The following is a 57477-nucleotide window of genomic DNA, read 5'->3' on the forward strand; positions in this document are numbered from 1 at the left end:
CGCACCCGCACCCGCACCCCCACCCGCACCCGCGCCCAGCGGTCAGTCGTCCTCGCCGAGCAGTTCCTCACGCACGCGGCGCACGTCCTCGAGCAGCGCGCCGATCAGGATCCAGTGCCGTGAGTTCGGCCGGATCACCTCGAGCGGTGCGGTCAGTGCCGGTCCGTCCGGCATCGCCTCCGGCTCGGCCTCGGACGTCGACGCCAGCTCGGTGGACTCGACCTGTCGGCCCAGTGCGCGCAGGTCCGCGCCGATCCGTGCCAGTTCGGTGGCGATCCGACCGACCATCGGGTCCGAGCGCAGGTCCGGCGCGGTGTTGTCGCGGATCGCCCGCGTCATGCCGGTGACCCGCGTGACCAGGACCCGCAGGTGCTCCGCGACCGCCACGTCGCGCTCGAGGATCGTGCGGTGCCGTCCGCCGCGCGGGTTCATCGTGAGCGACTCCTGCGCCGAGACGAGTGACGCCTCGGCCTGGACGTGCTGCTGTCGGAGCGCCCGGGCCCGGAGCAGTGCCTCGTGCCAGCGGTCCTGGTCCCACCCCTCGGTCAGGCCGATCGCGACCCCCTCGAACGCGGCCGCGGTGTCCCGTGCCAGGCGAGCGACGGCCAGGTGACCCGGGCGGAGCAGCACGGGCGGCACGATGACGGCGTTCACGACGAGCGCGACGACCGCGCCGAGCACGGTCTCGAGGACCCGGTCCGCCGAGTAGTTCGGCGTCACGACCCCCGCGGTCAGGACGAGCATCCCGCTGATGCCCACCTGCGTCGCCGAGGTCGGGGTGAGCCGGAGTGCCCACGCGATGAGGATCGCCACGACGATGACGAGCAGCACCACCCAGACGGCGTCGCCGAGCAGCAGGTGCGCGCCGGTCGCCAGGACCACCCCGAGGACGACGCCGGCGCTCCGTTCGAGGCCCTTCACGAACGACTGGTTGATGCTCGGCTGCACGACGAGCAGCGCTGCGATCGCGGCGAAGGTCGGGAACGGACCCTGGATGAGGAGTCGGCAGAGCAGCACCGCCGCGACCACGGCAACGGCGGTCTTGACCACCTGCAACAGGGGGGTGCGCTTCGAGCTGCGGAGGCGCGCGACCGGGTTCACCTGGCCAACGCTAGCCACGGTCCGCACGCCGAGCCGTGCACGAACGCGACGAATCCCCGTGGACACGGTTGACTGATCTCGTGTGGCCGAATCACGAGCGCGTCATCCCGGAGGCCTTCGTCGGCTCCGGGACCTCCGTCGTGGCCGCACGCGCGCACTCCGTCGAGCCGTCGGGCAACGGCTACCTGTACGGCTACGAGGTGGACACGGTCGACCGGGCCGGCCAGCGCGCCACGGTCCTGACCTACGTCGACACCGGCGGCGCCCACGACCAGAACAGTGCACTCGTCACCGACCCGGCGACGAACGAGCCGGTCTCGGTGTGGGCCTACCCGAACGACCCCGGGTTGCCGGTGCTGCCGCAGGTCACCTACCGCGACGCCGTCGCCGAGCTCCTGACCACGCTCGGGATGCCCGTGACGAACCCGACGTTGACCGTCGCGGCCTACCGTCCGGGCAAGCGGGCCGTCGTCCGGGTCGACGCCCCCGAGGGCACGCTCTTCCTCAAGGTGGTGCGACCCCACCGCGTCGCACCCATCGTCCGGACCCACGAGCAGTTCGTCGCCGCCGGACTGCCGGTGCCCCGCGTGCTCTCGAGCCGCGGCGACGGCCTGCTCGTCCTCGAACGCATCCGGGGCGTGCCGGCGGGCAGCCGCATCCTCGACATCGCCGACGACCCGCGGTTCGTGGCCTCGCTCGCCGCGCTGACGGGCCGCATCGCCACCGTGCCGATGACCCAGCAGGCGCGCGCCGACGCGATGGACCACGCTGACTGGCACCGCCGCACCCTGGTGGCCGCGCTGCCGCAGGACGCGCCGCAGATCGACGAGCTGTACGACGCGATCGGGCGACGCTCGATCGGGTGGGCCGCCGCGACGAAGCAGGTCGTGCACGGGGACCTGCACCTGGAGCAGGTCTTCGTGGACGAGGCCGAGCCGTGGCGCATCTCCGGGCTGCTCGACATCGACACGGCGGGCTGGGGGTACCCGGTCCGCGACATCGGCGCGGTCGTGGCGCACCTCGTCGTCACCGGACTGTGGCACCGGTCCCGCGGTGATGCGGACCGCGGTGCCGCCGCGGAGCGGCTCGCCGACGCGATCGCGCGGGACTGGGCGGCACGGAACCCGGTCGAGGCGGAGCGCCTGGGACCGGCCATCGGCGCCCAGCTGCTCGCCCATGCGGGTGGCCAGGCCACCACGGGCTCCGCGAACGGGATCGCCACCGCCGAGCAGCTGCTGGCGGCGACACGTGCCGCACTCGCGGTGCCGGCCCCGAGCCTCCCGTCCGACCCCGCGGCCCGTCCGCGTTCCGCACCCCTGCCCTGACACGCGCGTCAGGTCCGACCACGCGCGTTCCGTCCCATGGCGCGCGCGATGGAACGCGGAAACGCGCGTGGCCGGTCGGAAGAAACGGCCGACTACGCGCGTTCCGACCACCCATGCGCGACCCGGCCCGTGATGGTGCGGGGAGCGCTCTGGTGGGAGCGCTCTGACGGGAGGCCCGACGCGCGCGGGGAGCGCCGACTCGCCTCCGGCGGTGGTCCGGGAGTAAACTGACCGCGCACGCACCGCGTGCCCGCCCGTCGCGTCGATTCCGGACACGGCGGACGACCGCTTGGTCGACGTGGGCACCGGGTCCGCGACCGCCGCCGGACGACCACCGTCCTGCAGTGGCGCGTGCGTGCAACGGCGCTGGATCCTCCGCGCAGACCGTCGCATCGGCTCAGGCGTCACCCGGCGCCCTCGGTGGAGCGGTCGCACACACGTCGTGGGGGTCGGCGGGCCACGGTGGCCCGCTGCCGGCATCGGTGCGACGGACGCACCGACGAGACTTCCGCCCGGACGGGCGGCTCGCCCCGGTCGCGGGGCGGAACAGGAGGAGCCTTGGCTCGATCAGGCACGCGGCGTGCAGCCGGTGGGACGCGGACCGCGTCGCGCCGGACCCGGCCGCTCGACAACGACGGCGTCATCCCGGTGCTCGCCCGCGCGGTGCGCGAGGTCGAGGCCGCTGCGCAGCGCGGTCCGCTCAAGGCGACGAACCGCACCAAGTTCCAGGCGGTCGCCCTGCTCATGCGCGAGGAACGCGCACGGGTCAAGGCGGACCCCGAGCTGACGGACGCGCAGCGCGCCGAGCAGATGAAGCGGCTCGACGGCGTGGCGACGATCCTGGCGAAGACGGCCGCGCGGGACACCAGCGTGATCCAGCTGCTGACCGAAGAGGCCTCGGTCTCCGAGGCCACCCGCACCGTCAAGCGCGACATGATGATCGCGGGCGGCGTCGAGATGCAGCCCGAGGACCTGGTCATCGCGGCAGAGCCCGCCGCGGTGTCGGTCGCCCAGGAGCGCGCGGTCGTGCCGCAGGCGGTCGTGCAGCGGCAGCTGGCGAACCCGTTCCTGCCGCCGGACTTCGCGCTCGCGGACCAGCCCGTCGCGCACCCGCGACGCCTGGCGAACTGGGAGCTGTTCGGCCCGCTCTTCAAGTCCTTCGAGTACGGCGCGGGCGGGGGCGCGGCGTCGATGGCGCTGCCGGACCCAGGGTCCCTCGACACGCTCTCGGGCACCACGCTGATGCCGCACCAGGCCGAGCTCGTCGCCTCGGCGGCGCAGGGTCACCGCACGTTCCTGCTCGCCGACGAGCCGGGCCTCGGCAAGACCGCGCAGTCGCTGCTGGCGGCCGAGGCGGCGAAGGCGTACCCGCTGCTGGTCGTCGTGCCGAACGTGGTCAAGACGAACTGGGCGCGCGAGGCCGCCCGCTGGGTGCCGAACCGGCGCGCGACCGTCATCCACGGCGACGGCGACGACCTGGACGGCTTCGCCGACGTCGTCATCGTGAACTACGAGATCCTCGACCGGCACGTCGGCTGGCTCGGCGCGTTCGGGTTCAAGGGGATGGTCGTCGACGAGGCGCACTTCATCAAGAACAAGGACTCGCAGCGATCCAAGTTCGTGCTGCAGCTCGCCGAGAAGATCCGCGCACGCACGGCGGCGCCGCTCATGATGGCGCTCACCGGCACCCCGCTCATCAACTCGGTCGAGGACTTCCGCACGATCTGGGAGTTCCTCGGCTGGATCGACGACAAGAAGCCCCGCGCGCAGCTCATGAACGAGCTCGAGGACATCGGCCTGACCCCGGCCGACCAGGGCTTCTTCTCCGAGGCCCGTCGTGCCGTGATCGACCTCGGCATCGTCCGGCGCCGCAAGGTCGACGTCGCCGCGGACATCCCCGCCCGCCGCATCGCCGACATCCCGGTCGAGCTCGACGGCGACGAGGGCCGTTCCATCCGCGACGCCGAGCGCGAGCTCACCGCGAAGCTGGTCAAGCGGTACCACCAGGCGCTCGACGCCCGCACCGGTCAGGCACCGGTCGAGGGCATCGACCACAAGCTCGTCCGCCAGGTCGCGCGGTGGGAGCTCGAGGACCAGGACGCGTCCTCGACGGGCGAGAACGTGTTCTCGATGGTGCGGCGCATCGGTCGTGCCAAGGCCCAGCTCGCGGCGGACTACGCGGCACAGCTGGCGTCGAACGTCGGCAAGGTCGTGTTCTTCGCCAAGCACCTCGACGTGATGGACCAGGCCGAAGAGGTCTTCGCCCGCCGGCACCTGCGCACCGCGACCATCCGCGGCGACCAGACCCCGGCCCAGCGCACGGCCGAGATCGACTCGTTCGTCAACGACCCCGACGTCGCGGTGATCGTCTGCTCGTTGACCGCGGCCGGCGTGGGCCTCAACCTGCAGGTCGCGTCGAACGTCGTCCTCGCCGAGCTGTCGTGGACGAGCGCCGAGCAGACCCAGGCGATCGACCGCGTGCACCGGATCGGGCAGGCGGAACCCGTCACCGCGTGGCGCATCATCGCCGCGCAGACGATCGACACCAAGATCGCCGAGCTCATCGACTCGAAGGCCGGGCTCGCCGCTCGGGCGCTCGACGGGTCCGACGAGGAACTCGTCGACTCCGGCGACATCCAGCTCGACGCGATGGCGGCGCTGCTCACCGAGGCGCTCGGAGGCTGACGCGGGCGGCCGGTCCGCCGCCCTGGCATCGCGCCCCGACACGAACATCGCGCCCCGTTGTGACGGGGCGCGATGTTCGTGCGGGGGTGCAACGGCGCAGACGGCGGAGCCGCGAGGCCGGCGGCCAGCCGGCGGCCGGGTGCTCCGGGGCCCGTCAGATGCGGGACTGCACCTCGGCCAGCGAGGGGTTCGTGGCGGTGCTGCCGTCGGGGAACACGAGGGTCGGCACGGTCTGGTTGCCGCCGTTGACCTCGGCGACGAGCTCGGCGGTGCCCGGGGTGGCCTCGATGTCGACCTCGGTGAAGGGCACGCCGGCCTTGGACATCTGGTTCTTCAACCGGGCGCAGTACCCACACCAGGTGGTCGTGAACATGGTGACGGCGCCGGCCTGGGGCACGAACGCGTCGCGGGTGATCGTCTCGCTCATCTGCACAGGCTACGTCCGCTGGTCGGGAGTCGCCGGTGACCCCTGGTAGACAGGGACGTGTGACGGACACGCACCTCGAGATCGAGCGCACCTACGACCTGCCCGACGCGGCAGCCCTGCCGGACCTGATCGGGGTCGGCGGTGTTCTGCAGCTCGACCACCAGGACCCCTTCGAGCTCGACGCCACGTACTGGGACACCGAGCGGTACGACCTGGTGGCATCGCACGTGACCGTGCGTCGGCGCACCGGTGGCCACGATGCCGGGTGGCACATCAAGCGCGCCGCGTCCGACACGGTCCGGCACGAGCAGCACTTCCCGCTCACGGACGACACCGACACCGTGCCGGAGGGCGTCCTGGCGGCACTGTTCACCGAGCGCCGCGGCCGCGGACTCCGGCCTGTCGTGCAGATCACGACGACCCGGACCGTCACCCGGCTGCTGGACGAGGACGGCGACCAGGTCGCCGAGCTCGCGGACGACCGCGTCAGCGCCCAGCGGCTCGACGCCGACGCGCCGGCCGACCCGCGCACCTGGCGCGAGATCGAGGTCGAGACCGCCCCCGGCATCGACGAGCAGGTCGCGCACGAGTTCCTGGCATCCGTCGACGGACGCTTCGCGGCCGTCGGGGCCGGCCCCGCCGCGGTCGCGTCCAAGCTGGCACGTGGGCTGGCCGGAGCACCCGCACCGCGCCTCCAGACCGAGGACAAGCCAGACAAGGGCACCACCGCCCGCATCCTGGCCAAGCGACTCCGCAAGCTGCGCGCAGCGCTCCTCGCCCAGGAGGCCCGGCTGCGGTCCGGCGAGAACGCCGAGCTCCGTGAGACGGCCGACACCACCCTCGAGATCGCCGCCCTGCTGCAGACGTACCGTCCGGCGTTCCCCGCCGACGTGACCGTCGACCGCGCGGTCGACGGCGCGAACGCCCTGGCCGAGGTCGCAGCACGCGCGGCGCTCGCCGAGTACCTGGTCGACCGCCTGCCGCGGGCGACGAGCCCGGCACAGGACCTGCTGGTCGACGCCATGACGCGCGAACGGATCCTCGCAGCCACGCGCGAACGCCGTGACGAAGCCGTGCGTGACGTGGTCACCGCGCTGCACGGTGAGCCGTTCCTGGAGCTGCTCGACGCGCTCGACGACGCGGTGGAGCGTCCGGCGCCGACCGCGTGGTCGCTCCGCTCGCCGAAGAAGGTCGCGCAGGACGTGACCGCGACGGTGAAGCCCGAGGTCCGCGAGCTCGTCCGGAACGCCGTCGCGGACGACACCTCTGACTCCGCAGCCGAGCGCGAGGCAGCGGACCGGGCCGCGACCGAGCTGGCGTGGCAGGGCACCATGCGCGCCCGGTTGGCGATGGACGTCCTGGGCGACGACGCCTTCCCGCACGCGCTGTGGAAGCGCATCGGCAGCGCGGCCGACGTCCTCACCGAGCGGGTCCGGTCGCTGTGGGCGCTCGACGCACTCCGCACGCTGGCGGCGGTTGCCGACCGCGCGGGGGAGAGCACCTTCGCGTACGGCGTGCTGGCGGGGGACCGCGTCCGCCTGGCCGAGGAGTCCTACGACGAGGCGGTGCACGCGCTCAACCGCGTGTGAACGGCGACGGGGTGCGGTACTGCTCACACCGAGCAGGCCGCACCCCGTCGTCGCGTCCGGTCAGGCGCCAGGGGTCCCGTCGGCCAGGGCCGTGTCGTCTGCGTGGCGCGCTGCGTCGTCCTCGGCGAGGCCCAGGGTGTCGAGGATCCATGCGATCTCGAACGCGCGCTCGCGCCACGACGCGTACCGTCCGCTGACCCCACCGTGCCCGGCCGACATCTCCGTCTTCAGGAGCACGGGCGCACCGACCTCGCGGAGCTTCGCGGTCCACTTCGCCGGTTCGACGTACAGCACGCGGGTGTCGTTGATCGAGGTCGCGGCCAGGATCGCCGGGTACTGCACGTCGTCGCGGACGTTCTCGTACGGCGAGTACTCGCTCATGTAGCGGTAGACCTCGGGGTCGTGGAGCGGGTCGCCCCACTCGTCCCACTCGATGACCGTCAGGGGCAGGTCCGGGTCGAGGATGCTCGTCAGGGCGTCGACGAAGGGCACAGCCGCGACGATGCCGGCGAACCGGTCCGGAGCGATGTTGGCGACGGCGCCCATGAGCAGCCCGCCCGCACTGCCGCCCTCGGCCACCAGACGGTCGGCGGTGGTGCGACCCGTGGCGATGAGGTGGTCGGCGACCGCGACGAAGTCGGTGAAGGTGTTCTTCTTCGTCAGGGTCTTGCCGTTCTCGTACCAGTGCCGCCCGAGCTCCCCGCCCCCGCGCACGTGGGCGACGGCGAACACCACCCCGCGGTCCAGCAGGGACAGCCGCATCACGCTGAAGCCCGGGTCGATCGAGTGCTCGTAGGAGCCGTACCCGTACAGGTGCAGCGGCGCCGGGGCGTCGGTGTCCACGGCGTCGCGGCGCCAGACGAGCGAGATCGGCACGCGGGTGCCGTCGGCCGCGGTGGCCCAGTCGCGCTCCTGCACGTAGTCCGCCGGGTCGTACCCGCCGAGCACCGGCTGCCGCTTGAGGACGGTGACCTCGCCGGTCGCCAGGTCGAGGTCGCTCACCTCGGACGGGGTGACGAACGAGGTGAAGCCGATCCGCAGGGTGGGCTGGTGCCACTCGGGGTTCCCGCCGAGCCCGGCCGAGAACAGGGCTTCGTCGAAGGGGATCTCCTGTGCGTCGCCGTAGCCGTCGCCCTCGAGCGGGATGATCGCCACGCGGGGCAGGGCCTCGGACCGGTACTCGAGCGCCAGGTGACCGGCGAACGCGTCCACCGACTCGATGCGGCGCTCGGGGTGGTGCGCGACGACGACGCGGCGGTCGTCCGTCGAGGTCGGGTCGTCCGCGGGCACGTCGACGAGCTCGAAGTTCTCGGCGCCGTCGTTGTGGAGCACGAGCAGCCGGTCGCTGCCGCCGACGATGGCGTGTTCGACCTCGTACTCGACGCCCTCGCGCCGCGGCCAGACGACGTGGAACTCGCCCGTCGGGTCGGCGGCGTCGAGCACCCAGGCCTCCGACGTGATCTTCGAGCCGAGCTCGATGACGATGTACTGCGACGACCTGGTCACGCCGACGCCCACCCAGTAGCGGTCGTCGGGCTCCTCGAAGACGACGACGTCCTGGGACGCCGGGGTGCCGACCGTGTGCCGCCAGATGCGGTCCGGTCGCCAGGAGTCGTCCACCGTGGGGTAGAAGACGTACCGGCCGGAGGGGTCGAAGGTCGCGCCGGAGCCGGTGTTCTCGACCACGTCGTCCAGGTCCTGCCCGGTGGCGAGGTCGCGGACGTGCAGGGTGTACCGCTCGTCACCGGCCACGTCCACGCCGTAGACCAGGCGGGTGCCGTCGTCCGTGATGTCGTAGGACCCGAGCGAGAAGAAGTCGTGGCCCTCCGCCAGGGCGTTGCCGTCGAGGACGACCTGCTCACCCGGCAGCGTCGCCGCTCCCTCGTCGAGCGTGGGCGGGGTCCAGTCGTCCGGGCCGGAGATCGGCGCCCGGCACTGCACGCCGTACTGGCTGCCCTCGCTGGTGCGCGTGAAGTACCACCACGAGCCCATCCGCACCGGCACGGAGAGGTCGGTCTCCTGCACGCGGCTCTTGACCTCGGCGAAGACCCGCTCGCGCAGGTCGGCCAGGTGGTCGGTGGAGGCCGCGGTGAAGGCGTTCTCGGCCTCGAGGTACCGGAGCGTGTCCGGTGACTCCTTGTCGCGGAGCCATTCGTAGTCGTCCACGAAGTCGATGCCGTGGTGCGTTCGGGTGATCGGCCGCTTGTCGGCGGTCGGCGGGGTGGTCGGTCCGTGCTCGTCGCTCACCCGACCACCCTAGGCCGCGCGCCCCTCGGAGAGCCGACCGCCCGGTGCCGCGTGGAGGTGCCGGAGCATCGCGTGCTCGTGCACGGCGGTGGCGACGCGGGTGCCGAGCGCGTCGAGTTCGTCCGCCACGTCGACCACGAGCCAGGCACGGTTGCGGCGGCGCGTGGTCACCGGGCGGAGTCGGCCCGCGCGGACCAGGTCGTCGACGAGCCGCTCGGTGGTGGTCCCGTTCGTGCGTGCGAGGGTGTCCGCGTGCTCCTCCGTCAGCACGGCGTCGGCCAGTGCAGCCGACGCCGCCGTCGAGGACGCTGCCCACGCGGCGTGCTCGTCGAGCACCATCGCCGTCATCGCGGCCTCGTCACACGCGATCCCCACGGCGACCGCCAGGTCCGCGACGAACCCGTGCACGGAGCCGGACCGGAAGCGCTCGAGGTGCGCGAAGTACCGCGCCCGGTCGGCCACGAGCGCGGTCGCGACCGGAGCGGTCACGGTGGCGGTCAGTCCGCGCCGCCGGAACACCGCACCGATGAGCGCGCGACCGACGCGCCCGTTGCCGTCGGTGAAGGGGTGGATCGACTCGAACTGCGCGTGCGCGATCGCGGCCTGGGCGACGGGGTGCAGGTCGTCGCGTGCGGTGAACGCGAGCAGGTCGTCCATCGCCGCGGGGACGAGCTCGGGCGGCGGCGGGACGTACGTGGCCCGGCGCGGGGTCCTACCGCCGCCGATCCAGTTCTGCACGGTGCGCCACCGACCGGCGTCAGGTCCGTCGAGCGGATCGTCGCGGAGCAGGTCGTGGTGCGCCCGGAGGACCGACGCGGCGGTGATCGTCCCCGACGCCGCGTCGTCCTGGAGCCGTCGGACCGCGGCGGTCGCGGCGACCATGAGCGTCGCACTGCCGTTCGCGCGCGACCCGACGACCGCGCGGGCGTAGTCGGCCAGGTCGGCGTGCTCGTCCTCGATCCGGGACGACGCCACGGCTTCGGTCCGGGCGAGCACGGCGCCGAGGGGTCCGAGGCGGTCCCCGTGCTGCCGGTCGAGGGTCCGGAGTGCCTCGGCAGCGCGGTCGAGCAATGGGAGGTCTACCGCCAGGGGCACGAACCGGACGTCGGCGATCGGCGGCGGCAGGGAGACGGTCACGGACGTGGTCAGGCGGTCGGCGCGGTCACCCCGCACCGTGCTCCGCCACGGCCGCGTCGCGATGCCGTGCGCCGGCAACTCGGGCGGCCCGGGCAGGAGGTGCACGGGCACGAGGCGCACGGGCGAGAAGTGCGCGGGCGTGGTGTGGTCGTCGGTCATGGTCCCCCCCTCCCCGAACACGCTAGGGACCGCTCGGCACAGCGACCAAGCTCACGAAATGTTGTACACCGACTCGGCAGAGGGCTCGGACTAGCGTGGACGACATGACTCGCTCCTTCGTCGTCACCGGCGCCCACGTCGTCCCCGTCACCGCCCCCGAGTTCGACGGGGGCGCGGTCGTGGTCGAGGACGGCCGCATCACCGCGCTCGGCCCGGACGTCACCGTGCCCGACGGCCTCCCCGTCGTCGATGCGGCAGGCGCCTGGCTCGTCCCCGGCCTGGTGGAGTCGCACGGCCATGTCGGCATCCACGAAGAGGCGAACGGCCCGGCCGGCAACGACACGAACGAGATGACCGGACCGAACATGGCCGGCGTCCGCGCGATCGATGCCGTGGACATCGACGACGAGGGCTTCCGGGACGCGCTCGCCGGCGGCATCACGAGCATCGTCGTCAAGCCGGGCTCGGGCAACCCCATCGGCGGGCAGACCGTCGCGATCAAGACCTGGGGCGGTCGGACCATCGACGAACAGCTCATCTCCGACGCCGTCAGCGTCAAGAGCGCCCTGGGCGAGAACCCCAAGCGTGTCTACGGCGAGAAGGGCCAGACCCCGTCGACCAGGCTCGGCGTCGCGAAGGTCATCCGCGACGCCTTCGTCGAGGCGCAGCACTACCGCGCCGCCCGGGCCGCCGCCGAGCGCGGGGACGAGCCGTTCGCCCGCGACCTGACGAAGGAGACACTGGCGCGGGTGCTCGACGGTGAGCTCGCCTGGGACCAGCACGTCCACCGCCACGACGACCTGGCCACCGCGATCCGCCTCGCCGAGGAGTTCGGCTACCGGCTCGTCGTCAACCACGGCACCGAGGCGCACAAGATCGCCGGGGTCCTGGCCGAGAAGGACATCCCCGTCATCTACGGGCCGCTGTTCACGAGCCGGTCCAAGGTCGAGCTGCGGGACCGCGGCATCCCGCACCTGGCGGCGCTCGCCGCAGCCGGGGTCCGGGTCGCGATCACGACCGACGCTCCCGTGGTGCCGATCAACATGCTGGTCGACCAGGCCATCGCCGCGGTCAAGGAGGGCCTGCCCCGGCAGACCGCGCTCGAGGCGCTCACCGTGAACCCGGCGACGTTCCTGGGGTTCGGTGACCGTGTCGGGCAGCTCGCCGTGGGGCACGACGCCGACCTGGTGCTGTGGTCCGGCGACCCGCTCGACGCCACGAGCCGCGCGACCCGCGTCTGGATCGAGGGACAGCAGGTGTACACGTGGGCCGACGGCGTCGGCACCACCGTCCCGCGCTGGTGACTGCCTGGAGGCCCGGTGCAGGTCCGACGGACCGGCACCGGGCCTCCAAGCAGTCCGGTCAGGACTCGCGCGCCAGCAGGAAGTCGTTGATCCGCTCGGTCATCGCCAGGTCCATCGCGCGGTCCTCGCCGTCCACCGTCCGGATCGGCGCCGCCTGCCGGACGCTCGACACCAGCCACAGCGCGTCGGCGGCGTGCAGGTCCGCGAGCGTGACGAGCTCGTACGCGGTCTCGATGCCCTCGCCCTCGGCGAAGCGGAACACGTCCGCCTGCGTGGTGCCGGCGAGGATCCCGATGTCGGTGCGGGGCGTGACGAGCCGGCCTCCGACGGACATGACGAGGTTCGCCCGCGTCCCCTCGAGCACGTAGCCGTCGGTGGTGAGGAAGAGCGCGTCGTCGGCCCCGCGTCGCGCTGCCTCGCGCAGTGCCGCCATGTTCACCGCGTAGGAGAGCGTCTTGGCGCCCTGCAGCAGCCACGGCGAGGTGCGTTCGACGTCGTGCCGGTAGCCGCGGTCGAGGGTGACGACGGAGATCCCCTCGGTCCGGGCGGCGGTGGAGTCGCCCGACGCCGCCGCGTAGACCCACCCGGTCGGGCGGCCGGAGCCCTCGACGCCGCGGGTCAGGACGGTCTTGGCGAAGGCCTCGCGCACGGGGTCGAGTTCGGCGCAGACGGCCTCGATCGCACGACGCCAGGCGTCGAGGTCCGGCAGCGGCAGGTCGAGCATCCCGGCGGAGCGGACGAACCGCGCCAGGTGTGCCTCGAGGGCCTGCGGGCGACCGTCGACCACGGTGATGGTCTCGAAGACGCCGTCGCCGCGCACGATGCCGAGGTCCTGCACCTCGATCTGGTGCTCGAGCGGTGCCTCGAAGGTGAACGCGTCGGCGGAGGGATCGTGCGCCGCGGCGTCTCGGGAGGGCTGGTTCAGGACGGCGAGCACGGTTTCGGTCATGCGCCCATCCAACCGCAGCGGGGAGCGGGGCGGGTCAGGACTGCTCGGGCAGTGCGCCCATGAGCTTCCACACCGTGCTCGTGAGCTCCGGGTGCTGCAGGGCGATCCGGCGCAGGCGGTGGTACTCCTCGCCGAGACGGGTGCCCTGCCCGGACGCAGGATGCGCCGACCACTGCGCGCTGCGCTGCCCGATCGCGGCGTCGAGCTCGAGGGCCTCTTCGCGCAGGATGAGCACGACCTGCTCGTCGACGGTGGGCAGCAGGTGCATGAACTCCCACGGGTCGTCGCCCTGCCGCGACCGGTGCTCGACGATCATCGAGATCTCCTCGGCAGCCTCGGCACGCAGCACTTCGAGGCTGCGCCCGAATCGCCGGTGCTCAGCCACGACGCCCCCGCAGCACGCCTGCCATGGATCGAGCGTACGCCAGTTCGTCGGCCACACTGGACAGGTGACCGAGCGCGACGAGACCAAGAACCAGCACCCCCGCGTCGTCGTCGTGTACCTGCTCCGCGACGGCGCCGACGGCCCCGAGGTGCTGCTCGGCGAGAAGCGTCGCGGGCTCGGGACCGGCCGCGTGGTGGGTCCGGGCGGCAAGCGCGAGGGCGTCGAGACGGCGGTCGAGACCGCCGTGCGCGAGGTCGCGGAGGAGGTCGGCCTGCGGCTCGACCCGGCCGACCTGGAGGCGCGTGGCACGTTGGACTACCGGTTCCCGTACCGTCCGTCCTGGTCCCAGGTCTCGGACGTCTTCGTCTGTCGGCGCTGGTCCGGCACGCCGACCGCGAGCGCCGAGCTCGAGCCGCGGTGGATCCTCGTCGACGCCGTCCCGTACGACGCGATGTGGGACGACGCGCGGTACTGGCTCCCCGAGGTGCTGCGGGGTGGCACCGTCACGGCACGGTTCACGTTCGCCGAGGACAACGCGAGCGTCGCCGGGTTCACCGGCGCGGGCGTCGACGCCGGCCGCGCACCCCGGTAGCGGGCCACTGCGGCATGTCGCACCGTTCAGCGGGTTCCCGCAACCGCCCCCGCGGTCGCTCGGAACGACCGCAGCACGCGGGTTACGGTCGGTCGACCACCGACCGTCGATGCACCGTGAAGGGGACCCACGTGCTCATCTCCACCGGAACCCGAGCCGACACGACGCCGCCCGCGCGGCCGTCCGCCGACTCGAGCTCCCTGTCCGACCACCGGGGCGCCGCCGTGCCCGAGACCTCGCTGCTGGCGGGCCTGACGGAGGTCGCCGCGCGCGTGCCCGATGCGCTCGCGGTCACGGACGAGCACCTGTCCCTGACCCACGCCGAACTCGACCGGGTGTCCCGCGCGGTCGGGGCCCTGCTCGACGAGCGGCTCACCCCGGACGACCACAGCGGCCTCGGTGTCGACGTGCCCCAGGGCGGCGCGTCCGTCCCCGTCGGCGTGCTCGTCACGCACGGTGTGCCCTCGGTCCTGTCCATGCTCGGCCTGGTCCGGGCCGGCCGCACGATCGTCGCCCTCGACCCGTTCCTGCCCGAGGCCCGACTCCGCCACGTGATGCGTCTGGCCGGCATCGTCGACGTCGTGGCGGACCAGGCGCACGCCGAGCAGGCGGCGACCCTGGTGGCGGACCGGGGGACGGTCCTCCCGTTCGGCCCGCTGGTGGCCGAGGCCCGCGCGATCGCCGCCTCCGACGTCGTGATCCGCAACGTCCCCGTCGCGCTCGAGCGGCACGGCCGCGACCCGCTCGTCATCATCTTCACGTCCGGCTCGACGGGCGCACCCAAAGGCGTCGTCATGACGCACCGCCAGGCGATGGCGGACACCGTCGCCGAGCGCGAGGTCTTCCGGTTCACCACCGAGGACCGGATGGCCTCCGTCCTGCCGCACGGCTTCTCGGCCGGGTTCTCGCTCGTGATCTCCGGGCTGCTCGCGGGTGCCTCGCTGCACGTCGCGGACCCGCGTCGCACCGGCGTGGAGGGCCTGGCGACCTGGATACACGACGCCGGCCTGACGACGCTGCACACCACACCGCACCTGGTCCGCTCGATCGTCGGTGCGCTCGAGACCACCGACGACCGGCTCCGCGACCTGCGCATGGTCGCCACCGTGGGAGAGGCCGTCACCGGCCCGGACCTGGCAGCGCTCCGGCCGCTCCTCGGCCCGACGACCTCGTTCTGCAACTGGACCGGGTCGAGCGAGACCAACGTCTACGCCGTCAACGAGATCCGCGCCACGGACCCGGTCCCGGAGCGGAGCATCCCGTCAGGACGCATCGTCGCAGGCAAGCGGATCGTCCTGCGCCGCCCCGACGGCAGCATCGCGGACGTCGGCGAGTCCGGCGAGATCGTCTGCATCTCGGACGCCATGACGAGCGGCTACTGGGGCGCCCCCGAGACCACCGCGACGCGTGCGGGCGTGTCCGACGACGGCACCCCGACGTGGGCCGTCGGCGACCTCGGCCGGTTCGACGAGGAGGGCCGCCTCACCCTGCTCGGACGCGCCGACGACGCCGTGAAGGTGCGCGGCTACCTGGTCGAGCCGAGCGAGGTCGAGTCGGCCCTGCGGACCGTGGACACGGTCCAGGAGGCCGCGGTCGTCGCCGTCAAGGCGCCGCCGGCCCCGACGCGGCTGGTCGCGTACGTCGTGACCAAGCGCGGCCGTCGGTCGGCGTCGCCCGCCGCGATCCGCAAGGCGCTGCGGGACATGCTCCCCGACTACATGGTGCCGACGGCGATCGTGCCGCTGGCCGCACTCCCGCGGAACGAGCGCGGCAAGGTCGACCGGGCAGCGCTGCCCGAGGCGCCGTCGCTCGCGATGACCCTCGGTGAGGGCGGCACCGCGATGCCGGACGCCGACACGTACGACCAGTGGGAGCTCGCCGTCGCGCAGATCTGGTCCGAGGTCCTCGGGCTGCCGTCGGTCGGACCCTTCCAGCTGCCGGCCGTCGGGCTCGACAACGACTTCGCGGCCCTCGGCGGGGACTCGCTGTCCGCCGAGGAGATGCTCGCGCTGGTGAGCGACCGGCTGCACGTCGACCTGCCCTCGACCGACCTGCTCGAGCACCCCACCGTCCGGACGTTCGCCGCCCGGGCACGACTCGGTGCGACCGCGGTCCCGAGCCACCCGGACGTGATGACCCTGGCGGACGCCGGCGACTCGACGAAGCCGCCGCTGTTCTGCGTCGCCGGCGCCGGTGCGCTCGGCCTGACCTGGGCGGCCCTGTCGCGCCGGCTCGGGGACCGGGCGGTCCACGCCTTCCAGCAGCACGGTCTCGAGCGCCGTTCGGTGCCGGACTGGAGCGTCACCGCGATGGCGAAGCGCTACATCGAGCTCATGCGCGTCGTGCAGCCGCGCGGGCCGTACACGATCGCGGGGCACTCGTTCGGTGGCCTGGTCGCGCTCGAGATGGCGTCGATCCTGACCGCGGCGGGCCAGGAGGTCCAGCGCGTGGTGCTGGTCGACACCTACCTGCCGGAGCAGACCGCGGAACAGGTCGACAAGGTCGAGTTCGGCCAGCTGGACCTCGGGCGGAGCACAGCGGCACCGCGGCGTGGCCTCCGCCGGTCCGTCGCCGACCGGACGGCGTTCGTGCGCGAGCGCGTGGTTGCTCCGATCGGGCAGATCGGCCGTCGTGCCCGTGCCTACGGTGCCGGCGTGTTCCGGTGGCAGGGACAGCAGCAGTTCCGCGCCTTCTTCGACCACGCGGTCGTGGTCTCCCGTCGCTACCGCCCGCCGGTGTACACCGGTCCGGTGACGCTCGTCATCGCCGACGGCAACGACTCCGGCGCCAGCCGCTGGGCGCCGTTCCTGGTGGCCGGCGCGGACGAGGTCCGGATGCACAGCGAGCACAGCTCGGTGCTGCGGGAGCCGTACGTCGGCGAGCTCGCCGACGTGCTCCGCGACCAGCTCGGCTGAACCGACCCGCGAGCGTCAGCGCCCGTGGGCGTCAGCGCGTGCGGGTGCTGCCCGTGCGCGCCTGTTCGGCCGCGGCGATGACGTCCGCGTCGCCGCTGCGGCCACCGAGTGGCCGGACGAAGAAGTCGACGATGCCGACGGCGATCGCGCCGACCATGGCGAACATCGCCCACCCGACGAACAGCCCGGCGGTGTTCCGACCGTCGGCGGGCGCCAGCACGACGCTCGCGATCCAGAGGACCGCGGTCAGCGCCAGCAGCGCGACGACGACGGTGACGAGCAGACGGTGCCAGGCGGTACGGGTCATGATCGGCCCAGGATACCGCTGACGGTCACCGTGCCGCGTGCCGGTGCCGCGGGTGCTCGTCCGGACCGGACGGGGCTCCGGACGCGTCCGCGTCGGCGGCCGAGCGTGCGCGCGGACCCGACCCCGGGCCTCCCGTCCGACCGCCGACCGGCTGCCGGTCCGTCTGCCGCACGACCGGGATGCGCCCGGTGGTCACCGGTGCGTTCTCGAGTCCGTCGCGGCCGCCCGTGAAGACGTCGCCGCTCAGGCGCTCGTCCTCCCAGTCGTCCTCGCGCAGGACCTGCAGCGTGCCGGTCTCGGTGGAGGACAGGCCGTGCCGTTCGAGCTCGACGTCGCGCTGCTTGCCGAGGAACTCGCGGTTGGCGGTCTGCGCGTCCTGGAACATCGTGGTGCGCCCCGTGACGATCGCGCGGATCCGGCGGCGCTCCCAGAGCATCTTGCCGAAGTACATCAGCACCAGGCCGGCGCCGGCGTAGCAGGCCATCGTGATGAGCCCGCGTGCCGGGCCGGGGCCGACGCCGTAGACCTGGTGCTTGATCATGTCGACCATGCTCGAGCCGACCACCACGTTGTTGAGCCACGCGAACGGCTCCGGCATGAACCACTTCGGGTACGCGCCACCGGAGGACGGCATCGACAGGAAGACGAAGCAGATCATCGCGGGTGCGGCGATGAAGCGGCCGACGAAGTAGCTCAGCCCGTTCACGGCCAGGCCGATCGCGACGATCCAGCCCCAGGCGATGAGGACCAGCTCGATCCAGTGCCCGTGGATCGCACCGACGACCGGGCCGGCGAGGGTGTTCGTGATGAGCGAGATGACCAGGCCACCGACGACGATGACGGCCATCCGCACGCGGTGCCGGAGCGGTCCGCCCATGATGCCGATGAACATCGCGACCATGTAGCCGCCGATGCACCACGCGAGCATCACGTACATCGGGACGGTGCCGTACTCGTCGTAGGCGGGCAGTGCGGCGAGCTCGGTGATCTTGGGCGTTGCCACGCCGATGCCGGTCAGCACGGCCGACAGCGTCGCGGGGACCAGGCTCGCGACCTGGAACTGGTGGGCGCTGGCCTTGAAGAACTCGTTCGCGGACGGGTCGTACGCCACCGCCATCGACCCGGCCAGGACGTCGCGCTTGGCGGCGACCAGGGAGTCGTAGGTGTGGAAGACGAACTCGCCCGGCAGGGCCTTCTGCACCGCGGCGACGAGCGTCGGGTCACTGCCGATCAGCGCGATCGGCACGTCGTGCGGGTGCGGGGCGTGGAACGCGAAGACGTAGCACAGGCAGAAGCCGACGATGAAGAACAGCGGCATCCAGAGCTGCAGGCCGATGAGCTGCAGGGAGGGGTGCAGCGTGCTGAACCAGCGGCGGTACGCGCTGATCTTCTGCGGTTGGGGCACCGGGGCCTGACGACGACGCGTGGCGTGCCCGGAGCCGGCGACCTTGGCGCCGCGGCGGGGCTTCGTCCCGCGGGCGGAGGGGCGGGTCTGGCGCGGCTTCGGGGGCGTCCCGGTGCGGTCCGGGGTGTCGCTGTGTTTCGGGACGTCGTTCCGCGGGGTGCTCACTGGCGCGCTGTGCTCCTGGTCTGGTGTGGTCCGGCTGGGTGCGGTCAGGATACGCCGCGGGCCTGACCCCGGTCCGGGTCGCGGCGCCGGCCGCGGTCCGGGCTACGACCGGCTGCGGGAGGCCTGCGCCGAGTCCATCGCGAGCTCTTCGGCGTCGAGCGTCACGAGCACGCGCCGCATCACCTCTTCGTCCAGGTTGCCCCGCTCGCGCTCCTCGAGCACGATCTCCCGCCGCCGGTCGAGCAGCTCACGCCGGATGTCCTGGATCTGCGAGCCTCGGAGCCGCACGCTCGTGTTCCGGTCCTCGGACTCCTCTTCCTCGGCGTCCTGCCGGAAGACCTCGGCCTGCCGTTCGAGCCGGGCCTTCAACCGGGTGACGACGGTGTCGATCGCCTGGTCGCCGTACTGCTTCGCCCACTCCGACCGCCGCGCGTCGAGCAGCTCGATCGCGGCCTCGGTCGTGCGCTGGTTGAGCCGCATCTCGCTGCGGATGTCCTCCTCGCCCTCGGCCGGGTCCTGCACCTTGAGCGACCGGATCACGAACGGCAGCGTGAGCCCCTGCAGCAGCAGCGTGCCGACGGTGACGATGAACGCGATCACGAAGATGGTGTCCTGCGCCTTGATCTGCACGGGGCTGGCCACGACGGACACTGCGGCGGCCAGGGTCACCACGCCGCGCATGCCGGTCCACGAGATGACGGTGAGCTCGCGCCAGTTCAGCTTCGGTTCGGCGGAGCCACGCATCCACCGCAGCCACCGGTGCCCCCGGGACAGCCGGATGCGCAAGGGTCGGAACCACCGGCCGTTGAAGCGGTTGCGGACGTAGGACTCGAAGACGAAGAGCGGCCGGACGACGATCACGACCGCGAGCACCACGACGGCCGCGGTGATCGTCTGCCCCAGGCTCCGTTCGCTCTCGACCAGGTCCTGCACCACGGTGTTGAGCTGCAGGCCGATGAGGGCGAACACGAAGCCCTCGAGGATCACGTCGATGCTCGTCCACAGCGGGCGCTCCTGCAGCCGGGTCGCGTAGCCCTCCTTCGGCGAGTTGTAGCCGATGTAGAGTCCGGCGGTGACGACGGCGATGACCCCGGAGCCGGACAGGTCCTCGGCCAGGATGTACGCCACGAACGGCAGCAGGATGCTCATGATCGTCTCGACGACCGGGTCGTTGATGCGCATCCGGATCCAGTGCACGAGCACGCCGAGGACGATGCCGACCGCCAGCCCGACACCGATCGCCAGGCCGAAGATGCCCACGTCCTGCCAGATCGTCAACGAGGTGCCTGCGGCGATGAGCGTGAACACCCGCACGAGGGTCAGCGACGCCGCGTCGTTGATGAGGCTCTCGCCGGACAGCACGGTCATCACCCGGCGGGGGAGTCCGAGCTTCCGGCCGATCGCAGCTGCGGACACCGCGTCCGGCGGGGCGACCACGGCTCCGAGCAGGATCGCCGCGGGCCAGTCCATGTCGGGGATGATGATGTAGGCCGCCAGGGCCACCGCGAGGGCGGTGATGATCACGAGGAAGATGCCGAGTCGTCGGATCTGCTTGATCGACTGCTGGAAGCTCTGCCACGACACGTCGAGCGCCGCCGAGTACAGCAGCGGGGGCAGGATCACCGTCAGGATCAGCTCGGAGTTGATCTCGATGTGCGGCAGTCCGGGGATGAAGGACACCGCCAACGCGACCGCCGTGACGAGCAAGGGGGCCGGCAGTCCCTTGGCCCGAGCGAAGCCCGTCACCACCAGGGATCCGACCAGCAGCAGGAGGAGCTCGGCGATGTCCATCTGCTCATTCTCCCATCGGCATGCTTCCGTTGCTGAACGATCGTGAAGCCGAGGTGAACGGCAGGTTGCCGATCGGGTTTGCCCACGGGCCGCTCATGCGCGACACTTGCCCGCGGTGGACATCACACTCATAGTCGTCCTGGTCATCGCGTTGGCCCTCTTCTTCGACTTCACAAACGGTTTTCACGACACCGCCAACGCGATGGCGACACCGATCGCAACCGGGGCCATGAAGCCCAAGGTCGCGGTCACGGTCGCCGCGGTGCTCAACCTCGTCGGTGCGTTCCTGAGCACCGCCGTCGCCACGTCGATCTCCCACGGGCTGATCAACGAGGGCCCCGGTGGTGTGGCGATCAGCCCCGAGATGATCTTCGCCGGACTCATCGGCGCGGTCGTCTGGAACATGATCACGTGGCTGCGCGGCCTGCCGTCGTCGTCCTCGCACGCGCTCTTCGGCGGGCTCATCGGCGCGGCGATCGTCGGTGCCGGGTTCCAGTCGGTGAACTACGTGGCGCTGCTGACGGTGGTGATCATCCCGGCCTTCCTGTCGCCGGTGATCGCGGCCCTGGTGTCCCTGCTGTCGACGCGCATCGCGTACCGGATCACCCGTCGTCCGGTGTTCCCGAACGAGCGCGGCGGCTTCCGCATCGGTCAGGTGTTCACCAGTTCGATGGTGTCGCTCGCGCACGGCACGAACGACGCGCAGAAGACCATGGGTGTGATCACCCTGACGCTGATCGCCTCCGGTGCGCAGTCGGCAGACCAGGGCGTCCAGTTCTGGGTCGTCGTCGCCTGTGCGCTCGCCATCGCGCTCGGCACCTACACCGGCGGCTGGCGCATCATCCGCACGCTCGGCTCGGGGCTCACCGAGATCCGCGCCACGCAGGGCTTCGCCGCCGAGGCGTCCACCGCGGCCACCATCCTCGCCTCGAGCCACCTCGGCTTCGCGCTGTCGACCACGCAGGTGTCCTCTGGGTCGATCATCGGCGCCGGCCTGGGGCGTCGCGGCTCGAAGATCCAGTGGTCGACCGCCGGCAAGATCGTCATCGCTTGGTTCATCACGCTCCCCGCCGCTGCGGCCGTCGGCGCCGTGGCGTCCGGCATCGCCCGCTTCGGCATCATCGGGCTGGTCATCGACGCGGTGGTCGGTGCCGCGGTCATCCTCGGGCTGTACCTCTGGTCGCTGCGCAAGCCGCACGGGCAGGCCTCGGCGATCGAGGTCGACGTCGCCGCGAACGCGGTCTACACCCGCAAGGAGCTCCGCGACCTGCAGCGCAAGAAGCGCGCCGAGAACGTCGCCGCCCGCCGCGCCGAGCTCAGCCGCGAGCGCACGCTCCGCCGCATGGCCGCACGCAAGGGAGGACGCCGCTGATGGGCATCGCCACGGACTGGCACCGTTTCGCCTTCCTGATCCGAGGAGATCGCTGATGGGCATCGACTGGTTCGCCTTCTTGACGGTGGCGATCGTCGCCGTGGTCGCGTCGTGCTTCGTCGTCGCGGTGTACTCCGTGGGCCTGCGCTTCTGGAGCGCCGCCGACACCCGCGCCGGCAAGTTCACCGTGAAGGAGGACGGCACGATCGGCCCCGCCACCGCCGGCTTCCCGAACCCGCAGGGTGCGTCCGGCGCGGTCCGCGGCCTGCGGGCCCTCGCGGTCACCTGCTTCGTCGTCTGCGGCGCAGCCGTGCTCTACGGCATCTACCTCATCGTCCCGCAGTTCCACTGACGCGGGTCGGCGTCGGACACGACGCAACCGCCTGGAGGCCCGGTGCCGGTCCGACGGACCGGCACCGGGCCTCCCGTCGGTCCGTCCACAGCCTGCGCGCCAGACGGACCGGCCGGACGGTGGGGCGCTAGCCTCGTGGGGTGAACCACGACGAGGAGGCGCACGTGAGTGCTGGTACCCGGACCGAGACCGATTCCCTGGGCTCGAGGGAGGTGCCCACCGACGTCTACTGGGGCATCAACACGCTCCGGGCGCTCGAGAACTTCCCGATCACGAGCGTGCCGATCGCGGTCTACCCGGACCTGATCGAGGCCCTCGCCACCGTGAAGCAGGCGGCTGCCCGGGCGAACAAGGCGATCGGGGTGCTCGACGAGGAGCGCGCCGACGCGATCGACCGTGCTGCACAAGAGGTCCGCGACGGGGCCTTCCGCGACCAGTTCGTCGTCGACGTGGTGCAGGGTGGTGCCGGCACGAGCACGAACATGAACACGAACGAGGTGCTGGCGAACCGGGCGCTGGAGATCCTGGGGCGGGAGAAGGGCGACTACGCGTACCTGCACCCGATCGACCACGTCAACCGCAGCCAGTCGACGAACGACACGTACCCGACCAGCGTCAAGATCGCGATGATCTTCAGCGTGCACCGGCTGATCGACCAGCTCGAGCAGCTGTCGGAGGCGTTCGCCGAGCGGGGCGTCGCGTTCGCTGACGTCCTCAAGGTCGGGCGCACGCAGCTGCAGGACGCGGTGCCGATGACCCTCGGGCAGGAGTTCACCGGGTTCTCGCACACCATCCAGGAGGACGTCCTCCTGCTCCGCAAGGTCACACCGCTGCTGGCGGAGATGAACCTCGGTGCGACCGCCATCGGGACGGGCATCACCGCCGACCCGCTGTACCGCGACGAGGTCCGACGCCAGCTGCAGCACGCCAGCGGCATCGACGTGGTGACGGCCCCCGACCTGATCGAGGCGACGAGCGACGCCGGCGCGTTCATGACGCTGTCCTCCACGGTCAAGCGCAGCGCCGTCAAGCTCTCGAAGATCTGCAACGACCTGCGGCTGCTGGCCTCGGGCCCGCAGGCCGGCTTCGGTGAGATCACGCTGCCGGCGCGCCAGGCCGGGTCGTCGATCATGCCGGGCAAGGTCAACCCGGTGATCCCGGAGGTCGTCAACCAGATCGCGTTCGCGGTCGCCGGTGCGGACACCACGGTGACCATGGCCGCCGAGGCCGGGCAGCTGCAGCTCAACGCGTTCGAGCCGATCATCGCGCACTCGATCCTGCAGTCGCTGCAGTGGATGACCCGAGGCTGCGCGACGCTGCGCGAGCACTGCGTCGTCGGCATCGAGGCGAACGAGGCCAAGCTCGCGGCGCAGGTCGACACCAACGTCGGCGTCGTCACGGCCCTGACGCCGTACATCGGCTACGCGGCGGCGGCGTCGATCGCGCACACGGCGCTCACCACCTCGACGCCGATCTCGACCCTGGTCACGGCGGCCGGGCTGATGGACGAGGACCAGGTGCAGCGCGTGCTGAGCCCGGCCCGGCTGTCGGGCATCGAGCTGGCGACGGGTGCCATCCCGGTCATCACCGAGGAGATGCTCGACGCCGAGGCCGAGCGCCGGAACTAGCAGGCGCAGGCTGGCGGGCGCCTGCCGGCGCGCGCCGGCTCAGCGCAGCGGCGGCTCGCGGGTCGTCAGCTGCGCGGCGACGTCGCGCAGGTGCTCCTGGTCGGGGGCGACCTCGTCCTGGGGGAGCTCCTGCGCGGCGGTGCGCACGGCATGGGCGGCCGCGATGTCGGCGTCCCGCCAGCGGGCCAGCGTGAAGTTGCGGGTGACGTCCCGCAGCGGCAGGCGGATCGACTCGTCCGCCTCGATGCCCGCCAACAGCTGTCGGAGCCGGATCACCTCGGAGTCGAGTTCGCCGCCGACCACGAGCACGAAGTTCGAGATGTACAGGTACACGAGCAGCAGGATCGCCCCGCCGAGCCACCCGTACGCGCGGTTCCCGCCGCCGCCGATGGTCTCGACGTAGAGCGCGAACCCCACGGTCGCGATCGCCCACGTGCCGATGGCGAAGGCCGCGCCCGCCGACACCCACCGCAGCTGCGGGGTGCGGACGTTCGGGGTGGCGTAGTACAGCACCGCCACCATGACGATGAGGTCCGCCGCCAGCACCGGCCACTTCAGCACGTTCCACAGGTCGTCGATCCACGTCGCCCATCCGAGCTGCGTGATGATCGCCGCGGAGATCGTCGGCGTCGCGAGCAGGATCACGATCGCGATCGCCCCGCCGACCATGAGCAGCAGGGTGACGAGGAGCATCATGCTGCGGAACTTCCAGATCCGCCGTCCCTCCTCGACCTCGTACGCGGTGTTCATCGCACGGCCGAACGCCGTGGCGTACCCGGACAAGGACCACAGCGTCAGGACGAGGCCGGTCGCGAAGCCGAGCCAGGGGTTGTCGAGCGTCAGCAGCTGGCGCAGGGGCTGCTCGAGGTGCTGGGCGGTCTCGGGCCGCACGATGAAGCCGATGACCTGGATGATGTCGGTCAGGCTGTCGCCCTGCCGGTCCACGATCGCCAGCGCGGAGACGACGGTCAGCGCGGCGGGGAACACCGTCAGCAGCGCGAAGAACGTCAGCGAGGCTGCGGCGTCCACGACCCGGTGCCGGATCACCGAGTGGTAGGTACGGCGCACGACCGCACGGACCCCGGTCCGCTGGAGGTCGCGCGTCCCACGTTCCGGCATGCACACGAATCTACCGGCCGCGGCGTGGGCGGGGCGTCCCGCGAGAGCGACACTTCTCCGCGGATGATCCGCGCCGATCTGTCGCCCTCGCGGAGGGAACGGTGCGCGGTGCGCGCGATCTGTCGCTTGCGCGGAACTGACCGCCCGGCCGACCGGTGCGAACGCGCCCGCGCGCCGGCCCGCGCGGCGTCAGTTGGCGTGCGGGTGCAGGGCGTCGTAGCGGCGGAAGGACGGCACCAGGCGCAGCAGTGCGGCGACGAGTCCGATGATGACCACGCCGCCCAGGATCGGCGGGTACGCGAAGCCCGCCGCGACGACCAGGCCCGCGTACAGGTCGCCGAGCCGTGGCCCGCCGGTGACGACCACGATGAAGATGCCCTGCAGCCGCCCGCGCATCCCGTCCGGCGACGCCGCCTGCAGGATCGTGTTGCGGAACACCGAGCTGACGTTGTCCGCGCCTCCGGCCAGGGCCAGGAACAGTGCAGCGAGCCCGAGCGCCGGCAGGATCCCGGTGCTGAACGCGTCACCACTCCGCCCACCGAGGACGTGCGCGAGCGCCACGACCACCCCGAACCCGGCGATCGCGGCGCCGTACGCCGTGATGGCCCACCCGACGGCCTCGCCCTGGCGGCGCACGTGCCCGAGCGGGCCGGAGAACACACTCGACAGCAGGGCGCCGATCGCGTAGGCAGCCGTGAGCGTCCCGACCGTGATCGCGCCGCCGCCGATGACGAGGGCGCCGATCGCGGGGAAGAGCACCCGGGGCTGGCCGAACGTCATCGCGATGATGTCGAGGACGAACGTCATCGTGATGTTCCGCGAGCGCCGCAGGAACCGCGCACCCTCGAGCAGCGAACCGAGCCCGGGGCGCAGGGCGTCGTGGTCGGCGGCCATCCGCGGCAGCGTGAACACGCCCGCGAACGCGAAGGTGAACAGCACGACGTCGATCGTGTACGTCGGGGCGAAGCCCACGCTGGCGATCAGGACCCCGGCGATCGCCGGACCCACGGTGACCTGGAACCCGGACGCGATGCCGCCGAGGGCGCTCGCCGCGGGCAGCAGGTCGGTGCCGACCAGCCGGGGCACGATCGCCGAGCGGGAGGCGTTGCTGACGGTCGCGGCGACCGCGTTCACCGTGGCGAGCACGTACAGCAGGACGACACTGTGCAACCCGAGCCAGGCGTGGGTGGCGATGAGCGCGACGGCGGCCCAGGCGATGATCGAGGACACCAGGGCGACGGTGCGACGGTCGAAGGCGTCGGCGAGCATCCCGCCGTACAGCCCGGCGACGATCATCGGCAGCAGCGCGATCACGCCGACGAGCGCCACGGCGAAGGTCGAGTTCGTGATGTCGTAGACCTCGAGGCCGACGGCGACGGTGGTCATCTGCGTGCCGATGCCGGCGACGGCGGTCCCGGCCCAGAGTCGAGCGAACGCGGGGGAGCGGCGGAGCGGGGTGAGGTCGGCGAACAGGCGACGGCGCGGCGGTGCGGGAGTGGGTCGTGTCACGGTGGAACCATCATGGTGCCTCCGACCGACAACGCGCGTGCCTTCGGCGCCGACGCGCGCGGACGGTGCCGCGTGACTGCGGGATCGGGCGCCTCTGGTTGACTTGCGGACATGACTGACCTCAACAGCAAGCCCGAGTTCGACGCCCCCGAGGGCCCGGCCCCCACCGACCTGGTCATCACCGACATCGTCGAGGGTTCCGGCGACGAGGCGACCGCCGGCTCGACCGTCAAGGTCCACTACGCCGGCGTCGAGTACGAGTCCGGCGAGGAGTTCGACAGCTCGTGGAACCGTGGCGAGCCGATCGACTTCCCGCTCGCGGCACTCGTCCGCGGCTGGCAGGAGGGCATCCCCGGCATGAAGGTCGGCGGGCGCCGCAAGCTCGTCGTCCCGCCGGAGCTCGCCTACGGACCGGCGGGCGGCGGCCACTTCCTGTCCGGCAAGACCCTGATCTTCGTCATCGACCTGCTCGGCGTCCGCTGATGTCGGCCGTCAGCCCGGCTCCCACCGTGGAGCTCAACGACGGCCACCGCATGCCGCTGCTCGGCCTCGGGACCTACTCGCTCGACGGCGACGAGGGCACCGCTGCCGTGGGCGCGGCGATCGCGAGCGGCTACCGGCTGCTCGACACCGCGCTGAACTACGGCAACGAGGACGCCGTCGGCCGTGCCGTGCGCGAAGCCGACGTCCCGCGCGAGGAACTCGTCGTCACGTCGAAGCTGCCCGGGCGCCACCACGGCTACGACGAGGCGCACCGCTCGATCGACGAGACCCTGGCGAACCTCGGCCTGGACCACGTGGACCTGTACCTGATCCACTGGCCGAACCCGTCGGTGGACAGGTTCGTCGAGACGTGGAAGGCCTTCGTCGACCTGCGCGACAGCGGCAAGGTGCGCTCCATCGGCGTCTCGAACTTCACGCCGGAGCACCTCGACCGGATCATCGACGCCACCGGGGTCGCCCCGGCCGTCAACCAGGTCGAGCTGCACCCCTACTTCCCGCAGGCCGCGCTCCGCGCTTTCCACGCCGAGCGCGGGATCGTCACGGAGAGCTGGAGCCCGCTCGCCAAGCGCTCGGAGCTGCTGACCGAGCAGCCCATCACCGACGCGGCGGCCGCGCACGGGGTCACGCCCGGGCAGGTCGTGCTGCGCTGGCACACCCAGCTCGACGCCGTCCCGGTGCCGAAGTCCGGCGACACCGACCGGCAGCGCGAGAACCTCGACGTGTTCGGGTTCACGCTGACCGACGACCAGGTGGCGGCGATCTCGGGACTCGAGCGCGGTCGCCTGTGGGACGGCGACCCGGAGACGCACGAGGAGATGTAGACGCTGACGCGTCAGACGGGAGGCACGGTGCCAGCTGGCACCGTGCCTCCCGTCCGTCGGGTGGTCCCGACGCGACCCAACCGCGGAAGCGACAGATCGCCGCCGGTGTCCGGTGGTGGTCTGTCGCTTTCGCGAGGATGACCGTCGAACGGCGCCGGCACGGAGTGTCGGTCCGGCGGGACTACACTGGACACCCCTCTTTCCCGAAGGGATGCGTGTGTCCGAACCGACCGAGATCGACCGCGAGCGTACGTACGTCGACGGGCTCTTCGCCCGCCTCGACGAACTGACCGCCGAGGCCGGCCAGCGTCTCGCCGAGACCCGCCGTCAGGCGGTCGGCGGGAACCACCAGAGCCGCAGTGAGCGCGACGCGTTCGCCAAGCTCTACGAGGACACGATCGCCACGCTCGAGCGTGTGGGGGACCGGCTGGTGTTCGGCCGCCTCGAGGTCGCCGACCCGGACGAGGGCGAGAGCGCCTTCCGGTACATCGGCCGCGTGGGGCTGCGCGATGTGGAGCACCGTCCGCTGCTGCTCGACTGGCGTGTGCCCGGGGCCAGCGCGTTCTACCAGGCCACCGCCGCGTACCCGATGGGCATGCGGGCCCGTCGGCACCTCTCGCTCGAGGGCCGCAGCGTCGTCGGGGTCGAGGACGAGGTCTTCGACGCGACGCTCTACGACGACGAGCGCACCCACCTGCAGGGCGAGGGCGCGCTGCTGGCGGCCGTGACCGCCGAACGCACCGGTCGGATGACGGACATCGTCGCGACGATCCAGGGCGAGCAGGACCGCATCATCCGCTCCCCGCTCGAGGGCGTGCTCATCGTGCAGGGCGGCCCCGGCACCGGCAAGACCGCCGTCGCGCTGCACCGTGCCGCGTACCTGCTGTACTCGTACCGCGAGCGGCTCCGGGGCTCCGGCGTGCTCGTCGTCGGACCCTCCCCGGCGTTCCTGACCTACATCGAGCAGGTGCTGCCCTCGCTGGGGGAGACCGGCGTCGTGATGGCGTCGCTCGGGTCGCTGTACCCGGGCCTGCGCACCGCGACCCACGACCGCCGGGACGTCGCCGCGGTGAAGGGCTCGGCGGAGATGGCCGACCTGCTCCGCCGCGCCGTGCGCTCGCGCCAGGTGGTCCCGACGTCGTCGACCACCCTGGACGTCGAAGGGGAGCGCCTGGTCGTGCCGCCGCAGCTCGTCGCCGACGCCATGCACCGGGCGCAGGACCGGGGCAAGCCGCACAACGTCGCCCGTGTGACGTTCAACAAGAGCGCGCTCGACGCGATGGTGAAGCTCCTCGCCGACCAGCTCCGCGAACGCGGCACCACGATCGACGACGCCGACCTCAAGGTCCTGCGCGAGGACATCCGCTCGTCGTACGACGCCCGTGTGCTGCTCAACACCGCGTGGCTGCCGCTGCCCGCCGAGAAGCTGCTCGAGGACCTCTACGCCCGCCCGGCCTGGCTCGCCTCGCTCACCCCGAACTGGTCTCCGGAGCGCCGAGCCCTGCTCGCGCGTGACCGCGGCGCCGGCTTCACGGTCGAGGACGTCCCGCTGCTCGACGAGGCCGCCGAACTGCTCGGCACCTTCGACCCCACGGGCGGTGCCGCCAAGCGCGCCGCGAAGGCCAGCCGCAACCGCGACATCGAGAACGCCCGCCAGGCCATCGAGAACATGGGCGTCGAGGGCATCGTGTCCGCCGAGCAGGTCGCCGGGGCCTTCGCCGAGGGCGGGGACCCGCGGTCGACCGCCGAACGCGCCGCCGAGGACCGCGAGTGGACGTACGGCCACATCGTCGTCGACGAGGCCCAGGAGCTCTCGCCGATGCAGTGGCGCGTACTCGCCCGGCGCAACCCGCTGCGGTCGTTCACGATCGTCGGTGACATGGCGCAGGGGTCCTCGCCCGGGGCCGCCCGCACGTGGGACGACGTCGTCGGCGCGCTCGCTCGTCGTCGCCGGGGTCGGGCGCCGCAGGTCCCGCTCGACCACCGCGTCGAGGAACTCACGGTCAACTACCGCACGCCGCGCTCGATCGTCGAGGCAGCGGGGGCCTTCGCCGAGGCCGCGGGACTCGTCGTGACCGCGAACCAGGCCGTGCGCGACGGCGACCCGGTCGTGCGGCTGCGGGTGGCCCGAGCCGAGGTGCTCGACACCATCGCGGCGACGGTCGCGTCCGAGCGTGCGCACATCGGGTCGGGCACCACCGGCGTGATCGTCCCGGACGCCCAGGTCGACGTCGTGCGGCAGCGGCTCGCCGGCACCGAGTCGGACGTCCGGTCGCTCGGCTCGCCACGTGCCGGGTCGGTCACGGTGCTGACCGGTGCGGACGCGAAGGGGCTCGAGTTCGACGGCGTGCTGCTGGTCGACCCGGACGGTGTCGGGGCCGACGCGGCCCGGGCGGCCGCGGCCGTCTACGTCGCGATGACGCGTCCGACGCGGCGCCTGACGGTCATCGAGGTCGCCTGACGCGTCAGGTTCGGGCCCGGCGGCTGCGTCGGCGACCGCCTCTCGGTTGTCGCGTTGCTCATCGGCACACGTTGCACCCCCTCACGAACATCGCACCCCGTCGGGACGGGGTGCGATGTCCGCCGCGGGGTGCGATCCGTCAACGCCGCCGTGGACGGCGCAGACGGGAGGCCCGGGCCGGGTCCGTCAAGCGGGCTCGCCCTCGGTGCGGACGCGCTCGACGAGCGTCGCCCACTGGCCGTCCAGCTGGCTGCCCGGCACGGTGACCGTGGTGCGGGCGACGGTGATGGTCCACTCGAAGTCGTCGCGCACCTGCTGCCGACGGCGGACCGGCGGCTCGCGGGGGAGGTCGTCGACCAGCGCGGACCAACCGTCCGGGTCCGCGCACGACTCGGTGTCGAGGCGCCAGCTCCTGGTCGTGCCGGCGATCCCCCCGGTGCGGCGGACGACGATCTGCATGGCCCCGACCGTACGCCCGGTCAGGACAGCACGCCCACCTCGGTCCACGCCCCGCTGACCGCCTCGGACTGCGCCGAACCCGCGCCGAACCGGGCATCGGCGGCGCTCACGGTGACCCGGGCGAAACCGGCGAAGTCGATCGACGCGGTGACCTCGGGCGAGGTCAGGGCGTCCCACCAGACAGCCCCGGTGCCCTCCCACGCGTTGCCCCCGATCGCGGTCGCGGCGAGGTAGAAGGCGTGGTTCGGGATGCCCGAGTTCGTGTGCACCCCGCCCGAGTCGTCGGTGGTCTGGACGTACCCGGCCATCGTGCCCGGCTGCGGGTCCTTGCCGAGCACCGGGTCGTCGTACGCGGTGCCCGGGGCCTTCATCGAGCGGAGCGCGACTCCGTGCACCGCCGGCGTGAACAGTCCCTGCCCGATCAGCCAGCTCGCCTGCTCGGCGGTCTGTCCGTGCGTGTACTGCGCCACGAGCGAGCCGAACACGTCGCTGACCGACTCGTTGAGCGCCCCGGACTGCCCCTGGTAGGTCAGGTCGGCGGTGTACTGCGTGACACCGTGCGTGAGCTCGTGCCCGATGACGTCGAGCGCGATCGTGAAGCGGTTGAACACCTCGCCGTCGCCGTCACCGAACACCATACGGCTGCCGTCCCAGTACGCGTTGTCGTAGTCCTGCCCGTAGTGCACGGTGGCGTCGAGGGGGAGCCCGGCGCCGTCGATCGACACCCGCCCGAACACGTCGAGCCAGAACGCGTGCGTCGCGCCGAGGCCCGCGTAGGCCTCGTCCACGGCGGCGTCCCCGGTGTCGGCGGCGCCCTCGGTGCGGACGAGCGTGCCGGGCAGCGTGGTGGAGCCGTGCGCGTCCGAGATGCTGCGCTGCGGGGACCGGTCCGGCGCGACGGCGGACTGCCGCGCGTCGAGTCGGGCTCCGCGCTTGGGCGCCTGCACGACGTCGAGGGAGGCGAGGGCGGTACGCGCGGCCGGGGTGGCCCGGGGGAACGCGTCGGACGGCGCGTCGGCGATGGCGCGCAGCAGGTACGGCGGGACGACGGATCGGAGCTGGGCGGTGGTCATGGTGCCCATGCAACCCCCGCGCACCGACATCGGGACCCGACCCGGGCCTGGCGTGCGTCTTCTGTCAGTCTTTGCGGTTGGCGACGAGCGCGAGCGCGTAGGACTCCCACCACTGGCCCGCCGCCGGGCCGCCGTTGCAGGTGCCGTCGCTCAGGCCGGGTGTCTTCACCCAGAGCAGGGCGTCGAGCCGCGTCGATCCGGCGGCCACGTGCGGGTCCTGGCCGAGCCCGGCGCCGGACGGGTTGCACCACGTGCCGCGCCACCCCTGCCCGTTGCGGGAGACGTCGATGACGAAGTGCGGGTCGCCACCGATCGCGTCGGCCAGGTGGTCGGCGTACGTGCGCTCCTGGTCCACCCGGTAGAAGTTCGACACGTTGGTGAAGAACCCCTGCGTCTTGTCGATGCCGGCCTTCCGGAGCCAGGACGCCATCGTCGCCGTGGGCACCCGGTTCTCGTTGCCGCCGTCCAGGTAGACCGTCAGGCCGTGCCCGGTCAGGGCGTCGACGGCCTTGCGGAGCAGGGGCAGGCGCGTGTCCTGCAGCCGTTTGCACACGTGGATCTGCGCGATCGCGTCCGGTTCGACCAGGACCACGGCGTGCGACCCGGCCATCGCCTGCACTGCCGAGCGGACCCACGGCACGTACTCGGACGGCTCGGTGCCGCCCTTCGAGTAGTTGCCGCAGTCGCGGTCCGGCACGGCGTAGAGCACGAACACCGGCGTCGCGTGCTGCGCTGCCGCGTTCGCCACCACGCGGCGGATCGTCGCGCGGGTCTCCTGCCGGGACGGGTTCGTCAGCCAGGTCGCGATCGGCTGGTCCGCGATCTCGGACAGGCGTGCCGCGGTGGTGGCGTCACCGTCCGCGCGGGCCGAGGACGCGAAGCGCCCAGGCTGGTTGTCGCTCGCCGGCTGTCGGGCGAGCCCGCCGGGGAACACCTGCGCCGGGGTCCGTCGTTCGACGACGTGCCGGGTGTCGGTGCCCCGCTGCTCAGGCAGCCAGAGGGCGACGGCGGCGACGACCGCCACCACGACGACCGCGGCGCTGCCGATCCACAGCCACTGCCGTGCGGCGCTCGTCCGTCGGCGCGCGCGGCGCGTCGTTCCCTGGTCCGGCATCGAGCGGTCCTCCCTGGTCTGACCGTGCTCCGTCGGCGATCCCGAGCAGCCCTGTCCCGCTCGTGCGTTCATGCTCCCACCCCGGCGACCCGCGGTGCCACCCCTCGCCGGTGATCGCACAGGCCCACCCCCGGTGCTGCTCAGGAGCGCTCCAGCTGCCGGCCAGGGCAGACCCCCACACTGTCGGGATGTTCCGGAAACTCCTCCTGCTCGCCGTCACGGCGGCCTACGCCTGGGTGATCTGGCGGATGACCCTGACGCCGCACGTGTTCAGCGACGCCGAGAACCGGCTCGTGCTGCACGCGCTGTCCTGGGCGCAGCAGCTGCCCGGCGGGTCGTGGCTGACCTACGACCGGACGGAGTTCCTCGCCAACATCGCGATGTTCGTCCCCGTCGGCGCGATCGCCGCGCTGTGGCTGCCGCGCCGCTGGTGGTTCGGGGCCGCGGTCATCGCCGTCGTGCTGTCCGCCGGCATCGAGCTGGCCCAGGCCGAACTGCTGCCCTACCGGGTGGCCGACCCGCGCGACGTGCTGTCGAACGGCATGGGCGGTCTGCTCGGCGCGACGCTCGTGGGGTTCGTGCGCAGCCTGTTGCCGGCACCGCGGCGTCGTCGTCTGCGGGCCCGGACCGCCTGACCAGTCTGGTAGAGTCTCCAGGTTGCCGTCGAACGGCCGCGGACAAAGAGCGCTCACGCAATCGGTGTGGGCACCGCGCAACGACCGAAAGGGGATCATCCATGGCACTTGACGCGAAGGTCAAGCAGGAGATCATCGAAGAGTACGCGACCCACCCGGGCGACACCGGATCCCCCGAGGTCCAGGTCGCCGTTCTGACGCGTCGTATCAACGACCTGAACGAGCACCTCAAGGAGCACAAGCACGACCACCACTCGCGTCGTGGTCTGCTGCTCATGGTCGGTCAGCGTCGCCGTCTCCTCGGCTACCTCTCCGACGTCGACATCAGCCGCTACCGTGCGCTCATCGAGCGCCTCGGCCTGCGCCGCTAGTTCTCGACCGACACACGCTTGACTGAACGCCCCGGTCCTCGTCATGAGGACCGGGGCGTTCTCCGTTCCCGGCAAGCCTGCTCCGTCCGGGGAATGGTTGCGTCATGCTCCGCGTTCGGTACGATGTTCATGCAAACGCATTGAAGATCGGACATCACCATGACCACCATCGCCGTCGTCTCCGCCGGGCTCTCCGAGCCCTCGTCGACCCGCCTGCTCGCCGACCGGCTGGCAGAGTCCGCCGTCGCGGCGCTCGACGCACAGCACGGAGGCCCGGTGCAGGTCGTGCACGTCGACCTGCGTCCGCTGGCGCACGAGATCGTCGACGCGATGCTGACCGGCTTCCAGGCTCCGGCCCTCGCCGCCGCGTCGGCTGCGGTCCTCGAGGCCGACGCGCTGGTCTTCGTCTCGCCGGTCTTCACGGCAGGCATGAGTGGTCTGGCGAAGTCGTTCCTCGACATCACCGACAAGGACGCCCTGGTCGACATGCCGGTCCTGCTCGCGGCGACGGGTGGCACGGCACGGCACTCGCTGGCGATCGAGCACGCGATGCGTCCGGTGTTCGCGTACCTGCGCGCTGCCGTCGTCCCCACCGGGGTGTTCGCCGCGACCGACGACTGGGGCGCGCAGGGCGACCAGGCGGCCCTGGACGGACGCATCCGCCGGGCCGGCGCGGACCTGGCGTGGGCGATCGGGGCCTCCCGTCGGACGCCGCAGCGCGCGGACGCCCTGCCGGAGGTCACCGACTTCGCGAGCCTGCTCGGCGGCCTCGGCCACTGACCCGCGTCGTCAGGCGACCCCGCGCGGTGCGCGGTTGCCCGTCGGTGCGCAGTCAGCGCCCTGGTGCGGGGTCCTTGCCGCGCACGGAGCCATCACCCCCGCACGGGCCACCAACCGCGCACCGTGCGCGGTCCGCGCACACCGTCAGTACCAGTGCGGGTTGACGCTCATCTCGTGGTTCCACGCGGCGCACGGGCTGCCGTAGCTGCTCTTGATGTACGCCAGGCCCCAGTTGATCTGGGTGTCCTGGTTCGTCAGCCAGTCCGCGCCCGCAGCGCCCATCTTGTTCGCGGGCAATGCCTGGGGGATGCCGTACGCGCCGCTCGAGGCGTTCAGGGCGTTCGCGCGCCAGCCGGACTCCTGTGTCCACAGCGACACCAGGCACCCGAACTGGTCGCCGCCCCAGCCGTAGTTCCCGAGGACGCTCTGGGCGTAGGCCTTCGCGCCGGTCGGGTCGGCCCCGACGCTGCTCGTGTCCGGGAACGACGTGCCGGTGCTCGCTGCGGCGGAGCCCGTCGGCGAGGTGCGCTGCGTCCGCTGTGCCGCGATCGCGGCCGCCTGCGCCGCACGGGCCTGCGCCGCCGCCTGGGCGGCGACCGCCTGGCCGACCGCGTACTGCTGCTCGGCCTGGGCCGTCGTGTCCTTGAGGGTCGCGAGCTGGGCGTAGAGCTCGTCGCTGTGGGACTGCGTCGACGCGACGGCGGCGTCGGCCTGCTGCTGCGCGGTCTTCGCTGCGGCAGCACGGTCCTCGGCGGTCCGGGCCAGTCGGGATCGCGCGTCCTCGGCGCGGGTGGCCTGGTCGTGCAGCGAGGACGCCGTGCCCGCAGCGACCGAGGCGTCGTCGAGGACGCTCGTCCACGTGGTCGTCAGCTGGTCCATCGCGCCGAGCTGGTACAGCAGGTCGCGGGGGTCCTTCGCCGTGGCGATCTTCGTCGTCATCTCGTTGCTCGAACCGTCGCGGTACAGGTTCGCCGCGAGCTGTCCGGCCCGGGTCTGCGCGCGCTCGGCCGTCTGTGACGCTTGGTCGGCCTGGGCCTGGAGGCTCGTGGCGGTCTGGGTGGCGTCGGCCAGGTCCGCCTCGGCCACCGTCGCCTTCTCGGCCGCGTCGAGCGCGGTCTGCGACTTGGCGGCGGCGTCGGCCTGCACCGCCTGCAGCGCTGTCTGCACGGTGGAGATCTCGGCCTGCTTCGCCTGCTCGTTGCCCTTGGCGGCCTGCACGTCCTGCCACGTGGGGTAGGTGGTGGCACTGGATGTGGAACCGGCACTGGCGGGGGTGGCCGTGGCGACGGGGACGACGAGCGCACCGAGGACGACGGCGGCCGCGACGAACGCGCGTCCGGTAGGGCTTCGACGCATGTCGTCAGGGTAACCAGGACACGCCCGTTCGCCACGAGCCTCGCCGTCGATTCACCGCCGACTGCTAAAGTCGCCCTGTCCGGGGACCGTTTCCCGTGACGACACACAACATCGCACGCAGACCGGCACGAAGCTGGTCATCGGTGGTGGCATGCGGGCCGAGGCGTCCCGACTGTTTCTACTGCTGGCCAGACATGCGTTCCGCGTCGTGGAGCGCACGTGCACGCGTGTGCCCGAGGCCGGGTCTGCTGCATCACCGATTCAAGGAGGCATCCTCTTGGAGGGTCCCGAGATCAAGTTCGCTGAAGCGATCATCGACAACGGTCGCTACGGCACCAGGACGGTCCGGTTCGAGACCGGCCGTCTCGCGCAGCAGGCACAGGGTGCCGTCGCCGCGTACCTGGACGAAGAGACCATGCTGCTGTCGGCCACCAGCGCCGGCAAGCACCCGCGCGAGGGCTTCGACTTCTTCCCGCTGACGGTCGACGTCGAAGAGCGCTCGTACGCCGCCGGCAAGATCCCCGGCTCGTTCTTCCGTCGCGAAGGCCGCCCGTCGACCGAGGCCATCCTGGTCTGCCGGCTCATCGACCGGCCGCTGCGTCCGTCGTTCGTCGACGGCCTGCGCAACGAGGTCCAGATCGTCATCACCGTCCTGAGCATCGCTCCGGACGAGTTCTACGACGCGCTGGCGATCAACGCCGCGTCCGCGTCGACGCAGATCTCCGGTCTGCCGTTCTCCGGCCCGATCGCCGGCGTGCGCCTCGCGCTCATCGGCGACCAGTGGGTCGCGTTCCCGAAGGCGTCGCAGCTCGCCGAGGCCGTCTTCGACCTCACCGTCGCGGGCCGTGTCGTCACGGACGAGGCCGGCAACGAGGACGTCGCGATCATGATGGTCGAGGCCGAGGCCACCGAGCACAGCTGGGACCTCATCCAGGGCGGCGCCACCAAGCCCGACGAGGCCGTCGTCGCGCAGGGCCTCGAGGCAGCGAAGCCGTTCCTCAAGGTCCTCGTCGAGGCACAGGCGAAGATGGCCGCGCAGTCGGCCAAGGAGATCCAGGACTACCCGGTCTTCCCGCCCTACGCCCCCGAGGTCTACGACGCCGTCGAGTCCCTCGCGCTGTCCGAGCTCGGCGACGTCTACAAGATCGCCGGCAAGGTCGAGCGTCAGGACGCCGACGACGCCCTCAAGTCGCGCGTCAAGGCCGCGATCGCCGAGCAGGTCACCGCGGGCTCGCTGCCCGAGGTCGCGAACTCGCAGGTCGGTGCCGCGTACAAGTCGGTCACCAAGAAGGTCGTCCGCGGCCGCATCCTGACCGAGCAGGTCCGCATGGACGGCCGCGGTCTCGCGGACATCCGCCCGCTCGACGCCGAGGTCGCCGTGATCCCGCGCGTCCACGGTTCCGCGGTGTTCCAGCGCGGCGAGACGCAGATCCTCGGCGTCACCACGCTGAACATGCTCAAGATGGAGCAGCAGATCGACTCGCTGTCGCCCGTCACCAAGAAGCGCTACCTGCACCACTACAACTTCCCGCCCTACTCGACCGGTGAGACCGGCCGCGTGGGTTCGCCGAAGCGTCGCGAGATCGGGCACGGCTTCCTCGCCGAGCGCGCCCTCGTGCCGGTGCTGCCCCCGCGCGACGAGTTCCCCTACGCGATCCGTCAGGTCTCCGAGGCGCTCAGCTCGAACGGCTCGACCTCGATGGGTTCCGTCTGCGCCTCGACCCTGTCGCTGCTCAACGCCGGTGTGCCCCTCAAGGCCCCGGTCGCCGGCATCGCGATGGGCCTGGTCTCCGACACCGTCGACGGCCAGACCCGCTATGCGGCGCTGACCGACATCCTCGGTGCCGAGGACGCCCTCGGCGACATGGACTTCAAGGTCGCCGGCACGTCCGAGTTCGTCACCGCGATCCAGCTCGACACGAAGCTCGACGGCATCCCGTCGTCGGTGCTCGACGCCGCGCTGAAGCAGGCCAAGGAAGCCCGTTCGGCCATCCTCGGTGTCCTGAACGAGGCCATCGACGGTCCCGACGAGATGGCGGACACCGCGCCGCGTGTCATCTCCGTGCAGATCCCGGTCGACAAGATCGGCGAGCTGATCGGCCCGAAGGGCAAGACGATCAACGGGATCCAGGACGAGACCGGCGCCGACATCTCGATCGAGGACGACGGCACCGTGTACATCGGCGCTGTCGACGGTCCGTCGGCCGAGGCCGCTCGTGCCCAGGTCAACGCGATCGCGAACCCGACCAACCCGGAGATCGGGGACCAGTTCCTCGGCACCGTCGTGAAGATCGCCACGTTCGGCGCCTTCGTGTCGCTGCTCCCGGGCCGTGACGGTCTGCTCCACGTCTCCGAGGTCCGCAAGCTCGCCGGTGGCAAGCGTGTCGAGAACGTCGAGGACGTGCTCGGCGTCGGCCAGAAGATCCTGGTCGAGGTCACCAAGGTCGACGACCGCGGCAAGCTCTCGCTCGCGCCGGTCGTCGCGGACGAGGTCGACACCGCCGGTGGCGACCACTCGTCGCACGCCGAGGCACCGGCCGAGGGCTGAACGCCCCTCGCCTGACTTACGGAACGGCCGTCGCCCCTCGTGGGGCGGCGGCCGTTCTCGCGTGTGCGGGACCGGTCAGGACGCGGGCGTCTCCTGCGTGCCGGTGAGCTGCGCACGGCCGAGCAGGTGCTCGCGGAGCATGAACCCGACGACCGCGGGGGTGGCGTCGGCGGGGACCTCGAGCACGGGCACGTCGAGGGCGCTCAGCGTGAAGACGTACCGGTGTTCGCCGTGGCCCGCGGGCGGAGCCGCACCGAGGAAGGTGTCCGTGCCGTACTCGTTGCGGCGACGGAGTGCCTCGGCCGGCAGCAGTGCGTCGTCCGTGCCGGCACCGGCGGGGAGCGACGTGGTGGACGCCGGGACGTCGGTCAGGCTCCAGTGCCAGAAGCCCGAGCCGGTCGGGGCGTCGGGGTCGTACACGGTGAGCACGTAGCTCTGCGTGCCCTCGGGTGCGCCGGACCACTCCAGGGCGGGGGAGCGGTCCTCGCCGCCGACGTCGGAACCGCGCGCCGAGGTGGGCAGCGCGTCGCCGTCGGCAAAGTCCGGGCTGGTCAGGGTGAAGGTGGGCACCTCGGGGAGGCGCCAGAGCGGGTCGTTGGCCATGCACCCAGGCAACCACCCGTGCCCTGGTGGCGACCGGGAGACGGACAGGAGGCGCGGTGCCGGATGGCACCGCGCCTCCCGTCCGTCAGGGGGTGACGGATCGTGTGGTGACGGATCAGGCGGGACCGGTGGCGCTGCCGGGGTTGCCGCTGGCGACGATCGCGCCGTTGACGCCCTCGGGGAAGAAGCCGCCCTTGTCGATCTGGTTCGGCGTCAGGAACACCACGTTGAGCACGCGCTCGGCGGTGCGGCCGTACGCGAGGGAGTTCGCGTCGGTCGGGACGAAGTTCACGGCGCCGGTCGAGGTCGTGATGCCCTGGTCGTCGTCGGTCGGGCCGTCCAGCGAGTCGCGGGCGTCGGAGATCTTGTTCGCCGGCACCTGCAGGCCCTTGTCGTACAGCTTCGAGCGGATGATGCCCGCGTGGTACGCCTCGACGGCCAGGATGCCCGCCGCCGCGCTGAGGTACGTCTTGTTGTAGATGAGCGGAGCAGCGCCCTTGTAGGCGGTGACCCCGACGTCCTCGAAGACGTAGGCACCGAGCAGGAAGTTCTCCTCGCTCGCGAACGGGTCGAACGTGCCCGTCGGGCCGACGAGCCCGGCGGCGCGGGCGGCCGCGTTGAACGCGTTCGTGAAGTCGATCTTCGGACGGGACACGACCGCGCCGCCGAGTGCGGACCGGAGGAACGCGACGTGCGCCCGCTCGTCGTTCGCGATCTCGGTGGCGATGCCACGCACCGTTGCGGTCTTGAACGGCACCTTGCTGCCGCCGACGACCGGCCCCTGCGGGTCGATGCCGGTGATCATGCTGTCGGTCAGGCCCGTGCCGAAGACCGCACGGAGGTAGAACTCCGCCTCGAGGTACTCCAGGTTGAGCGCGAAGTTGAGGATGGCGGCGTCCGAGACGGCGCCGTCCTCGGCGGGGGAGGCGGAGGCCCGGTCGGCGGTGACCACCGACGAGCCCAGCGCGGCGATGCCGGCTGAGGCGCCGGCGACACCGGCGGCTGCGAAGAAGCGGCGTCGGTCGAGCGCGTTCTCAGCGCTGCGGTCGACGGCATGACGGATGAAGGCGTTGTCGAACATCGATGTCCTCGAGACGTGCTGGCTGCACGGGGCCCGGTCGACACAGCAGGGAACCAGGCCGGTCGGGTCACGGTCGGCGGGTTGGTCGGCCGTGCGCTGAAGCTACCCCCGGACGAGGGTCGCCGCGAGGGGCAGCGCGTGGAACGGATGGTGACCGTTCGGGGTCCGTCCGTCGGACCGGGGTCGCGTCAGCCGGCGAGGACGCGGTCCGCGACGCGCTGCAGTGCGGCGGTCGCGGCGATCGCGTCGCCGGCGTAGGCGCCGGACATCGCGCCGTCGCGGGCCAGCATGAGCTCGTCGGCGCCGTCGCCCGCCATCGGGTGACCGGCCTCCTGCAGCAGGTCGCCGAGCCGCTCCGTGTACCAGTCGCGGTGCATCGCCACGACCTGGCGCACCGGGTCACGGCTGTCGTGGTACTCGGCGGCGGCGTTGAGGAACGCGCAGCCGCGGAACGCCGGGTCGTTGACGTCGGCGACCAGCGAGGCGACCCAGGCGCGGACCGCTGCCTGCGGGTCGGCGGCACCGCCTACGACCTGCTCGAAGCGCTGCTGGACGCGCTCGTGCTGCGCGTTCACGTACGCCAGGATCAGGTTGTCCTTGGACCCGTAGTGCTTGTAGAACGTCGCCTTCGTGACGCTCGCCTCGGAGATGAGGCGGTCGACGCCGACGCCGTGGATGCCCTCGTCGTAGAACAGGCGCGAGGCGGTCTCGAGGATCCGGACCTTCGCGCCGCCGGAGCGGGGAGCCGGGGGGAGGCTCGACCCGTCCGACGGCACGGAGGCCGGACCGCTCGGTCCGAGGAGACGCTGGACGGCCGGTTGGGGGGAATCGACCGTCACAGCGTTGCTCTCCTCGGGTTCATCGGCTCCGCGGACGAGTGGGGGGACTCGTGCCGCCGAGGACTGATGTCCCGAGCCACCGGATCGGTATCTAGGGGGGCTGCCGATCCGGTGAGACGACTGTAGCACAAGGAGGACAGACAGACGAGTCGGTCTGTCCGTTGTTTCTGTACCCCACTTCGAGGCACAGCGGGACACCCGCCGTGCAGGCGGACCAAACTGGATGAGGGGCTCCGGAACATCAGTAGGCTCGACCGCGATGAACCACCCAGTGCCGTTGCCCCTCGAGGCCCCGGACACGTCGTTCCTGACGTCCGGGGGATCCTTCGTCCGCCGAACCGTCCTCCCCTCGGGCGTGCGCGTGCTGACCGAGGCGGTTCCGGCATCCCACTCGACGAGCATCGGGTACTGGGTCGGGGTCGGTTCCCGCGACGAACGCGCCGGCCAGTTCGGTTCCACGCACTTCCTCGAGCACCTGCTGTTCAAGGGCACGACCTCCCGGAGCGCACTCGACATCGCCGTCGCGTTCGACTCGGTCGGCGGCGAGCACAACGCCGCGACCGCCAAGGAGTACACGTGCTACTACGCCCGTGTCCGCGACGCCGACGTGCCGATGGCCGTCCGGGTGATCGGGGACATGGTGACGAACTCCGTGCTCGAGCCGGCGGCCTTCGACATCGAACGCGGGGTCATCCTCGAAGAGCTCGCGATGGCCGCCGACGACCCGGCGGACCTGGCCGGCGAGGCGTTCTTCGCCTCGGCCTTCGACGGTCACGCGCTCGGACGGCCGATCGGCGGCACCCCCGAGAGCATCCGCGCCGTGCAGCGTGACGAGGTGATGGCGCACTACGCCGAGCACTACGCCCCGAACGGCCTGGTCATCACCGCCGCCGGCGCCGTCGACCACGACGTCTTCTGCGCGCTCGTCGAAGAGGTCTTCAGCACCGCTGGCAAGGACCGGCCCGTCGCCCGCCGGACGGCCGAACCCGTCGCCGACCGGGCCGAGGAACGCCTGACGGTCGTGCACCGGCCCACCGAGCAGGTCAGCATGCTGCGGGGATCGCAGGGCCTGGACCTGCGCGACGACCGCCGTCCGGTGCTCAGTGTGCTCAACGCCGTCCTGGGCGGCGGGATGAGCTCCCGGCTGTTCCAAGAGGTCCGCGAGCGCCGGGGCCTGGCCTACGCGGTGTCCTCGTTCGCCCCGGCGTACCTGGACAACGGGGCGTTCGGCGTCTACGCCGGGTGCGCCCCCGACAACGTCGCCGGGGTGATCGACATCATCGACGACGAGTTCCGCAAGATGGTCGACGACGGCATCACCGAGGACGAACTCCGGCGTGCGAAGGGGCAGATCGAGGGTGCCGTGACGCTCTCGCTCGAGGACGCCGACGCCCGGATGACCCGACTGGGGCGGGCCGAGCTCGGCACCGGCGAGTTCACCGACCTCGACACCGCTCTCGAGCGGGTCGACCAGGTGACGACGGCCGACGTGCTCGACCTCGCGCGGGACCTGCTGACGCGCCCCACCATCACCGCCGTCGTCGGCGACGTCGAGCGTGCCGCGCTCGAGGCCGCGATCGGCACGGCTGGTCGGTGAAGGACGTGTCCCACTACCTCTACCTCGTGCGCCACGGCGAGCACCAGGACGCCGAGCACGGCCTCCGTGACGGCAAGCTCTCGGAGCGCGGGAAGCGGCAGTCGATGCTCATCGCCGACCGGCTGGGCGGCGTGCCGTTCGACGGTGTCTGGCACTCGCCGCTCGAGGCCCCGTCCGAGACCGCGTCGTTCCTGGCGCAGCGGCTGCCGTCGATCCAGCCGGAGCCCTCGACGCTGCTGTTCGACTGCATCCCGTCGGGGCCGACGCCGGACATGCCCTCGGCCTACAAAGCCTTCTACGGCGGGATCACCGAAGAGGAGATCATCGCCGGGCAGGCGCAGATGGGCGACGCGGTGGCCGAGTGGTTCACCCCGTCGATCCAGGACCGCCACGACCTGATCATCACGCACAACGCCGTGATCGGCTGGTTCGTGCGCGAGGTCTTCCAGGCCCCGGAGTGGCGCTGGATGGGCACGAACGTGGCGCACACCGCGCTGACGGTGATCCGGATCCGGTCCGCCAAGCCAGCCGAGCTCGTCACGCTCAACGACACCGCGCACCTGCCGGTCGAGTTGCGGACCGGCCTGCCGGTCGAGCAGCCGCTCTAGTCGCGACCGACTTCCGGACGGGAGGCGCGGGGCGGGGCCGCCACGATCCTCCAGGCCGTCACTCGGTCGCGTCGGGCGTCACCGCCTTGCGGTACCAGGCGGTCGCGTTGGGGTTGTCGTTGAACGGTGCGATCCGCGCGTAGCCGCGGCTGCGGTACATGGCGCCCGCCGCGACGAGTGAGTCGTTCGTGTCGAGGACGATCGCCGTCGCGCCGAGCCGGGCGCCCGCGCGCTCGAGCTCGTCCATGAGTGCCGTCGCGACCCCGCGTCCCCGGCCCTGGGGCGTGACGAACACGTGCTTCACCTCGAAGCGCACCTCGTCGCCGTCGTCGGCGATCCGACGGAGCCCGCCGCACCCGACCGGCACGTCGTCCTCGTCGTACGCCAGGGCGAACACGCCCCGCGGTGGGGTGAACTCGACGGCAGGGGTGCGCTTGCGGGCGTAGCTGCCCTGCGCGCTCGGGAAGGTCGCCTCGCGCTCGTCGAGGTAGGCGTCGAGCAGCGCGTCGACCTCGGGCAGGTCGGCCGGCACGGTGCGCACGGTGACCGGGATGCGATCGGGGGCCATGCGTCGATCCTAGGATGGAGGCCATGGTCACTCCCGTCGCCGTCGTCGGCGCCACCGGTCGTCTCGGGGGCCTCGTGGCCTCCGTCGTCCAGGACACGCCCGGGTTCGAACTCGTCGCGCGCCTGTCCTCGAAGGACGGCGCGCACCGACCGGACCCGTCGGTGTTCCAGGGCGCGGCGGTCGTCGTCGACGTGACCGTCCCGGCGCTCAGTCCGGACATCGTGGCGAACGCCCTGGCCAGCGGCGCGAACGTGCTCGTCGGTACGTCCGGCTGGTCCGCGGCGCGGCTGGCGTCGCTCCGGACGTCGCTGGCCGACCGACCAGAGCAGGGCGCGCTCGTCGTGCCGAACTTCTCGATCGGGTCGGTCATCGGGACCCACCTGGCGACCATCGCCGCGCCGTGGTTCCCGTCGATCGAGATCATCGAGACCCACCACGCGGGCAAGATCGACTCGCCCTCGGGTACCGCCGTGCGCACCGCCGAACTCGTCTCCGAGGCCCGCCGTGACGTCGGCCCGGTGGACGCGCCGCACGTCGACCAGCGCGCCCGCGGGCAGCAGGTCGCCAGCGTGCCGATCCACTCGTTGCGGCTGCCCGGCGTCAAGGCCGTGCAGGACGTCGTGCTGAGCGGCCCGGGCGAGACGCTGACGATCCGGCACGACACCACCGACGACGCTGCCTACGCCCCGGGGATCCGCGCCGCGCTCGGCGCGATCGGTGACCTGCGGGGCCTGTCGGTCGGGCTCGGCACCGTGCTCGGGATCGGCTGACGTGGGCGTCCGCTCGCCGTTCTGGGGTGCTGCCCTGATGGCGGTGCTGCTGCTCGTCTACATCGTGCTCATCGGCGCGCGGGCCGTGGCGTTCATCGCGACCGGCCTCGCCATCGGGATCGCGATCGGCGTCGCCCTGTTCGTCATCGCCGCGATCGGGGCCCTGCTGCTCGTGCTCGAGTTCCGCTTCGGGCTCCGGATCACGCGGCTCGGGGCCCGGCTCGAGCGCGAGGGTGGAACGCCGGACGACGTCGTGGACGTCCGTCCCTCGGGCCGTCCCACGCGCGCCGCGGCCGACGAGCTCTTCCCGCGCTACCGGGCAGCGGTCGAGGCCGCCCCGGAGGACTGGCGCGCCTGGTACCGCCTCGGGGTGGTCTACGACGCCGCCGGCGACCGGAAGCGTGCGCGGGCCGCGATGCGGACGGCCCTCACGCACGCTCGGTAGCGCGGCAGCGCTGCTCAGAAGACGGCGTCGACCGCGTCCTCGGCCCGGGTGTACCGGAAGGTGTAGCCGGACTCGAGCAGCTTCGTCGGCACCATCTGCTGGCTGGAGAGCAGCATCTCGTCCGCGGCGTCGCGCAGCACCGTACGGAGCGCGAAGGCCGGCAGCCGGAACAGGTAGGGCCGGTGCAGGTCCTCGGCGACGCGGCGGGTGATGCGGTCGGCCACGATCGGTTCGGGTCCGGCCAGGTTCACCGGGCCACGGACCTCGGACGCCGACGGCGCGGTCGCCAGGTGCACGATCGCACCGACCTCGTCCTCGAGCGCGATCCACGGCCAGAACGCCCCGCCGGTGCCGAGTCGGCTCCCCAGCCCGAAGCGGGTGAGCGGGACGAGCGGTGCCAGGGCCCCGCCGCCCTCGCCGATCACGATGCCGGTGCGCAGTGTCACCACGCGGACGCCCTCGGGCGCAGCCTCGGCGGCGGCCTCCCACGCCCGGCACACGTCGGCGAGGAACCCTGAGCCAGGTGCGGCGTCGTCCTGCAGCACGTCCGAGGGGCGGTCGCCGTAGATGCCGGATGCCGACCCGGACAGGAACAGCCGCGGCGGGGTGGCCGCGTGGCGCATCGCCTCGACCAGGGTGCCGGTCGCGTCGACCCGCGAGGACCGGATCTCCTGCTTGTAGGTCTCGGTCCAGGGCAGCTTCCCGATGCTCGCCCCGGCCAGGTTGACGACGACGTCCGCACCGTCGAGCACGGCCGGGTCGAGGGGGCGTTGGCCGGGGGCCCACCGGAACTCGGTGGGGGAGTGCGGCTCGCGTCGCACCAGGGTCGACACGTGGTGTCCGGCGTCGCGCAGGGCACGCACCAGGGGGGTCCCGATGAAGCCGGAGGCTCCGGCGACCAGGATCGAGAGCGGCTGTTCCGTCATGCACGCCACGCTACTCATCCGACGTAGGCTTTCCGGTGTGACTGCCACTCCCTACGAAGACCTGCTGCGCCGCGTGCTCGAGGAGGGATCGCCGAAGGGGGACCGCACCGGGACCGGCACCCGCAGCCTGTTCGGGGCGCAGCTCCGGTACGACCTGTCGCAGGGGTTCCCGCTCGTCACGACCAAGCGCGTGCACTTCAAGTCGATCGCGTACGAGCTGCTGTGGTTCCTGCGCGGCGACGGCAACGCCACCTGGCTGCAGGAGCACGGCGTCCGGATCTGGAACGAGTGGGCGGACGAGAACGGCGACCTCGGCCCGGTCTACGGCGTGCAGTGGCGCTCGTGGCCGACCCCGTCCGGCGAGCACGTCGACCAGATCGCCCAGGTGATCGAGCAGATCCGCACGAACCCGGACTCCCGACGACTCATCGTCTCGGCGTGGAACGTCGCGGACATCCCGGACATGGCGCTCGCACCGTGCCACGCGTTCTTCCAGTTCCACGTCAACGACGGCAAGCTCTCGTGCCAGCTGTACCAGCGGAGCGCGGACATGTTCCTCGGGGTGCCGTTCAACATCGCCTCGTACGCGCTCCTGACGCACATGATCGCCGCGCAGACCGGGCTGCAGGTCGGCGACTTCGTCTGGACCGGCGGCGACTGCCACGTGTACGACAACCACGTCGAGCAGGTCCAGGAGCAGCTGTCCCGCACGGCGTACCCGCTGCCGACGCTCGAGCTCGCCCCCCGCGACTCGATCGACGACTACCAGTACGAGGACTTCACCGTCGTCGGCTACGAGCACCACCCGGCGATCTCGGGCGCGGTCGCGGTCTGATGTCGGATGACGCCTGGGTCGAACCCGTCGGGGGCGTCGGACTCGTCTGGGCGCGCTCGATCGGCGGGGTCATCGGCGCCGACGGCGGGATGCCCTGGCACGTCCCCGAGGACCTGGCGCACTTCAAGCAGGTCACCGGCGGTGCCACCGTCGTGATGGGCCGGCGCACCTGGGACTCGCTGCCCGAGCGGTTCCGCCCGCTGCCGGGTCGGCGCAACGTGGTGCTCACCCGCGACCCGTCCTGGTCGGCCGACGGGGCGGTCGTCCTGCACGACCTCGCCGCGGCACTCGACACCGACGAGCCCGTGTGGGTCATCGGCGGCGGGCAGGTCTACGCGTCGGCACTGCCGTTCGCCGACCGGGTCTCCGAGACGGTCATCGACACGGACGTGCCGGGCGACACGGTCGCGCCGACGCTCGACGACGACGCGTGGACACTCGTCGACGAGGGCCCGTGGCAGGAGTCCCGCGTCGACGGTGTCCGCTACCGGTTCGTGGAGTGGCGCCGCGGCACGTGACCGTGCGCCGCGGCACATGACCGTGCGCCGCGGCACGTGACCGTGCGCCGCGGCGCCGGAACCCCCACCGTCCACGCGGACGGCGGCACCTCGGCGCATCCCCGGTACGCTGGTGCCCGTGTCCCAGCGTGAGAATCCCTTCGGTCAGGTCCTCGTCGCCCTCGTGACGCCGTTCACCGCCGACGGCGAGGTCGACTGGCCCGGTGTCGAGCAGCACATCGACGACTGCATCACCGCGGGCGCCGACGGCATCGTCGTGACGGGCACCACCGGCGAGACCTCCACCCTCACCGACCCCGAGAAGCTCCGCCTGGTCGAGGTCGGCAAGTCCGTCGCCGCCGGTCGCGCGAAGATCATCACGGGCGGTGGCTCGAACGAGACCGCGCATGCGATCCACCTGTACAAGCAGAGCGAGAAGGCCGGCGCGGACGGCGTCATGATCGTCACGCCGTACTACAACAAGCCGACGCAGGCCGGTGTGCTCACGCACTTCCGGATGATCGCCGACGCCACCGACCTGCCCGTCATCCTGTACGACATCCCGGGCCGCACGGGCATCCCGATCACCTACGAGACGATCGTCCGGGCGTCGAAGCACCCGAACGTGCTCGCCGTGAAGGACGCCAAGGGCGACTTCGCCGAGGTCTCGCGGGTGCTCAACAACACCGACCTGATGTACTTCTCCGGCGACGACACGAACGTGCTCCCGCACCTGTCGATCGGTGCCACGGGCCTGATCGGCGTGACCGCGAACATCACGAGCACGCCGTACCGCACGATCGTCGACGCCGTGAACGCCGGCGACCTGGCGACGGCCACGCGCGAGCACCAGCGCATCGAGCCGCTCGTCCGCGCCGTGATGACCCACGTGCCCGGCACCGTCGCGGCGAAGTACATCCTGCACGGACTCGGCCGCATCGGCAGCCCTCGCGTGCGTCTGCCGCTCGTCGGCCCCGAGGACTCCGAGGCGTACGCCATCGAGACCTCCCTCGAAGCGGTGCACGGCATCCCCGGCGCCGACTTCTCCAACTTCCGCCCGGACCGCAACGCGGCCGCCGGCGGAGCGCTTCCGAAGGTGCCAGGCACCACCCGTTGATCGACCGCGCCGCGCAGGACGCGCGCCGCCAGAGCAGTCAGGACCGAATGCCCACGCAAGTCTCCGAACCCCAGCCCCTCGAGCCGGGCACCCTCCGCGTCATCCCGATCGGTGGCCTCGGCGAGATCGGTCGCAACATGACCGTCTACGAGTACGAGGGCAAGCTCCTCATCGTCGACGCCGGCGTGCTGTTCCCCGAGGAGCACCAGCCGGGCGTGGACCTGATCCTGCCCGACTTCGCGCCGATCCGGCACCGTCTCGACGACGTGCTCGGTGTCGTGCTCACCCACGGCCACGAGGACCACATCGGCGCCGTGCCGTACCTGCTCAAGCTGCGCCAGGACATCCCGCTGATCGGCTCCACGCTGACCCTGGCGCTCGTCGAGGCGAAGCTCAAGGAACACCGGATCAAGCCGTACACGCTCGTCGTGGCCGAGGACCAGACCGAGCAGCTCGGCCCGTTCCACCTCGAGTTCGTGGCCGTGAATCACTCCATCCCGGACGCGCTGGCCGTCGCCATCACGACCCCCGCCGGACGTGTGCTGCACACCGGTGACTTCAAGATGGACCAGCTGCCGCTCGACGACCGCATCACCGACCTCCGCGCCTTCGCGCGCCTCGGTGAGCAGGGCGTCGACCTGTTCCTGCCGGACTCGACCAACGCCGACGTCCCCGGCTTCACCGCGCCCGAGCGGGACATCGGCCCGGTGCTCGAGAACATCATCACGCGCGCCCGCAAGAAGGTCGTCGTGGCGAGCTTCTCCTCGCACGTGCACCGCGTGCAGCAGGTCCTCGACGCCGCCGCCGCCGCGAACCGCAAGGTCGCGTTCATGGGCCGCTCGATGATCCGCAACATGACGATCGCCGCCGAGCTCGGGTACCTGCGGGTGCCGGAGAACGTGCTGATCGACACGAAGAAGGCCAAGAACGTGCCGGACGACCAGATCGTCTACATGTCGACCGGGTCGCAGGGCGAGCCGATGGCCGTCCTGGCGCGCATGGCCAACCTCGAGCACCAGATCGAGATCGGCGAGGGCGACACCGTCATCCTGGCGTCGTCGCTCATCCCGGGCAACGAGAACGCGGTCTACCGGGTCATCGACGGCCTGACCAAGCTCGGCGCCAAGGTCGTGCACAAGGGCAACGCCAAGGTGCACGTCTCCGGCCACGCCTCTGCCGGCGAGCTCCTGTACTGCTACAACATCCTGCGGCCGCGCAACGTGCTGCCCGTGCACGGCGAGCACCGCCACCTGTACGCCAACGCCGACCTGGCGATCCAGACCGGCGTGCCACCGCGGAACGTCATCCTGGGACAGGACGGCATCGTCGTCGACCTCAAGGACGGCGTGGTGAACGTCGCCGGACAGCTCGACATCGGGTACGTCTACGTCGACGGGTCGACCGTCGGCGAGATCACCGACGCCGACCTGAAGGACCGCCGCGTCCTGGCCGAAGAGGGCTTCATCTCCGTCTTCTGCGCCGTCGACTTCGCGACCGGCCAGTGCGTCATCGGCCCGGAGATCCAGTCCCGCGGGTTCGCCGAGGACGACTCGGTCTTCGACGACGTCCGCCCGCAGATCGCGAAGGCCCTGGCCGACGCGGCCGGCAACGGCACGCGCGATGCGCACGCCTTCAGCCAGGTGGTGCGCCGGACCGTGGGCCGCTGGGTCAACAGCAAGCACCGCCGTCGTCCGATGATCGTCCCGGTGGTCATCGAGGCGTAGCGCGCAGCGCGCAGCCGGCCTGGGCCCACGCCGCCGGTTCCGCCGCGACGCGCCAGCGGCGTGGCGGCCGTGCCGGTGGGGAGAGGCTCGGTGCAGGTCCGTCACGGACCCGCACCGGGCCTCCTGGCCGTTGCGGGGCCGCCGTCTCGTCCGGCGGTGCCGTCCGGTCTCGGCCGAACGGCCACCTGATCTCGTCCTCAGGAATGATCTTCCGTCGGTATGTCGGCCACTAGCGTTCCGGTGTGAACGTCCTCCGCCGCTGGGTGTGGCCCGGCCTCAAGTTCCTCGTCTTCGCTGCCATCGCGGTGGCCCTGGTGCGGCTCGCGTTCTTCGCGGCCGAGCCGCCCGAGGCCGACGCCGTGCCGACCGGTCAGATCGAGGACCCGGTCGTCACGGTCACGAAGGGCGACATCAGCAACGACGTCCAGGCGACCGGCACGATCCGGTCCGTCGCGTCGACCGCCGTGCGCGCGACCGTCGCGGGCACGGTGAACCGGATCTTCGTCGCGAACGGCGCCCACGTCGAGCAGGGTGCCCCGGTCCTGGACGTCCGGGTCGAGACGCCGGTCGACGGCGCGACCGAGGACGGCAGCGCCCTGCCGCCCAAGGTGACCTTCGCGACCGTCGTGGCACCCGCCGCCGGCACGGTGTCCGGCCTCGACCTGGTCCAGAAGCAGCCGGTCGACATCGGCACCGTCGTGGCCCGCGTGGCCCCGGAGGCGTACCGCGCCAGCGCCACGCTGCAGGCAGCACAGCTCTACCGGCTCGTCGACCGTCCGTCCGAGGCCACCGTCACCGTCAAGGACGGCCCGGCGCCCTTCACGTGCACGAACCTCTCGCTCACGAGCGCCCCGGCCGGCGGCGAGAGTGCCGACGGTGGCGACGACGCCGCGGCCCAGGACGGCAGTGGTGCCGGGGCCTCGACCGGTGGCACCCAGCTCGAGTGCGACGTGCCCGGCGGCGTGCGTGTGTTCCCCGGGCTCGAGGTCACGATGTCGGTCCCGGCCGGCAAGGCCGAGGGCGTCCTGACCCTGCCGACGACCGCGGTGCAGGGCTCGGCGCAGCAGGGCATCGTCACCGTGGTGGCCGACTCCGGGGACCACGAGCAGCGTCAGGTGGAACTCGGCATCACCGACGGCGAGCAGGTCGAGGTGAAGTCCGGCCTGGCCGAGGGCGACCAGGTGCTGCAGTTCGTCCCGGGCAAGGAGCAGCCGGACGACCGGTCCGTCGACGGCGGCGGGGTGGCGTTCGGATGAGCCTGGTCACGGTGCGCGGGCTGCGGAAGTCCGTCACGCTGCCCGACGGCTCGACGCTGGAGATCCTGCGCGGCGTCGACCTGGACGTCGAGGCCGGCAGCCGGACGGCCATCGTCGGCCGCTCGGGCTCGGGCAAGTCGACCCTGCTCAACGTCCTCGGGCTGCTCGACGCGCCGACGACGGGAGACCACGAGTTCGACGGGATCGACGTCGGTCGTGCGGGGTCGATCCGGCGCGACCGGATCCGTGGCGCGGCCGTCGGCTTCGTCTTCCAGCAGTTCAACCTGCTGCAGGGTCGCACCGCGGTCGAGAACGTCGAGGTGCCCCTGCTGTACGCGTCCGGCCGGGAGTTCTGGCGCCGACGACGCCTCGCGGTCGAGATGCTCGACCGTGTCGGCCTGGCCGACCGTGCGCACATGCAACCGCACCGGCTGTCCGGCGGTGAGCAGCAGCGCGTGGCGATCGCCCGCGCGCTCGTCCGGTCGCCGCGGCTGATCCTGGCCGACGAACCGACCGGGGCACTCGACGTCGACACGGGCCGCGACGTGATGCAGCTGCTCGAGACCGTCGCCGCCGAGACCGCCGCCGCGCTGATCACCATCACGCACGACGCCGCCGTGGCCGAGCGCGCCGAGGTGGTCCACCGGATCGACCACGGCCTGATCGACGACGTCGCGGCGGAGGTGGCCGCGTGAACCGCGTCGTCACGACGGTCGTCGGCACGTTCGTCGAGTCCTGGCAGGAACTCCGGGTGCACCGGGGTCGGGTCGTCCTCAGCCTGGTCGGCGTCACCATCGCGGTGGCGTCCCTGGCGGTCGTCGTCGGGTTCGGTGCGCTCGCCGAGAAGGCCACCGCGGCGTTGAACGAGCAGTACAGCGGTCGACCGGCCACGTTCGCGCTGTCGGCGTCGAGCACGACGGGTGGCGCGGTCGCGGACGAGGACGCGCTGTTCGCCGAGTACCGCGCCGCGGCCCAACGGTACGACGTGCAGTGGTCGACGGAGACGATGCAGGGCCCGCGGAAGGTGCAGTTCCCGGACGGGGTCAGCGACGTGTACACGAACACGGTCGACCCGGACTACGCCGAGATGCACCGCGTCCGGATGGCGAGCGGGTCCTGGTTCACCGAGGACGACCGGTCGCGACTGGCTCCCGCGATCGTGGTGAACCGGGCGTTCCTCGAGCGCCTGGGGGACCCGGACCTCGTCACACACCCCACCGTCCGGCTGCCGGGCGTCCCCGGTGCCGTCGCAGTGGTGATCGGGGAGTACGTCACGAGCGACTACGACACCGAGCCGGCGATGTACGAGATGGCCCGCTCCGTCGCCTCGACCGGGCTCGTGGCCGACCCGGACTCGGGGATGAGCCGGTCCTTCGAGGTGTGGGTCCCGGACCACGGGGCGAAGCGGCTCGCGAACCGCATCGCCAGCGACGCCGAGCGTTCGGTCGGCGGCGGGGTGGAGGTGTCGGCGGACCGGATGGACGCGGCGGGCACGGTCGACGGTGACCCGCTCGGGCCGCTGCGGTACGTGATCGCCGCGGTGTCGGTCCTGGTGCTCGTCCTCGGCGGCCTCGGGCTGCTCACCGTCTCGCTGGTGAGCGTCCGGCAGCGCATCCGCGAGATCGGCATCCGCCGCGGGGTCGGTGCGACCGCGGGCCGCATCTTCGTCGCGGTGCTGCTGGAGAACGTCCTCGGGACCGCGGTCGCGGGCGGGATCGGCGTGATGCTGGGCGCCGCGGTGCTCAGCAACGAGACGGTCCGTTCGGCGATCACGAGCGGGGCGGACATCGGGGGAGCACCCTTCCCGCTCGAGGCAGCGCTCATCGGCATCGGGTCCGCCGTCGCCGTGGGCGCCCTGGCAGGGCTGTTGCCCGCGCTCGTGGCCGTCCGCGTCAAGGTCATCGACGCCATCCGGTACTGACAGGCTGCCCGGCTGCTCCGTCGTCCGCGGCGGGGCTGCCGGGCTTTGTCCGCCGCGGGCGTTATGGTCGTCCCCATGGCCGGAGGCACCAAGTCGACCACGCGCTCACGCGCGTCAACGTCGTCCCGCACGAGTGGGACGCGCGGAACGTCGCGCACCCAGGCCACCACGAAGAAGCTCCCGCAGGCGGCGCCCGCGGTCGAGTTCACCGGGCAGAACCCGCTCGTGACGGCCTGGCTCGGGATGGCGCACGGCGTCGGGGCGATGTTCCGTCTGCTGGGCAAGGAGTCGCTCGAGAAGGACCAGCGCCGCGACGGCTTCCCGTTCTTCCTGTTCGTGCTGGCGATCGCCGGAGCCGTCGTCGAGTGGCTCAACCCGACGAACGCCGTCTCGATCGCCCTCGACGCCTACACGTTCGGCGGGCTGTTCGGACGGCTGGCGTTCGCGCTGCCGGTGATCATGGTCGTGTTCGCGGGCTGGTTGTTCCGGCACCCCGCGTCCGTGCACGACAACACTCGTATCGGGATCGGCTTGGGGCTGCTCCTGGTGTCGATCTCGTCGCTCTGCCACGTGTTCGGCGGGCAACCCAGCGCCTCGGACGGCATGCCGGCCCTCGCTGCCGCAGGTGGCGTGCTCGGCTGGGTCGTCATCGGCTGGCTCGTCGCCGTCGCGACGGCGTGGATCGCGGTCCCGGTGGCCGTCCTGCTGCTGGTGCTCTCGCTGTTCATCATCACGAAGACCCCGCCGAACAAGCTCGGCCGTCGACTGCACGAGCTCTACGCGTACCTGTTCGGTGCCCCGGCCCCCGCTGCCGAGGACGAGCCGGACACCGCGGCGGCACCGACCAGGGCCCCGCGCAAGGGCGTCAAGGGATCGACGGCCTCGCAGGGCCTGCAGCTGTTCGACGACCTCGGCTTCGAGGACGGCGAGCAGCCCGACCCCGACGCCGAGGGACACATCCCGTGGTGGCGGCGCAACAAGTCCGGGCGCGAGGAAGACCCGGCCTACGACAGCCCCGTCATCCCGGCCACCGGCACCGCCGCCGCTGCCCCCGCGGCCGCGCCCACGACGAGCCCGAACGCCGGTGCCGCGGCCGGGCTGATCGACCACACGCCGGCCGAGCCCGCGTCGGTGAACCTCAACGACTCGCTCGAGACCGAGGTCGCCGCAGACCTCGACCGCGCCGAGCAGGCGCTCCGTGACTTCGGTGCGCCGGTGCCGGACGTGCAGCCGGAGGCGATCCGTCCGGAACCGGACGTGCCCGTGGTGGCCGCACCGGGCCTCCAGGCCGATCCGGTCGACGACGCTGCGGTCGCCGGCCTGCCGGAGACCGGGTCCGCGGACGACCCGTCCAAGCCGTACCGCCTGCCCGCGGCGACCACCCTGAGTGCCGGCACACCGTCGGTCGCGCGCAGCCAGGCGAACGACGACATCGTCGCCGCGATCACCGGCGTGCTGACCGAGTTCAAGGTCGACGCGAAGGTCACCGGCTTCTCGCGTGGCCCGACGGTCACCCGATACGAGATCGAACTCGGCCCCGGCGTGAAGGTCGAGCGGGTCACGGCCCTGTCGAAGAACCTGTCCTACGCGGTCGCCTCGAACGAGGTCCGCATCCTGTCGCCGATCCCGGGCAAGAGCGCCATCGGCGTCGAGATCCCGAACTCCGACCGCGAGGTCGTGTCGCTCGGCGACGTGCTGCGCTCGAACGCTGCGACCAAGTCCAAGCACCCGATGACGATCGGCGTGGGCAAGGACGTCGAGGGCGGCTTCGTCGTCGCGAACCTGGCGAAGATGCCGCACATGCTGGTCGCCGGCTCCACCGGGTCCGGCAAGTCGGTGTTCATCAACTCGATGATCACCTCGCTGCTCATGCGTGCGAAGCCGTCCGAGGTGCGCATGGTCCTGGTCGACCCCAAGCGGGTCGAGCTGTCGATCTACGCCGGGGTCCCGCACCTCATCACGCCCATCATCACGAACCCCAAGAAGGCCGCCGAAGCGCTGCAGTGGGTCGTGAAGGAGATGGACATGCGGTACGACGACCTGGCGTCCTTCGGGTTCCGCCACGTCGACGACTTCAACAAGGCGATCCAGAACGACGAGATCGTGCTGCCCGCCGGCAGCGAGCGCAAGCTCAAGCCGTACCCGTACCTGCTGGTCGTGGTGGACGAGCTCGCCGACCTGATGCTCGTGGCCCCGCGCGACGTCGAAGAGTCGATCGTGCGCATCACGCAGCTGGCCCGTGCGGCCGGCATCCACCTGGTGCTGGCGACCCAGCGCCCCTCGGTCGACGTCATCACCGGGCTCATCAAGGCCAACGTGCCGTCGCGGATCGCGTTCGCGGTCACGAGCGTCACCGACTCCCGCGTCATCCTCGACCAGCCCGGCGCCGACAAGCTGATCGGGCAGGGCGACGCGCTCTTCCTGCCGATGGGCTCGTCGAAGGCCGTCCGCGTGCAGGGTGCCTGGGTGCAGGAGAGCGAGGTCGCCGAGGTCGTCCAGCACGTCACTCGACAGGCCCAGCCCGAGTACCGCCAGGACGTCGCCGCGGTGGTCGAGCGCAAGGAGATCGACGCCGACATCGGTGACGACCTCGAGCTGCTGCTGGCCGCCGTCGAACAGGTGGTGTCGACGCAGTTCGGCTCCACGTCGATGCTGCAGCGGAAGCTCCGGGTCGGGTTCGCGAAGGCCGGACGCCTGATGGACCTGATGGAGTCGCGGGACATCGTCGGCCCCTCCGAGGGGTCGAAGGCCCGCGACGTCCTGGTCACCGCCGATCAGCTGCCATCCGTACTGGCGAAGCTGCGCGGCGAGGAACCCCCGGCTCCTGCGGCCCCGGCGCCGGTCGCCGCGCCGGCCTCCGCGCCGGTCTCCGCACCGGACGACGGCGACCGGTACAGCGCCGACCCGGTGGGCGACATGACGCGCGGGTACGATCAGGTCGAGGACGAACCGGACGAGGACGCCTGGGGCCTCACCGGCAGGGAGTGATCAGGATGACCGCCTCGGAAGGCACCAACACGAAGCGGTTCCCGTGGCGCGGGCGGCTGATCCGCAAGGGTCCCGGCCCCGCGTCCACCGCGAACGTCGCGAACATCATCACCGTCGTCCGCATCCTGATGGCGCCGCTGTTCTTCGTCCTGCTGCTGTCGGACGGCGGGCAGGACACGTCCGTGCGCATCTGGGCGGCGGTGCTCTTCGTCGTGGCGATCGTCACCGACAGCGCCGACGGCATCATCGCGCGCCGGCAGGACCTGGTGACGGACTTCGGCAAGCTCGTCGACCCGATCGCCGACAAGGTGCTGATCGGCGGTGCCCTGGTCGCGCTGTCGATCCTGGGCGAGCTGCCCTGGTACGTGACGGTGCTCATCATGGTGCGCGAGATCGGGATCACCGTGTTCCGCTTCGCCGTGCTGTCCGACCGGGTGATCCCGGCCAGCCGCGGCGGCAAGATCAAGACCGTGCTGCAGGCCGTGGCCATCACGCTGGCACTGTTCCCGTGGTGGCACTTCGCCGGGGACGTCGCGCACTGGACCAACGGCATCCTGATGACCGCAGCGGTGCTCGCCACCGTGCTCAGCGGGCTCGACTACCTGTACCAGGCGTACCGGCACAACCGGACCGCCGCGTGAGCCGAGCGGTCGACGCGGCTGCAGCCGCGCCTCCTGTCCGCATCGCGCCACGCGTGGTGGCGGAACTGACCGTCCGCGGTGAATCCGTCGCCGTCGCGGAGTCCCTCACCGGGGGGCTCGTGGTGTCGGCGCTCGTCGCTGTGCCCGGCGCGAGCGCGGTCGTCCGCGGGGGCGTCGTGGCCTACGCGACCCCCGTGAAGGCGTCCGTGCTCGGGGTGTCCGCGGAGCTGCTGGCGTCGAACGGCGCCGTCGATCCCGAGGTCGCCCGGCAGATGGCGGCCGGTGTCCGCACGGCGTTGGCGGTGGACGGCGTGCCCGCCACGTGGGGCATCAGCACGACGGGCGTTGCCGGACCGGACCCGCAGGACGGCCAGCCGGTCGGCACCGTGTTCGTCGGGATCGCCTCCGCAGCGGGTGCCGAGGCCTTCGAGCTGCACCTCGACGGCGACCGCGACGCAATCCGTCAGGCCACCGTC

Annotated in this window: 50 protein-coding genes (1 of these 50 running past the window's edge); 30 read left to right on the forward strand and 20 right to left on the reverse strand. The window is 71.8% G+C overall.

Annotated elements, in window-relative coordinates; translation table 11 throughout:
* Positions 1 to 42: 42 nt before the first annotated feature.
* Entirely contained in the window at positions 43 to 1101 is a 1059-nt protein-coding gene (locus tag BIU90_RS03340; RefSeq protein WP_071298813.1) for an aromatic acid exporter family protein, read from the reverse strand.
* Between the two features lie 80 nt (positions 1102 to 1181).
* Here BIU90_RS03340 and BIU90_RS03345 point away from each other — a divergent pair, with 80 nt between their 5' ends.
* Together BIU90_RS03345 and BIU90_RS03350 are read left to right on the forward strand one after the other, a co-directional pair.
* On the forward strand, positions 1182 to 2426 hold the full coding sequence (locus BIU90_RS03345; protein WP_071298814.1) for an aminoglycoside phosphotransferase family protein: 1245 nt from the start codon (positions 1182 to 1184) through the stop codon (positions 2424 to 2426).
* Between the two features lie 558 nt (positions 2427 to 2984).
* On the forward strand, positions 2985 to 5111 hold the full coding sequence (locus BIU90_RS03350) for a DEAD/DEAH box helicase (RefSeq protein ID WP_071298815.1): 2127 nt from the start codon (positions 2985 to 2987) through the stop codon (positions 5109 to 5111).
* Between the two features lie 154 nt (positions 5112 to 5265).
* On the opposite strand, the gene BIU90_RS03355 is transcribed toward BIU90_RS03350, so the two are convergent.
* Positions 5266 to 5538, reverse strand: a complete 273-nt coding sequence (locus tag BIU90_RS03355; RefSeq protein ID WP_071298902.1) for a mycoredoxin — start codon at positions 5536 to 5538, stop codon at positions 5266 to 5268.
* A 59-nt stretch (positions 5539 to 5597) separates the two neighbouring features.
* On the opposite strand from BIU90_RS03355, the gene BIU90_RS03360 reads away from it, so the two are divergent.
* Entirely contained in the window at positions 5598 to 7127 is a 1530-nt protein-coding gene (locus tag BIU90_RS03360; RefSeq protein WP_071298816.1) for a CYTH domain-containing protein, read from the forward strand.
* Positions 7128 to 7187: 60 nt separating this feature from the next.
* On the opposite strand, the gene BIU90_RS03365 is transcribed toward BIU90_RS03360, so the two are convergent.
* Together BIU90_RS03365 and BIU90_RS03370 are read right to left on the reverse strand one after the other, a co-directional pair.
* Entirely contained in the window at positions 7188 to 9374 is a 2187-nt protein-coding gene (locus BIU90_RS03365; protein WP_071298817.1) for a S9 family peptidase, read from the reverse strand.
* Positions 9375 to 9383: 9 nt separating this feature from the next.
* Positions 9384 to 10670: a Fic family protein gene (locus BIU90_RS03370; RefSeq protein ID WP_071298818.1), complete on the reverse strand. Its 1287-nt coding sequence runs from the start codon at positions 10668 to 10670 to the stop codon at positions 9384 to 9386.
* A 104-nt stretch (positions 10671 to 10774) separates the two neighbouring features.
* On the opposite strand from BIU90_RS03370, the gene BIU90_RS03375 reads away from it, so the two are divergent.
* Positions 10775 to 11974, forward strand: a complete 1200-nt coding sequence (locus tag BIU90_RS03375; RefSeq protein ID WP_071298903.1) for an amidohydrolase — start codon at positions 10775 to 10777, stop codon at positions 11972 to 11974.
* A 58-nt stretch (positions 11975 to 12032) separates the two neighbouring features.
* Here BIU90_RS03375 and BIU90_RS03380 read toward each other — a convergent pair whose 3' ends face one another.
* Positions 12033 to 12923: an aminodeoxychorismate lyase gene (locus BIU90_RS03380; protein ID WP_071298819.1), complete on the reverse strand. Its 891-nt coding sequence runs from the start codon at positions 12921 to 12923 to the stop codon at positions 12033 to 12035.
* A gap of 34 nt (positions 12924 to 12957) precedes the next feature.
* Entirely contained in the window at positions 12958 to 13239 is a 282-nt protein-coding gene (locus tag BIU90_RS03385) for a tryptophan synthase subunit alpha (protein WP_254786940.1), read from the reverse strand.
* Positions 13240 to 13372: 133 nt separating this feature from the next.
* On the opposite strand from BIU90_RS03385, the gene BIU90_RS03390 reads away from it, so the two are divergent.
* A complete protein-coding gene (locus BIU90_RS03390) occupies positions 13373 to 13900 on the forward strand; it encodes an 8-oxo-dGTP diphosphatase (protein WP_071298821.1) in 528 nt (175 codons plus the stop codon).
* 131 nt (positions 13901 to 14031) lie between these two features.
* Positions 14032 to 16815, forward strand: coding sequence for a non-ribosomal peptide synthetase (locus tag BIU90_RS03395; protein ID WP_175470123.1), 2784 nt, complete (start codon positions 14032 to 14034; stop codon positions 16813 to 16815).
* A 31-nt stretch (positions 16816 to 16846) separates the two neighbouring features.
* Here the strand turns inward: BIU90_RS03395 and BIU90_RS03400 are convergent, their stop codons facing one another.
* The 3 genes from BIU90_RS03400 to BIU90_RS03410 all read right to left on the reverse strand — a co-directional run bounded on the left by BIU90_RS03400 (position 16847) and on the right by BIU90_RS03410 (position 20483).
* The gene (locus tag BIU90_RS03400; RefSeq protein ID WP_071298823.1) at positions 16847 to 17122 is read right to left on the reverse strand and encodes a hypothetical protein; all 276 of its coding nucleotides are present in this window, start codon (positions 17120 to 17122) and stop codon (positions 16847 to 16849) included.
* Between the two features lie 25 nt (positions 17123 to 17147).
* Complete coding sequence (locus tag BIU90_RS03405) at positions 17148 to 18692, reverse strand: ABC transporter permease (protein ID WP_071298824.1); 1545 nt, start codon at positions 18690 to 18692, stop codon at positions 17148 to 17150.
* 102 nt (positions 18693 to 18794) lie between these two features.
* Positions 18795 to 20483 carry a sodium:proton antiporter gene (locus BIU90_RS03410; RefSeq protein WP_071298825.1) on the reverse strand — a complete coding sequence of 563 codons (1689 nt, stop codon included), beginning with the start codon at positions 20481 to 20483 and terminating at the stop codon, positions 18795 to 18797.
* A 115-nt stretch (positions 20484 to 20598) separates the two neighbouring features.
* Here BIU90_RS03410 and BIU90_RS03415 point away from each other — a divergent pair, with 115 nt between their 5' ends.
* The 3 genes from BIU90_RS03415 (at position 20599) to BIU90_RS03425 (ending at position 23835) form a co-directional block, all read left to right on the forward strand.
* Complete coding sequence (locus tag BIU90_RS03415) at positions 20599 to 21855, forward strand: inorganic phosphate transporter (protein ID WP_083403655.1); 1257 nt, start codon at positions 20599 to 20601, stop codon at positions 21853 to 21855.
* A 55-nt stretch (positions 21856 to 21910) separates the two neighbouring features.
* On the forward strand, positions 21911 to 22207 hold the full coding sequence (locus BIU90_RS03420; RefSeq protein WP_071298827.1) for a hypothetical protein: 297 nt from the start codon (positions 21911 to 21913) through the stop codon (positions 22205 to 22207).
* A 140-nt stretch (positions 22208 to 22347) separates the two neighbouring features.
* On the forward strand, positions 22348 to 23835 hold the full coding sequence (locus BIU90_RS03425) for an aspartate ammonia-lyase (RefSeq protein WP_083403656.1): 1488 nt from the start codon (positions 22348 to 22350) through the stop codon (positions 23833 to 23835).
* A gap of 39 nt (positions 23836 to 23874) precedes the next feature.
* Here the strand turns inward: BIU90_RS03425 and BIU90_RS03430 are convergent, their stop codons facing one another.
* Both BIU90_RS03430 and BIU90_RS03435 read right to left on the reverse strand, forming a co-directional pair.
* Complete coding sequence (locus tag BIU90_RS03430; protein ID WP_071298828.1) at positions 23875 to 24954, reverse strand: YihY/virulence factor BrkB family protein; 1080 nt, start codon at positions 24952 to 24954, stop codon at positions 23875 to 23877.
* Positions 24955 to 25143: 189 nt separating this feature from the next.
* Positions 25144 to 26463: an MFS transporter gene (locus BIU90_RS03435; protein ID WP_083403657.1), complete on the reverse strand. Its 1320-nt coding sequence runs from the start codon at positions 26461 to 26463 to the stop codon at positions 25144 to 25146.
* A gap of 111 nt (positions 26464 to 26574) precedes the next feature.
* On the opposite strand from BIU90_RS03435, the gene BIU90_RS03440 reads away from it, so the two are divergent.
* The 3 genes from BIU90_RS03440 to BIU90_RS03450 all read left to right on the forward strand — a co-directional run bounded on the left by BIU90_RS03440 (position 26575) and on the right by BIU90_RS03450 (position 30249).
* A complete protein-coding gene (locus BIU90_RS03440) occupies positions 26575 to 26946 on the forward strand; it encodes an FKBP-type peptidyl-prolyl cis-trans isomerase (RefSeq protein ID WP_071298829.1) in 372 nt (123 codons plus the stop codon).
* Positions 26946 to 27788 (forward strand): aldo/keto reductase, encoded by an 843-nt coding sequence (locus BIU90_RS03445; RefSeq protein WP_071298830.1) that lies wholly within the window; start codon positions 26946 to 26948, stop codon positions 27786 to 27788. The genes BIU90_RS03440 and BIU90_RS03445 overlap by 1 nt, the downstream gene beginning before the upstream one ends.
* Before the next feature lie 211 nt (positions 27789 to 27999).
* Positions 28000 to 30249: an ATP-binding domain-containing protein gene (locus BIU90_RS03450; RefSeq protein ID WP_071298831.1), complete on the forward strand. Its 2250-nt coding sequence runs from the start codon at positions 28000 to 28002 to the stop codon at positions 30247 to 30249.
* Between the two features lie 186 nt (positions 30250 to 30435).
* Here the strand turns inward: BIU90_RS03450 and BIU90_RS03455 are convergent, their stop codons facing one another.
* The 3 genes from BIU90_RS03455 to BIU90_RS03465 form a co-directional block, all read right to left on the reverse strand.
* Positions 30436 to 30708: a protealysin inhibitor emfourin gene (locus BIU90_RS03455; RefSeq protein WP_071298832.1), complete on the reverse strand. Its 273-nt coding sequence runs from the start codon at positions 30706 to 30708 to the stop codon at positions 30436 to 30438.
* Positions 30709 to 30728: 20 nt separating this feature from the next.
* Positions 30729 to 31781, reverse strand: coding sequence for a M4 family metallopeptidase (locus BIU90_RS03460; RefSeq protein WP_139195076.1), 1053 nt, complete (start codon positions 31779 to 31781; stop codon positions 30729 to 30731).
* Between the two features lie 64 nt (positions 31782 to 31845).
* Positions 31846 to 32895, reverse strand: coding sequence for a glycoside hydrolase family 6 protein (locus tag BIU90_RS03465; protein ID WP_175470124.1), 1050 nt, complete (start codon positions 32893 to 32895; stop codon positions 31846 to 31848).
* A 188-nt stretch (positions 32896 to 33083) separates the two neighbouring features.
* Between BIU90_RS03465 and BIU90_RS03470 the strand changes: the two genes are divergently transcribed.
* The 3 genes from BIU90_RS03470 (at position 33084) to BIU90_RS03480 (ending at position 34681) form a co-directional block, all read left to right on the forward strand.
* The gene (locus tag BIU90_RS03470; RefSeq protein WP_083403659.1) at positions 33084 to 33530 is read left to right on the forward strand and encodes a VanZ family protein; all 447 of its coding nucleotides are present in this window, start codon (positions 33084 to 33086) and stop codon (positions 33528 to 33530) included.
* Positions 33531 to 33631: 101 nt separating this feature from the next.
* Positions 33632 to 33901 carry a 30S ribosomal protein S15 gene (gene rpsO, locus BIU90_RS03475; RefSeq protein WP_058742593.1) on the forward strand — a complete coding sequence of 90 codons (270 nt, stop codon included), beginning with the start codon at positions 33632 to 33634 and terminating at the stop codon, positions 33899 to 33901.
* 159 nt (positions 33902 to 34060) lie between these two features.
* Positions 34061 to 34681, forward strand: coding sequence for a CE1759 family FMN reductase (locus BIU90_RS03480; protein ID WP_071298834.1), 621 nt, complete (start codon positions 34061 to 34063; stop codon positions 34679 to 34681).
* 144 nt (positions 34682 to 34825) lie between these two features.
* Here BIU90_RS03480 and BIU90_RS03485 read toward each other — a convergent pair whose 3' ends face one another.
* Positions 34826 to 36037, reverse strand: coding sequence for a hypothetical protein (locus BIU90_RS03485; RefSeq protein ID WP_071298835.1), 1212 nt, complete (start codon positions 36035 to 36037; stop codon positions 34826 to 34828).
* A gap of 277 nt (positions 36038 to 36314) precedes the next feature.
* On the opposite strand from BIU90_RS03485, the gene BIU90_RS03490 reads away from it, so the two are divergent.
* Entirely contained in the window at positions 36315 to 38585 is a 2271-nt protein-coding gene (locus BIU90_RS03490) for a polyribonucleotide nucleotidyltransferase (RefSeq protein WP_071298836.1), read from the forward strand.
* Positions 38586 to 38660: 75 nt separating this feature from the next.
* On the opposite strand, the gene BIU90_RS03495 is transcribed toward BIU90_RS03490, so the two are convergent.
* From BIU90_RS03495 to BIU90_RS03505, 3 genes are all read right to left on the reverse strand, one after another.
* Positions 38661 to 39188, reverse strand: a complete 528-nt coding sequence (locus tag BIU90_RS03495) for a YbhB/YbcL family Raf kinase inhibitor-like protein (protein ID WP_071298837.1) — start codon at positions 39186 to 39188, stop codon at positions 38661 to 38663.
* Positions 39189 to 39303: 115 nt separating this feature from the next.
* Positions 39304 to 40269 carry a ferritin-like domain-containing protein gene (locus tag BIU90_RS03500; protein WP_071298838.1) on the reverse strand — a complete coding sequence of 322 codons (966 nt, stop codon included), beginning with the start codon at positions 40267 to 40269 and terminating at the stop codon, positions 39304 to 39306.
* Between the two features lie 188 nt (positions 40270 to 40457).
* Positions 40458 to 41108, reverse strand: coding sequence for a TetR/AcrR family transcriptional regulator (locus BIU90_RS03505; RefSeq protein ID WP_083403661.1), 651 nt, complete (start codon positions 41106 to 41108; stop codon positions 40458 to 40460).
* A gap of 259 nt (positions 41109 to 41367) precedes the next feature.
* Here BIU90_RS03505 and BIU90_RS03510 point away from each other — a divergent pair, with 259 nt between their 5' ends.
* Both BIU90_RS03510 and BIU90_RS03515 read left to right on the forward strand, forming a co-directional pair.
* The gene (locus BIU90_RS03510; protein ID WP_071298839.1) at positions 41368 to 42705 is read left to right on the forward strand and encodes a pitrilysin family protein; all 1338 of its coding nucleotides are present in this window, start codon (positions 41368 to 41370) and stop codon (positions 42703 to 42705) included.
* A 5-nt stretch (positions 42706 to 42710) separates the two neighbouring features.
* Positions 42711 to 43313 carry a histidine phosphatase family protein gene (locus tag BIU90_RS03515; protein ID WP_071298909.1) on the forward strand — a complete coding sequence of 201 codons (603 nt, stop codon included), beginning with the start codon at positions 42711 to 42713 and terminating at the stop codon, positions 43311 to 43313.
* A 58-nt stretch (positions 43314 to 43371) separates the two neighbouring features.
* Here the strand turns inward: BIU90_RS03515 and BIU90_RS03520 are convergent, their stop codons facing one another.
* Positions 43372 to 43881: a GNAT family N-acetyltransferase gene (locus BIU90_RS03520; protein WP_071298840.1), complete on the reverse strand. Its 510-nt coding sequence runs from the start codon at positions 43879 to 43881 to the stop codon at positions 43372 to 43374.
* 23 nt (positions 43882 to 43904) lie between these two features.
* On the opposite strand from BIU90_RS03520, the gene dapB reads away from it, so the two are divergent.
* Positions 43905 to 44651 carry a 4-hydroxy-tetrahydrodipicolinate reductase gene (dapB, locus tag BIU90_RS03525; protein ID WP_083403671.1) on the forward strand — a complete coding sequence of 249 codons (747 nt, stop codon included), beginning with the start codon at positions 43905 to 43907 and terminating at the stop codon, positions 44649 to 44651.
* Positions 44652 to 44688: 37 nt separating this feature from the next.
* Positions 44689 to 45096 carry a tetratricopeptide repeat protein gene (locus tag BIU90_RS03530; protein ID WP_071298910.1) on the forward strand — a complete coding sequence of 136 codons (408 nt, stop codon included), beginning with the start codon at positions 44689 to 44691 and terminating at the stop codon, positions 45094 to 45096.
* 14 nt (positions 45097 to 45110) lie between these two features.
* Here the strand turns inward: BIU90_RS03530 and BIU90_RS03535 are convergent, their stop codons facing one another.
* Entirely contained in the window at positions 45111 to 46022 is a 912-nt protein-coding gene (locus tag BIU90_RS03535; RefSeq protein WP_071298842.1) for a TIGR01777 family oxidoreductase, read from the reverse strand.
* Here BIU90_RS03535 and BIU90_RS03540 point away from each other — a divergent pair.
* From BIU90_RS03540 to BIU90_RS03585, 10 genes are all read left to right on the forward strand, one after another.
* Positions 46021 to 46857 (forward strand): thymidylate synthase, encoded by an 837-nt coding sequence (locus BIU90_RS03540; protein ID WP_071298843.1) that lies wholly within the window; start codon positions 46021 to 46023, stop codon positions 46855 to 46857. The genes BIU90_RS03535 and BIU90_RS03540 overlap by 2 nt on opposite strands.
* Positions 46857 to 47375, forward strand: a complete 519-nt coding sequence (locus BIU90_RS03545; RefSeq protein WP_071298844.1) for a dihydrofolate reductase — start codon at positions 46857 to 46859, stop codon at positions 47373 to 47375. The genes BIU90_RS03540 and BIU90_RS03545 overlap by 1 nt, the downstream gene beginning before the upstream one ends.
* A 118-nt stretch (positions 47376 to 47493) precedes the next feature.
* Positions 47494 to 48471 (forward strand): 4-hydroxy-tetrahydrodipicolinate synthase, encoded by a 978-nt coding sequence (gene dapA / locus BIU90_RS03550; protein ID WP_071298911.1) that lies wholly within the window; start codon positions 47494 to 47496, stop codon positions 48469 to 48471.
* A 47-nt stretch (positions 48472 to 48518) separates the two neighbouring features.
* Positions 48519 to 50195, forward strand: a complete 1677-nt coding sequence (locus tag BIU90_RS03555; RefSeq protein ID WP_071298845.1) for a ribonuclease J — start codon at positions 48519 to 48521, stop codon at positions 50193 to 50195.
* 242 nt (positions 50196 to 50437) lie between these two features.
* The gene (locus BIU90_RS03560) at positions 50438 to 51451 is read left to right on the forward strand and encodes an efflux RND transporter periplasmic adaptor subunit (RefSeq protein ID WP_071298846.1); all 1014 of its coding nucleotides are present in this window, start codon (positions 50438 to 50440) and stop codon (positions 51449 to 51451) included.
* Positions 51448 to 52146: an ABC transporter ATP-binding protein gene (locus BIU90_RS03565; protein WP_071298847.1), complete on the forward strand. Its 699-nt coding sequence runs from the start codon at positions 51448 to 51450 to the stop codon at positions 52144 to 52146. The genes BIU90_RS03560 and BIU90_RS03565 overlap by 4 nt, the downstream gene beginning before the upstream one ends.
* A complete protein-coding gene (locus BIU90_RS03570) occupies positions 52143 to 53372 on the forward strand; it encodes an ABC transporter permease (protein ID WP_071298848.1) in 1230 nt (409 codons plus the stop codon). Before BIU90_RS03565 ends, BIU90_RS03570 begins: the two co-directional genes overlap by 4 nt.
* A 75-nt stretch (positions 53373 to 53447) precedes the next feature.
* Positions 53448 to 56360: a DNA translocase FtsK gene (locus tag BIU90_RS03575; RefSeq protein WP_071298849.1), complete on the forward strand. Its 2913-nt coding sequence runs from the start codon at positions 53448 to 53450 to the stop codon at positions 56358 to 56360.
* 5 nt (positions 56361 to 56365) lie between these two features.
* On the forward strand, positions 56366 to 57001 hold the full coding sequence (pgsA, locus tag BIU90_RS03580; RefSeq protein WP_071298850.1) for a CDP-diacylglycerol--glycerol-3-phosphate 3-phosphatidyltransferase: 636 nt from the start codon (positions 56366 to 56368) through the stop codon (positions 56999 to 57001).
* Positions 56998 to 57477: the 5' portion of a CinA family protein gene (locus BIU90_RS03585; protein WP_254786937.1), read on the forward strand. It continues 48 nt past the right edge of the window; only the first 480 of its 528 coding nucleotides appear in the window; the start codon lies at positions 56998 to 57000; the stop codon falls past the right edge of the window. Before pgsA ends, BIU90_RS03585 begins: the two co-directional genes overlap by 4 nt.

This window comes from Curtobacterium sp. MCBA15_001, from assembly GCF_001864835.1.
Classification (GTDB): Bacteria; Actinomycetota; Actinomycetes; order Actinomycetales; family Microbacteriaceae; genus Curtobacterium.

Excerpts from the sequence above, each read along its gene's own strand:
- dapB (WP_083403671.1), top strand. The coding sequence starts at position 43,905 with ATGGTCACTCCCGTCGCCGTCGTCGGCGCCACCGGTCGTCTCGGGGGC.
- BIU90_RS03555 (WP_071298845.1), top strand. The coding sequence starts at position 48,519 with ATGCCCACGCAAGTCTCCGAACCCCAGCCCCTCGAGCCGGGCACCCTC.
- BIU90_RS03500 (WP_071298838.1), bottom strand. The coding sequence starts at position 40,269 with ATGTTCGACAACGCCTTCATCCGTCATGCCGTCGACCGCAGCGCTGAG.
- BIU90_RS03545 (WP_071298844.1), top strand. The coding sequence starts at position 46,857 with ATGTCGGATGACGCCTGGGTCGAACCCGTCGGGGGCGTCGGACTCGTC.
- BIU90_RS03460 (WP_139195076.1), bottom strand. The coding sequence starts at position 31,781 with ATGACCACCGCCCAGCTCCGATCCGTCGTCCCGCCGTACCTGCTGCGC.
- BIU90_RS03375 (WP_071298903.1), top strand. The coding sequence starts at position 10,775 with ATGACTCGCTCCTTCGTCGTCACCGGCGCCCACGTCGTCCCCGTCACC.
- BIU90_RS03450 (WP_071298831.1), top strand. The coding sequence starts at position 28,000 with ATGCGTGTGTCCGAACCGACCGAGATCGACCGCGAGCGTACGTACGTC.
- BIU90_RS03380 (WP_071298819.1), bottom strand. The coding sequence starts at position 12,923 with ATGACCGAAACCGTGCTCGCCGTCCTGAACCAGCCCTCCCGAGACGCC.
- BIU90_RS03455 (WP_071298832.1), bottom strand. The coding sequence starts at position 30,708 with ATGCAGATCGTCGTCCGCCGCACCGGGGGGATCGCCGGCACGACCAGG.
- BIU90_RS03470 (WP_083403659.1), top strand. The coding sequence starts at position 33,084 with ATGTTCCGGAAACTCCTCCTGCTCGCCGTCACGGCGGCCTACGCCTGG.
- BIU90_RS03410 (WP_071298825.1), bottom strand. The coding sequence starts at position 20,483 with ATGGACATCGCCGAGCTCCTCCTGCTGCTGGTCGGATCCCTGGTGGTG.
- BIU90_RS03400 (WP_071298823.1), bottom strand. The coding sequence starts at position 17,122 with ATGACCCGTACCGCCTGGCACCGTCTGCTCGTCACCGTCGTCGTCGCG.
- BIU90_RS03480 (WP_071298834.1), top strand. The coding sequence starts at position 34,061 with ATGACCACCATCGCCGTCGTCTCCGCCGGGCTCTCCGAGCCCTCGTCG.
- BIU90_RS03540 (WP_071298843.1), top strand. The coding sequence starts at position 46,021 with ATGCACGCCACGCTACTCATCCGACGTAGGCTTTCCGGTGTGACTGCC.
- BIU90_RS03535 (WP_071298842.1), bottom strand. The coding sequence starts at position 46,022 with ATGACGGAACAGCCGCTCTCGATCCTGGTCGCCGGAGCCTCCGGCTTC.
- BIU90_RS03520 (WP_071298840.1), bottom strand. The coding sequence starts at position 43,881 with ATGGCCCCCGATCGCATCCCGGTCACCGTGCGCACCGTGCCGGCCGAC.
- BIU90_RS03510 (WP_071298839.1), top strand. The coding sequence starts at position 41,368 with ATGAACCACCCAGTGCCGTTGCCCCTCGAGGCCCCGGACACGTCGTTC.
- pgsA (WP_071298850.1), top strand. The coding sequence starts at position 56,366 with ATGACCGCCTCGGAAGGCACCAACACGAAGCGGTTCCCGTGGCGCGGG.
- BIU90_RS03465 (WP_175470124.1), bottom strand. The coding sequence starts at position 32,895 with ATGCCGGACCAGGGAACGACGCGCCGCGCGCGCCGACGGACGAGCGCC.
- BIU90_RS03430 (WP_071298828.1), bottom strand. The coding sequence starts at position 24,954 with ATGCCGGAACGTGGGACGCGCGACCTCCAGCGGACCGGGGTCCGTGCG.
- BIU90_RS03485 (WP_071298835.1), bottom strand. The coding sequence starts at position 36,037 with ATGCGTCGAAGCCCTACCGGACGCGCGTTCGTCGCGGCCGCCGTCGTC.
- BIU90_RS03420 (WP_071298827.1), top strand. The coding sequence starts at position 21,911 with ATGGGCATCGACTGGTTCGCCTTCTTGACGGTGGCGATCGTCGCCGTG.
- BIU90_RS03530 (WP_071298910.1), top strand. The coding sequence starts at position 44,689 with ATGGCGGTGCTGCTGCTCGTCTACATCGTGCTCATCGGCGCGCGGGCC.
- rpsO (WP_058742593.1), top strand. The coding sequence starts at position 33,632 with ATGGCACTTGACGCGAAGGTCAAGCAGGAGATCATCGAAGAGTACGCG.
- BIU90_RS03575 (WP_071298849.1), top strand. The coding sequence starts at position 53,448 with ATGGCCGGAGGCACCAAGTCGACCACGCGCTCACGCGCGTCAACGTCG.
- BIU90_RS03385 (WP_254786940.1), bottom strand. The coding sequence starts at position 13,239 with ATGATCGTCGAGCACCGGTCGCGGCAGGGCGACGACCCGTGGGAGTTC.
- BIU90_RS03440 (WP_071298829.1), top strand. The coding sequence starts at position 26,575 with ATGACTGACCTCAACAGCAAGCCCGAGTTCGACGCCCCCGAGGGCCCG.
- BIU90_RS03445 (WP_071298830.1), top strand. The coding sequence starts at position 26,946 with ATGTCGGCCGTCAGCCCGGCTCCCACCGTGGAGCTCAACGACGGCCAC.
- BIU90_RS03495 (WP_071298837.1), bottom strand. The coding sequence starts at position 39,188 with ATGGCCAACGACCCGCTCTGGCGCCTCCCCGAGGTGCCCACCTTCACC.
- BIU90_RS03370 (WP_071298818.1), bottom strand. The coding sequence starts at position 10,670 with ATGACCGACGACCACACCACGCCCGCGCACTTCTCGCCCGTGCGCCTC.
- BIU90_RS03565 (WP_071298847.1), top strand. The coding sequence starts at position 51,448 with ATGAGCCTGGTCACGGTGCGCGGGCTGCGGAAGTCCGTCACGCTGCCC.
- BIU90_RS03355 (WP_071298902.1), bottom strand. The coding sequence starts at position 5,538 with ATGAGCGAGACGATCACCCGCGACGCGTTCGTGCCCCAGGCCGGCGCC.